Source organism: Actimicrobium antarcticum (assembly GCF_039536745.1).
GTDB classification, from domain to species: domain Bacteria; phylum Pseudomonadota; class Gammaproteobacteria; order Burkholderiales; family Burkholderiaceae_D; genus Actimicrobium; species Actimicrobium antarcticum.
Map to the genome: position 1 here is coordinate 1 of NZ_BAAAZE010000005.1, position 57,671 is coordinate 57,671.

Here is a 57,671-nt window from a genome sequence, read left to right on the forward strand (position 1 = left end):
AACGCAGCCCGCAGCCCCCGCGTCGCCGCGACCCGCAAAGCAACCTGACGCATGTTGGGCTTCGCAGCCCAACCTACGACCCAAAGCCGCAACGCCGCCTCGCAAAGAACCGGCTGCCGGCCCGCATCCGGCTTGCATCAACGGAGCGCAACCCGTTTTAGCTACCGCAGACCGCAGACGGCGCACGGCGCACGGCGCACGGCGAACCGCCAACCGCCAACCGCCAACCGCCAACCGCCCAGGAAGCTCGACGCATGTTGGGCTTCGCAGCCCAACCTACCCCCCTATCCAATGCCCACGGCATCCGTGTCCGATTACAACCCCGGCAGCTTTCGCGTCCCCTTCCCATAACTACTGTCTTCCCAAATCGCCCATTTCCCATCTTCGACCACATACTTGGTCACCAGCGGCACGATGTTCTGCCGATGATCATCAAAGGTCACCTTCCCGATGATGGTGTCGACATCCTTGGTCGCGTTGAGCACGTCACGTACTTTCTTGCGATCCGGACCAACCTTCTCGATCGCATCCATGATCAGGTTGGCGGCGGCATACGCAAACGGTCCGTAGGCTTCCGGTGGTTCGCCAAACTTTTGCTGCTGGTACTTGGCAGTGAAGGCCAGACCACCTGGCAGTTTTTCCCACGGCGCGCCTTCGAGGAACGCCACCGAGCCTTCGGCCAGTTCCTTGCTCATGCCCTGGATGTAGGCGTCGGACTTGATGCCGGAGGTGCCCTGGAATTCTGCCTTGATGCCCAGTTTTTCCATCTGGGTGCGGATGCGCACGCCCAGTGGTGTCAGGCCGCCGAAGTAGACGACGTCGGGCTTGAGTTCGCGGATTTTGGTCAGTTCGCTGCTAAAGTCCTGCTGGTCGGCGGTGACGCCGAAGGTCGCGACGACGGTGCCGCCGTCTTTCTTCAGGTTCTCGGAAAAGTACTTGTTATGGCCTTTGCCATAGTCGGTGGTGTCGTGGATGATTGCCCACTTCTTGTAGCCCAGCCCGGTCATGAACTTGGCCGAGACTTCGCTCTGGTTGACCATGGTGCCGTTGATACGGTGGATTTCCTTGAAGTTGTTGCCGTAGGTGATGTCCGGTAGCACGGCGCCCCAGACTACCGCCGGCATGCCGAAACGGTTGTAGACCCCGACAGTACCCATCGCGACCGCCGAACAGAAATGCGTGACGCCGGCGATGATGCTGTTGTCGGCGGCGACCTTGGTGGCGACCTGCACGCCCACGTTGGGCTTGCATTCGTCGTCCTGCACCACGAGCTGGTAGGTGTACTTCGACTTCGGATCGGCATTGCGCACACGCACGGCGAGGTCGGCCGAATTGCGTCCGCCCAGTCCGATCGAGGACACGCCGCCAGTCAGCGGCCCGATGAAGGCGATCTTGACGACGTCCTTGGCTATGGCCGGAACAGCGATCAGTCCCAGCGCGGCGCTGATAGTCCAGATCGCCGTTGCAACACCTGCGGTATTTTTCTTGCGCACTTTTTTCCCCTTGTATAAGCCACACTTAAGTCACACGGAACAGCCGAACCACGACGGTTTTGATACAAGTTGCCTGATCTAAAGTACGCATTAATACGTGGTGTTTTCTTTAAATTCAAGTCACTTGAATATTGCAACGCAATAGTTGTGCCATCGAAATGAGGGATAGAGGACGTGCGAAGAGGCCCCCGTCAGGGTAGCTGCAGTAGACGTTGGTGCAGGATGTTCCCCGATGGTGCGCCGCCGCACCAGCGTCAGCGATTTATCCGAACGCCTGTTCGAGCGTCATCACCTGTCCGGTCGCGCTGGCATCGTAGCCAGCCAGTTCGTCCACCACGCTGCGGTAGCCGTCGGACCGGATCAGTGCCAGCACTTGCTGGATCAGCGGAGTATCCATCGCGGCTTTGTCTGCTGCCAGGAAGTAGCGTTCCTGCGCCAGTGGAATGAAAGTCAGACCGAAGCGTTCGGCGGCCGTCTGTACACCAAAACCCACATCAGCCATGCCGCTGGCAATGAACGCGGCGACTGCCGAGTGCGTGAATTCTGCGGTCTGGAAACCGGCGATCGCGTCCGCCGACAAGCCGGCTTCGGCCAGCATCAGTTCCAGCAAGGCGCGCGTGCCTGATCCAGCCTGCCGATTAACGAAGCGTACATCGGTGCGTATCAGGTCGGTCAATCCGCTGATCTGCTTCGGATTGCCGGCGGCAACGAACAGACCCTGATGCCGCACGGCCAGATGGATCAGACAATGTTCTTTGGTCTTCAGCGTCGACAGATACCGCGCGGCAGCACGGCTCTCGAACAGACCCAGCGGCACATGGAATCCTGCCAGGTCGCATTCGTGGCGCGCCAGCGCAGAGACCGCATCAGTACTGTTGCGGTAGCGTAGTTCGACGGGCAATTGAATGGCATGCAATTGATTGATCAGCGCCGCCACCGCAAAGCCGTGGCTGGCATCGATCCGGACCGCGTCCGACTTGTGATGCACCAGTTTTTCAAGTTCGCTTTCGAGTTCCGAGGCCAGACTGTCGAGCGTGGGTGACAGGCGGGCAGCGATGCGGCGATCAGCCCACAGCAGTTTTTGTGCGAGCGGTGTGAGCACGGTGCCGCGTCCACGCTGGGTTTGCATCAATGCATTGTCGAAAAGTCGCTCCGCTTCCTTGAGCAAACCCCAGGCATAGCGATACGATACGTCGACACTTTTTGCCGCTTGCGCGATCGAACCTGTCAGCTCGATCGCGCGCAGCAATGCCAGCAATGCTGTGGTGTCGAGCGGCGTTTCCGCGCCTTGCACGATTTCCCAGTGCGGATGAATCTTTACTTTGAACATTCGGTAATTCCGATCCTATTGATCAATCAATTATTCGGTGATACTTTCCGTCAAGTTCTTGAGCAGGCTACAACAAAATATAAGCACTGCCAAGCATATGAACCCCATTGCAGGAGACACCCCCCCATGTTTGATTTTCTGGCCAAGGAAAAAACCATTGCCGGCGACGGCTTCAACCGTTGGCTGGTGCCGCCAGCCGCGCTCGCCATTCATTTGTGCATTGGCATGGCGTATGGCTTTTCGGTGTTCTGGCTGCCGCTGTCGAAAGCGATCGGGATCAAGGACCCGGTAGCCTGCGCCAAGGAGATGGGATTCTTCGCCGAGATGCTGTCGACCACCTGTGACTGGAAAATTTCGCTGCTGGGCTGGATGTACACGCTGTTCTTCGTCTTTCTGGGTTCGTCGGCAGCGCTGTTCGGCGGCTGGCTTGAACATGCCGGGCCGCGCAAGGCCGGTGTGGTGTCGGCCTTGTGCTGGTGCGGCGGGCTGGTGATTTCTGCGCTGGGTATTTATACCCACCAGATCTGGCTGATGTGGCTGGGCTCGGGCGTGATCGGCGGAATTGGCCTCGGGTTGGGGTATATCTCGCCGGTGTCGACGCTGATCAAATGGTTTCCGGATCGACGCGGCATGGCGACTGGCATGGCGATCATGGGTTTCGGTGGCGGTGCGATGATCGGTGCGCCGCTGGCAGACAAGCTGATGAAATTTTACGCAACGCCGCTCTCGGTCGGGGTCTGGGAAACCTTCCTGACGCTGGCAGCCATCTATCTGGTCTTCATGCTGTGCGGGGCATTCGGTTACCGGGTACCGGCAGCCGGCTGGAAGCCAGCAGGCTGGACGTCGACTGCGGCAAAGACCAGCAACGTGATGATTACCCACCGTCACGTGCACCTGTCGGTGGCCTGGAAAACCCGCACCTTCTGGCTGTTGTGGGCGGTACTGACGCTCAACGTCTCGGCCGGTATCGGCATTCTGGGGATGGCGTCGCCGCTGTTGCAGGAAGTCTTCGGTGGTCGCCTGATTGGCGTCGATATTCCGTTCAACGAATTGTCGGGAGCGCAAAAAGGCCAGATCGCCGCCATCGCTGCCGGCTTTACCGGATTGCTGTCGCTGTTTAATATCGGGGGACGCTTTGTGTGGGCGTCGTTCTCGGATTACATCGGTCGCAAGGCCACTTATCTGGTCTTCTTTGCGCTGGGCTTCGTGCTGTATGCATCGATCCCGTCGGCCGCACATGCCGGCTTGCTGGGCGTGTTCGTGCTGGCGTTCTGCCTGATCCTGTCGATGTATGGCGGCGGTTTCGCCACCATCCCGGCGTATCTGGCCGACATTTTCGGCACGCAGATGGTGGGTGCGATCCATGGTCGGTTGCTCACTGCCTGGGCCACTGCCGGCGTGCTTGGGCCGGTGCTGGTGAACTACATCCGCGAGTACCAGATTGCGCAAGGCGTGCCGAAAGCCCAGGCTTACGATGTGACGATGTACATCCTGTCGGCCATGCTGGTCCTTGGCTTCATTTGCAATTTGCTGGTACGTCCCGTCGCAGAAAAAGATTACATGTCCGAGGCCGAACTGGCCGAAGAACGGCGCCTCGCGCATGACCGCGCCGTAGCCAACAGCGTCGGCGCGGCAGTCGTGACCGGCAACGCTGCCAGCAGTCCGGTGGTGGTCACTTTCGCCTGGGCGGCGGTCGGCATTCCCATGGCAATTGGCGTCTGGATCACACTCCAGAAAGCAGCCATTCTTTTCAAGTAATCGACAACAGATAAACCGAGGTCGCCGTGAAGCACACAGTTATTCCCATCGCCGTCGCATCCAGCCAGCAACGCAAGCGGCAAGCGCCGAAAGGCCGACGCGTCCAGCCGCAAGCACTGGCCGAGGTGCAAGCGTTATTGGGCGATGCCTCGCGTCAGGCGGATTTGCTGATCGAGCACCTGCATCTGATCAACGACCGCTATGGTCAGCTGGGCACGCCGCATCTGGCGGCACTGGCGCAGGAAATGCGCTTGTCGCAAGCGGCGGTCTATGAGGTCGCTACCTTCTATCATCACTTTGATGTCGTGCGCGAAGACAGCGATGGGCAGGTAGCGACCGCGCCGACGATCACGGTCCGGGTCTGCGACGGATTGACCTGTGAAATGGCTGGCGCACGGTCGCTGCTGGAGACACTGCCGAAGTTGCTTGGTGCCGACATCCGCGTGATCGCCGCGCCGTGCATTGGTCGCTGCGAGCAAGCGCCGGCGGTGGTGGTGGGGCAGTTGCCGATACCGCGTGCACAGGTCGGGCAGGTGGTGGCAGCGGTGCTGGCAAAAACCACCGTGCACGTACCGGAACCGTATATCGACCTTGCGACCTATCAGGCGCATGGCGGTTACCAGTTGCTCAAGGAATGTGTCGATGGCAAGCGCGCGCTGGAATCGGTACTCAAAACGATGGAAGATTCCGGTCTGCGCGGACTCGGCGGCGCGGGATTTCCGGCAGGGAAAAAGTGGCGCATCGTGCGTGCCGAATCAGGGCCACGCATGATGGCAGTCAATATCGATGAAGGCGAGCCGGGTACGTTCAAGGACCGTACTTATCTGGAGCGCGATCCGCACCGGTTTCTGGAGGGCATGCTGATTGCTGCATGGGCCGTCGGGATCGAAGCAATCTACATTTATCTGCGTGATGAATACCACGGTTGTCGTGCGTTGCTGGAGACCGAACTGGCTGCTTTGCGGGCCAGTCCGCCGATCGAGTACATGTCGCAGATTCATGTGCGGCGCGGTGCCGGTGCCTATATTTGTGGCGAAGAATCCGCCATGATCGAGTCGATCGAAGGCAAGCGCGGTCTGCCCCGTTTGCGTCCGCCGTATGTGGCCCAGGTCGGTTTGTTTGGCCGGCCAACGCTGGCGCATAATTTCGAAACGCTGTACTGGGTGCGGCGCATTCTGGAGCAGGGTGCCGAGTGGTTTGCCGATCACGGACGGCACGGCCGCAAGGGTTTGCGTTCGTTTTCGGTATCCGGCCGGATCAACAAACCTGGCGTGCACCTGGCGCCGGCCGGCATCACGATCCAGGAAATGATCGATGAATACTGCGGCGGGATGCAGGACGGCCATCGCTTTTATGCGTACCTGCCGGGCGGTGCGTCGGGCGGGATTTTGCCCGCTTCGCTGAATACGATCCCGCTCGATTTCGATACCTTGCACGAGTACGGTTGCTTCATCGGATCGGCCGCCATCGTGGTGCTGTCGCAGCACGATACGGCGGTCAATGCGGCGCGTAACCAGATGCGATTTTTCAAGGAAGAATCATGCGGCCAATGCACGCCATGCCGGGTCGGCACCGCCAAGGCATTGACACTGATCGAGCAGGCGCACTGGAATATTGCTTTGCTGGCAGATTTGTCGGCGGTGATGCGCGATGCCTCGATTTGCGGACTCGGGCAGGCCGCGCCGAATCCGGTCGATTGCGTGATCCGCTACTTCCCGCAGGAACTGACTGACGCTACCGGAGCACCAGCATGAACGCGTTCACCCGCCATGACCTGTCAGCCATCGATGTGCCGATGGTCGACTTCACATTGAACGGCCGTGCCGTGACTGCGCGCAGCAATGAAACGCTGATCGAAGTGGCCCAGCGCGAGGGCATCGAGGTGCCGCGCCTGTGCTACAAGGAAGGGCTGGATGCGGTGGGAAATTGCCGCGCCTGCATGGTCGAAATCAAGGGTGAGCGCGTGCTGGCGCCATCGTGCTGCCGGGCGCCGACGGCCGGCATGGAGGTAACCACCGACAGTCCGCGCGCCCTGAAAGCCCAGCAGATGGTGCTGGAAATGCTGCAATCGGACATGCCCGAAACGGCCTACACCCGCAACAACGAAGTCGACCAGTGGTCCCTGAAACTGGCCATCGGCAAACCCCGTTTTGCGCCGCGCGAGCAGGTCCCGTCCGACCTGTCGCATCCGGCGATTACAGTGAATCTGGATGCCTGCATCCAGTGCACGCGCTGCGTACGGGCTTGCCGCGACGAGCAGGTCAATGACGTCATTGGTCTTGCTTTCAGGGGCAGTCACGCCGCGATCGTCTTTGACATGGGCGACCCGATGGGTGCCTCGACTTGCGTGGCCTGTGGCGAATGCGTGCAGGCTTGCCCGACCGGGGCACTGATGCCGGCGCGCGAGGTTGCGCTGGTTGTGCCGGACAAGCAGGTCGATTCGGTTTGTCCGTATTGTGGCGTCGGATGCCAGCTGACGTATCACGTCAAAGACAACAAGATACTGCACGTCGAAGGGCGTGATGGCCCGGCCAATCACAAGCGTCTGTGCGTCAAGGGCCGTTACGGTTTCGATTACGCACACCACGCCCAGCGCCTGACGGTGCCGCTGATCCGGCGCGCCGATGCCCCCAAGCGCGGTGATTTTTCGATGGACCCGGATCGGGTGATGGATGTCTTCCGTGAAGCGACCTGGGACGAAGCGCTGGATTTGGTCGCCAGCAAATTCATCGCGTTGCGTGACACGCATGGCAAAAAATCACTGGCCGGCTTCGGTTCGGCCAAGGGCAGCAACGAAGAAGCCTACCTGTTCCAGAAGCTGGTGCGTACGGGCTTCGGTTCGAACAATGTCGACCATTGCACGCGCCTGTGCCATGCCTCATCGGTGGCGGCACTGCTGGAAGGCATCGGCTCGGGCGCGGTGTCGAATCCGGTGATGGATGTGATGCGCGCCGAGGTGGTCATCGTGATCGGCGCCAATCCTGCACAGAATCATCCGGTGGCAGCGACCTGGATCAAGAACGCGATCAACAATGGCACCCGGCTGATCATGATGGATCCGCGCCGCTCAGACCTGTCGCGTCTGGCGCATCGTTTTTTGCAATTCAAGCCCGATACCGATGTGGCGTTGCTCAATGCGATGATGCATGTGATCGTGCATGAGGGACTGGTCGATCAGGACTTCATTGCGGCGCGGACCATCGGCTTCGAGGAATTGAAAGCCAATGTCGAGGGCTACAGCCCAGAATTGATGGCGCCGATTTGCGGTATTGATGCCGATGAGATTCGCTATGTGGCGCGGTTGTATGCGACGTCGAAGGGCTCGATGATCTTGTGGGGCATGGGGATTTCGCAGCATGTGCATGGCACCGACAACGCCCGCTGCCTGATCGCGCTGGCACTCATGACCGGTCAGATCGGCAAGCCCGGCGCCGGCCTGCATCCGCTGCGCGGACAGAACAATGTGCAGGGCGCGTCGGATGCGGGATTGATCCCGATGATGTATCCGGATTACCAGCGTGTCGACAGCCCGGCGGCGATCGCCAGGTTCGAACAATTGTGGGGCATGCCGCTGGACCACCAGCCCGGTCTGACCGTGGTCGAAGTGATGAATGCGATCAAGGCCGGCAGCGTGCGCGGCATGTATATCATGGGTGAAAATCCGGCCATGTCCGATCCCGATGCGAACCATGCGCGGGAGGCGCTGGCGGCGCTGGACCATCTGGTGGTGCAGGATATTTTCCTGACCGAGACGGCGTATCTGGCCGATGTGATTTTGCCGGCGTCGGCGTTTCCGGAAAAAACCGGCAGCTTCACCAATACCGATCGGCTGGTACAAATGGGCCGGCAGGCACTCGCGCCACCGGGCCAGGCAAAGCAGGACTTGTGGATCATCCAGCAGATTGCCAGTCGCATGGGCCTGGACTGGCACTACGACGGCGTCGGCGATGTGTTCGAGGAGATGCGACTTAGCATGCCGAGCATCGGTGGCATGCGCTGGGACCGTCTGGAGCGCGAACAGGCCATTACCTATCCCTGCGAAAACGAAGGTGATCCGGGACAGTCGGTGGTCTTTACCGACCACTTTCCTACGGAGAGCAAACGGGCGCGTTTTGTACCGGCCGATATCATTCCTGCCAACGAGCGACCTGACAGCGACTATCCGCTGGTTCTCATTACCGGCCGTCAGCTTGAGCACTGGCACACCGGCAGCATGACGCGCCGCGCGGCAGTGCTCGATGCGATCGAACCCGATCCGGTTGCGCTGATCCACCCGCTGGATCTGGTTGCATTGGGCGCGGCGCCGGGCGACGTGATTACGTTGGAATCGCGCCGCGGACAGGTAACGTTGTATGCCCGGGCAGATGACAGTTCACCGCGTGGCGCCGTATTCGTTCCGTTCTGTTATTACGAAGCGGCGATCAACCGTCTGACCAATCCGGCGCTGGACCCGTTCGGTAAAATCCCGGAGTTCAAGTATTGCGCGATCCGCATGTCGATCGGTGGAGCGATGACGGTACAGACCAGTTACGGCGGCGGTCAATTATTGCCAGCAGGGGTTTTGCCGACCTGACGTTGGCATCGCGGGACGATCTGCCTGTAGCGTTTTGTGGCGCGGATTTGCGGTTGTCGTCGTGTTGTCGCGTTGTCCTTGATATCTGATCGACGGGGACGGCGCGACCGCAATGTTTTGAACGGGTGTCAGCTTCACCTGAATTGCATGAAAAGGCGCTGTTGCAGGCGCCTGATACAGAAATCCGCACCTATTCCTCAATCGCTGATGCTAAAATCCGCGCTTGTCTTTCCTTGGAGTCCTCATGAATAAAACTGAACTGATCGATGCCATCGCCGCTGATTGCGATCTTCCTAAAACCGTAGCCCAGCGCGCACTCGAATCCATTCTGTCGAATGTCATCGAAGCCGTGGTCAAAGGTGATTCGGTACAGCTGATCGGTTTTGGCGCTTTTGCTTCTGGCAGCCGCGCAGAGCGCACAGGTCGCAACCCACGCACCGGCGAAGAGATCAAAATCGCTGCTGCAAAAACGGTCAAGTTTTCCGCAGGTAAAGCGTTTAAAGACGCAGTCAACAAGTAATTTGCGAACGCTATAGCCAAACGCCCATCAGTGATGGGCGTTTGTTTTTGGTGGATGCGTTTTACACAGTCATTTGCCGTTCGGCGCAGCTTCTATTGTTCTTCCGCAGTTTTCGTCCTGTCACGTCCTACCTGTTTCCATCGCTGAAACGCTCTGTTCACGGATCGCGACAACTACTTGCGCGCCGCGATTTGCGCATCGCATTGTGGACAGGGTTCCCACGGAATACATCCGTGCTCCAGCTTGACATACTGAGCGCCCGTGATGGTCAGGCCGATCTCCATCATCGACGATGGCGTCGCACCTGCCTTGCTGCGGGTGCTGTCGGCTTTGCCGTCACTCGACGCGCCTCCTGATTGGGGATTCCATTTTGCAAAGACCGTGCTGTCGCCGCCTTCCGGTACGTACCATTTTTTTTGTGCGGCGTTCCAGCTCGCGCCTAGCGCCTTGGCTTGATCTTTTTCGGCAAACGGGACAGTCAGGAATATCATGTGTTCAGGAGAGTAAAAGTGGTCGGGGAAAATGGAAGCCGGAACCGATCGCCGCTAACGGTCACGCTGGCGCAATGGCTACAGTGTTGCGTATCAACCGTCGAATTAACTGTCGAATTAACTATCGAATCATACGCGACACCCGCTTGCGACACGCGATCAATGCAGTCATTGCAGCAGGCATACGGCAAGTGTAATAGTCTGTGTCGTCGTACCGGAATTGTCCGGGCTGCGGCTATATTGATTACCATGCCCGCCGGTCATGGATGCCACGTCTGGCACTCGTGCGGGCTTTGAGGAGTACCTAACCATGCTTATCCGCAAATTCACATCGATTCTGATTTTCTCGGTTGCGGCGGTCGCCGCTTTATCGGGGACCGCGCACGCTGGTGACCGGGGCGTAGACACTGCAGTCGGTGCCGTTTTTGGTGCGGCGATCGGCAATGTGGTCGGTGGCCGCGATGGCGCAATCGTTGGTGGCGTGCTCGGCGCAGCCGTTGGTGCGAGTAGCAACAATGGCTATGGCGGTTCGTATTACCAGTCCGGTCCGACCTACTATCAGTCCGCGCCCACCTATTATCGACCCGCTCCGACCTATTATCAGCCCGCCCCGACGTACTACCAGCCGCGGCCAACTTACTACCAGCCTGCTCCGGTTTACTACACGCCACCGGCGGCCATTTATGTCCAACCTTCGTATCGCCGCCACGACGAATGGCGCGAACGACAAGGCTGGCGCGAAGAGCGCCATGAGCGCAACTGGGATCGCGGCGGAAATTGGCATGATCGCGGCGAATATCGTCGGTGATCGCCACAAAGGTTGACGCAGGCTAGCCTGGTGCCCGATGGCACCGGGCTTTTTCATTTTCTGACGCCATGCCTTTTGCCCGCGCACGGTGACAGTCGTGCGCCGGTCATTTTCAAGAGTGTCTGAGATAGACTGGCGAACTGTTCATTTTTCAAAGTGTATTTTGCCTGATTCAATACCAATCATTTTCTGGCTTCGCCTGACTAGTCTGGGCGACAGCATCGTTACCCTCCCAGCCGCTGCCGCAATCGTTCTCTGGTTACTTACCGGCAGATCGCGGCGCATGGCCGTCTGGTGGGTCGCGCTGTTTGGTGCTGGCATGGCTCTGGTGGTCGCAACCAAAATTGCGTTTATCGGCTGGGGTATCGGAATACCGTCGATTGATTTTGCGGGTATCAGTGGCCATGCGATGCGTGCGGCAGCCGTGCTACCGGTCATTGCGTATCTCGCGTTACAGGGCGGTCGCCGCAGCGTCAAGATAATTGGTGTGTCTGCTGGTGTCGGGCTGGGTATTCTGATCGCGGTGTCACGTGTGCTGGTCGATGCGCATTCGCTGTCGGAGGCAGTGAGCGGATTCCTGTTGGGCACATTGATCGGCGTGATTTTTATCAGTCTGGCACGACCACTGCACAAGCCTTCGGTGAATGGCTGGCTGGTTATGGTGACGCTGGTCTCGTTGTTCTGGGTATCTTCGGGCGAGCCGGCGCCGACCCAGCAAATGCTGACGGAGATGGCGCTGGCATTGTCGGGGCATGACAGACCGTTCACGCGAGCGGACTGGATCGCCACTGGACAGCTTCTTCCCAAGCCGGTGACGTTGATCCGATAGCGCATTGAGTTCGTTGCCCATAGCCATCTGACAGGCGATCGGCATATACTTTCCGTGCTGTTTCGTTCGACCGCTTTTGCAGTCGACGGCGATATTTAATTTCGAGGAGATGACCATGTTTTTGGACCACCCTACTATTACCGCGACGAGTGCCAGCACGGAGCCGGACCGTATCGAACGCCTCAACCGTATTTACGGTTACGTCGTCGGGCTGGCGGATCATTTGCAGAACGCCCAATTCATTGAAAAGATCTGGCAGATCCATGATCACAAAGGCACGTTACTGGTGATCTGGTTGCTACAGCCGACCGAGGCTGAAAAAGGATATTTCGAACAGGCCTGGGCCAGCAAATTGGGCGATAGTTCGAACAGTGTCGAACATGAAATGAAAGGCGTAAAAGCCTAGGATGAATCGCAACAAAAGGACGTCGACTGAGCGTCTGGAAACAAGTCTTTACAATATTCCCGGTGGAGGCAACACGCATCCTTGCATGCGCGAATTACACTAACAAAAACCACGGGGGATACATGAATAAAATATGCAATACCGCAATGTCGATCGCATTGTTATCTGTGTTGTCGGCGAGTGCCATTGCTGCTGATTTCGACGATACCGCACGGGTAGTGCGCGTCTCTCCGCAGATTGAACAATTCAATCAACCGCATCAGGAATGTCATACCGAGTATGTCCAGTCACAGCGTCAGGAACGGGGCATTGGCGGCTCGATCATCGGTGGCCTGGCTGGCGGCCTTCTGGGCAACCAGGTGGGCGGTGGGAGTGGCAGAACAGCGGCGACAGCGGCCGGTGCGATCGCCGGCGCGATTGTGGGTGACCGGGTGGACAATAATAATCAGCAACCCTCCGAGCAGGCGGTACGACAATGCCGCAATGTCGACAACTGGCAATCGCGCACGAATGGCTACGCGGTGACCTACGAGTACAACGGCCGCACCTACACCAGTGTCATGCCCTACGACCCAGGCGAGCGTGTCCGGCTCCGCGTGTCCCTGAATCCACGCAATTAAAAGATCACGTCCGCATCGCTCTCACAAAACCCGTGAACTGAAAAGGTCACGGGTTTTTACGTCTTCGACGCTTCCGGGCCAATCAAATTTGGTTAACGTATTCGACTTCGCTCGCCAGAGCCGGTAGACTTTGGCCCTTTTCCGCAGGAACGATCCATGGCCAGCATTCCCGACGTACCCGAGCTCGACACAGATGCCACGCTCGATCAGCCTCTTGCCGTGCCACGGAATGTGCCCGCAGAACTGATCGGCCGCGAAGTGCACCGCCGTCGCACTTTCGGCATCATTTCCCACCCCGATGCCGGTAAAACCACGCTCACCGAGAAGCTGCTGTTATTTTCGGGCGCCATTCAACTTGCGGGTACAGTGAAGGCGCGCAAGAGCGGACGCCACGCGACCTCCGACTGGATGGAAATTGAAAAGCAGCGCGGCATTTCCGTCGCCAGTTCGGTCATGCAGTTCGAATATCGCGATCACGTGGTGAATCTGCTCGACACGCCAGGCCATCAGGATTTTTCGGAAGATACCTATCGGGTGCTGACCGCAGTGGACTCCGCGCTGATGGTGATCGACGCCGCAAAAGGTGTCGAGACACAGACCATCAAGCTGCTCAATGTCTGTCGTATGCGTAGCACCCCGATCATTACCTTCATGAACAAGATGGACCGCGAGACACGCGACCCGCTTGAACTGCTCGACGAACTGGAGTCGGTGCTGGACATCCAGTGCGCGCCAGTGACGTGGCCGATCGGCATGGGGAAGTCCTTTCGCGGCGTCTACCATTTGCTGCGCGACGAAATCCTGCTGTTCGCGCCCGGTGATGCACGTGCCGATCAGGAATTCGAAGTCATCAAGGGTATCAATAACCCGCGCCTCGAAGCGATGTTCCCGCGTGAAATAGAACAACTCAAGATGGAAGTCGAGCTGGTGCACGGCGCCTCGCACCCGTTTGACCTGCAGGCCTTCCTGGCGGGCACCCAGACGCCGGTGTTTTTCGGTTCGGCGATTAATAATTTTGGTGTTCGGGAAATTTTGAATGCGCTGCTTGACTGGGCTCCCTCGCCGCGACCGAGAGATGCGAGCGTGCGTTCGGTGGAGCCCAGCGAAGCACCGTTTTCCGGCTTTGTGTTCAAGATTCAGGCCAACATGGACCCTGCCCACCGGGACCGGATCGCGTTCTTGCGGGTCTGTTCCGGACGCTTTGAACGTGGCATGAAAATCAAGCACCTGCGCCTGAACCGCGAAATCAAGGTGTCGAACGTGGTGACTTTCATGGCCGCCAGTCGGGAGCAAGTCGAAGAAGCCTATGCCGGCGACATCATCGGTTTGCCGAACCACGGGAACATGCAAATTGGCGATAGTTTTTCGGAAGGCGAATTGCTGCAATTCACCGGGATCCCGTATTTCGCACCAGACTTTTTCAGATCGGTGCGTATCCGCAATCCGCTGAAGATCAAGCAATTGCACAAAGGCCTGCAGCAATTAGGGGAAGAGGGCGCTGTCCAGGTTTTTAAGCCGGTCCACAGCGGCGACCTGATCCTTGGCGCGGTTGGTGTCCTGCAGTTCGAGGTAGTGGCAAGCCGTTTGTTGAACGAATACGGCGTCGATGCAGTCTTTGAAGGTACCAGCATCAGCAGTGCACGCTGGGTCACCAGTGAAGACAAGCGCGCCATCGCCGATTTCGAGAAATCAGCCGCTGGTCATAATGTGGCCTACGATGCCGCCGGAAACATGGCCTATCTGGCGTCATCGAGCGTCAACCTTCGCCATACCCAGGAGCGCTGGCCCTTGCTGACGTTCCATGCCACGCGTGAACACGCCGTGAAACTGGAGTGACGTGACGTATTACCGCCTGCTCCAACCTGCGAGGGCAGGCTCGTATTGCTACACCAAAAACGTCGAACGCTTTTATAGATCGATCAATCGTTTGAGGAAAATCAATTGATTTGTCGCGGATTTTTCATATACTAAACGTCATCTTTCGGTGGCGCATGCTTGCATGCGTATTGCCGGTCCCCTCCAAAGTCGCTTTTTTTGTTCCGCCACTTCCCGCCAGTCGCGATAACGTGGCAAGGAGTTGTTATGCTGACTGCCATGTACTCCTTGGTCGCTATCCGGGCCGAGCAAAAAAACGTGCGCAGCATACTCGGCAGGCTCCGGTATCACATTGACTCCAGTCGACGAGAACTCCAGGCGACTGATTTGTCGTTGCTTGAACTGGTCATGCGTCGCTTTTTTCAGTTCGACGCCTACTGCCATGCCCGCAAAGTCGAGGTGTACGTGATCCCGGCGATTCACTGCGACGATACTGCGATCAATAACCTGCTGGCCGAGCTGGATGCATTCAGCGCTGCCGCAATGGGAATTTTAGCCTCGCTGCAGGAACATCATGCCGAAGCACGTGAACAGGGTCATGTCGATCATCATCAGTTCTTCGCGGAGGCCGAAAAATATTGCGAGACGATCTCCTGTCGTCTGACGAAAGAAGACGAGCATTTGTTTCCCGAAATTGGCAGACTGTTGACCAGGGAGGACTGGTTCGCCCTCGGCACCCAGTTTTTATCCGACGACGGCGATAAATATGCGCACAGGCGCATTCAACCGCCTTCCATGCCAGCAGCCCTGGATGTGCTCAGCTAGCACAATCAGCGGCCTATCCCCGCGCAGCGGATGACGCCATTCGATGCATTTCCGACCATGTTTGTTCTTGCGTACCAGTTCGAATGTTGGCATGGTGTTGCCACCTGCAATCCCTGCGCTTCGACATGCCCAAAATTTTCGATTTCACCCGCTTTTCATTGCGCGACCTGATTGCCACAGCAGGACCGACGGTGCTGGTCATCGCTGTGTTGTGCGCGCTGGCCTATGTGCTGGCAGACCCACAGCCTCCCGCTGTCGTCAGGATTTCGACCGGCCAGGAAAATGGCGCTTATGAGGGCTTCGCGAAAAAATACGCAGCGGAGCTGGCCCGCTATCACATCAAGGTTGAGATGACGCCCTCGCTGGGATCATTGCAAAACTTGCAGCGACTGATGGATCCGGTATCGCAGATCGATATTGGTTTTGTACAGAGTGGCTCGACCGAGCAGGAGGACGCCGAACGGAACGGTTTGATTTCGCTTGGCAGTTTGTTTACCGAGCCGGTATGGCTGTTTTATCGGGATACCCATGACATTAGCGAGCTCAATCAACTGAAGGGATTGCACATCAATGTCGGGCCTGCGGGTACCGGGGTGCCGCAACTGTTCAAGAAGTTGTTGTCGGTCAACGGCGTTGCACCGGACGAACTGCAACTGGGTGCGCTGGAAAATACGCCAGCGACGGTCGCGTTACTGGCAGGGACGATCGACGGTATGGTGTTCAGTTCCGCACCGGATGAACTGCTGATCCAAATGCTGTTGCAGACACCGGGCATCAAACTATTTGATTTCACGCAAGCGGAGGCTTATACCCGACGATTTCCGTTCCTGTCGCACGTGGTGCTTCCGCGTGGCATTGTCGATCTGGGACGTGACTTGCCTGCACGTGACTACCAGTTGATTGCGCCAACGGCAACGTTGGTGGCGCGCGAAGGCATTCATCCTGCGCTGGTGGATTTGTTCGTCCAGTCAGCGACACGGATCCACGGCCGCGCCGGATGGTTTCAACGACAGGGCGAATTCCCGACCGCGAGCTATACCGAAGTGCCGGTAGCGCCGGCCGCCGCAAAGTATTACAAGACCGGCCCGTCATTTTTGCAGCATTATTTTCCGTTCTGGCTGTCCAATTTCATGGAGCGCATGTGGGTCGTGGTGGTGGCTGTGGGCGCCTTGTTTATTCCCTTGTCACGCATCGTTCCTCCGCTGTATGTCTGGAAAGTCCGGTCACGTGTCTATCGCTGGTATGGGCAATTGCGTTCGGTCGAGCAGGCAATCGAAGACGTGCCCAACAACAAGCGCAAGGAAGTCTACGCCCTCCAGCTTGGCCATCTCAATGGGATCGAAGAAAAAGTGAACCAGATTTCCATTCCGCTTTCGTTTGCAGAAGAGCTGTATGGATTGCGCAGTCACATCAATTTCGTGCGCAATCGCATTATCGGATTGCAGGGCGTGATTGACATTGAAAATGGTCCGGCGACGGATTGACTATGCTCCGATCCAAGGAAGGCCGGCTTTGCACCAGCCATTTACGGTCTTGCGGTGTCCATCCGTATCGCGGTCGCCTTCAAAGCCTTCGAGGATATCGAAGCAGTGAGCATAGCCGGCCTCTGTTGCCAACTTGGCAGCATGTCGTGACCGAACGCCGGATCTGCACAGGAACAGGATCGGCGTGTTTTTGTCCGCGTTCGTACCGAGCTGTTCCAGAAAATCGGGATTCGGGCTTGCTCCCGGATACAAACTCCATTGGACGGATAAATGCTGTTGCTCGGGAATAATGACTTTGCCGACCCAGTCTCGCTCCGCATTGGTTCTGACATCGACCAGGCGGGCATCCGGATTCAGGCGCAAGACGCTATTGGCTTCTTCAGGTGTCAGCGCGCCCGCATAGGGCAATTGTCCGGCCGCCGCGCGGTCCCGGCCCAGGCTGAGAAGTTCTTGGTAGGTGCTCATGCGGTTTCCCCTTCAAACAAAGTGATCGATCTGGATTGAAAATGATTCATCGTGGTGCAAAAAAGATGGTGGATAAAAAATCGCACCAAAATAAGGAGTTAGGCTGAAATTGGCACCATAACGGCATCTTGAATTTTTCATGAAATGTTTCAAAAATCCGGTTTTTGCCCCTCGTTCCCGGTAATCGAGGAGGTTTGAACGGCATTCATTCGCTGGAATTCCCGCAGTTCATGGCATGGAATCTGCTATGCTTTCACGCTGAGCTTTGGACGTCCTCTTTTTGCCGTGAATTACTTTTGTATGCATCATTCGGCGCACGACCATTTCGCAAATTCGTAGTATCCCAATTAATCACAGGAGATTCTCATGGCAATGACGGCCGCAGAAGTATTGAAAATGGCGAAAGATAACGAAGTCAAATTCGTTGATTTCCGTTTTGCCGACACCCGTGGCAAGGAACAGCATGTCACAGTGCCCGTTTCACATTTTGACATGGATAAATTCGAATCCGGTCACGCATTCGACGGTTCTTCCATCGCTGGGTGGAAAGGTATTGAATCGTCCGACATGATTCTGATGCCGGATCCAAACACCGCAAACATCGATCCTTTCATGGAAGAAACGACGATGTTCATGCAGTGCGACGTCATCGAGCCATCCGATGGAAAAGGTTACGACCGTGATCCACGCTCGATCGCCAAGCGCGCCGAAGCGTATCTGAAATCATCCGGCCTGGGCGATACCGCCTACTTTGGCCCGGAACCAGAATTTTTCATTTTTGACAGCGTCCGCTGGAAAGTCGGCATGGATGGCTGCTTCGTCAAGATCGAGTCCGAAGAAGCGTCATGGTCAACCGGCGACAAGATCGAAGGCGGCAACACCGGTCATCGTCCAGCGGTCAAGGGCGGTTACTTCCCGGTTCCTCCTGTCGACAGCATGCAGGACATGCGTTCGGAAATGTCCCTGATCCTCGAAGGCATGGGCATTCCTGTTGAAGTGCATCACCACGAAGTGGCTGGTGCTGGACAAAACGAACTCGGTACCCGTTTCTCGACACTGGTCGAGCGCGCAGACTGGACCCAGAATTTGAAGTATGTGGTCTGGAACGTCGCACATACCTACGGCAAAACGGCAACCTTCATGCCGAAGCCTATCGTTGGCGACAACGGTTCCGGCATGCACGTACATCAATCGATCTGGAAAGATGGCAAGAACCTGTTCGCTGGCGACGGTTATGCCGGTCTGTCCGAATTCGCGCTGTACTACATCGGCGGCATCATCAAGCACGCGCGCGCGCTCAACGCCATCACCAATCCGGGTACCAACTCGTACAAGCGTCTGGTCCCTGGCTACGAAGCACCGGTCAAGCTGGCATATTCAGCGCGTAACCGTTCTGCCTCGATCCGTATTCCGCACGTACCGAATCCAAAAGGGCGTCGCATCGAGACACGTTTTCCGGATCCTCTGGCCAATCCGTACCTGTGCTTTTCTGCACTGATGATGGCTGGCCTCGATGGCGTGCAAAACAAGATCCATCCAGGCGAAGCTGCTTCCAAAGACTTGTACCATTTGCCGCCAGAAGAAGACGCACTGATTCCAACCGTCTGTTCGTCACTCGAGCAAGCACTGGAATACCTCGACAAGGATCGCGAGTTCCTGACCCGTGGTGGTGTGTTCAGCGACAGCATGATCGATGCGTACATTGAACTCAAAATGCAGGAAGTCACACGCTTCCGCATGACCACGCATCCGGTTGAGTTCGATATGTACTACTCCCTGTAATCTCTTTTCATCGAGATTGGGCAGTAACGAGAAGGCGGGATTTCCCGCCTTTTTTTACGCCTGTGTGTTGTTCGAGGACAAGTGCGCCGGATCATCGTTTGTAATGGTTCCCGACTTATCCTAAACTGATGGCTCGATTCAATCGCTCCCCCAAAAGAAATTTATGAAACTCCGTTTGTTTGGTGTTGTTTTCTGTTTGTTGTTCTTGCAGCGTGCCCACGCACAATCCGAGGTATTCCTGTGTGTCGACGAACGCGGCAACAAGGAATACAAAAATACCGGAGCGACCAAAGGTTGCAAAAAAATTGACCTGCCTGGCATGACCATCATTGCCACTCCCAAGCGGTCGCCAGGTGCGCAGACAGCCTCTGCCAAGCCGACAAATTCTCCAGGTGACTTCCCGAAGATCGAGAGTAGCGCCCAAAAAGCCCGGGACAATGATCGTCGCCAGATTCTGCTGGATGAAACGAAAGCCGAAGAGACCAAACTGGCCAATCTGAAGCGTGACTACAATGGTGGCGAGCCGGAACGGCAGGGCGACGAGCGCAATTACGCCAAATACCAGGAGCGCGTCGCCACCATGAAAGAAGAAATTGGCCGCACCGAAAAGAATGTCGATGCACTCAAGCGCGAGCTCGGCAACCTGAAGTGACCCTGCTGGAAAGCCCTGCCCATGGCCGCATCACGCGGCCTTTTTATTTTGGATCACCGTGAAACTACCTGTCAATTCACTCGCGGGTCTCGACCTGCTGGCGTCCGCTGTGGTCATCCTCGATGCGCAAGGCCGCATCAGCTACGCCAACGCGGCAGCCGAGAACATGCTGAAGAGTTCATTCCGATTGCTCGATCAGCAGCGACTGGTCGATATGTTCGCTAACGGCGACAAGCTCGACACCGTATTCCGGCAAGCGCTCTCGCATCAATTCGCCGAGAAGAGCCAGGACCTGACGCTACAGCGCACCGGAGGTGACTCGCTTCAGGTTCACGTCGTGGTGACTGCACTTCACAATCCCGATACGCCCGTTCTGATCGAAATGCGCGAGAACGTCCAGCAACTCAAGCTCGATCGCGAAGAGCGCCTGCTCGACCAGAGTCTGGCGAACAAAGAGCTCATCCGCAACCTTGCCCATGAAATCAAAAATCCGCTGGGCGGTATTCGTGGTGCGGCACAGCTGCTCGAACTGGAGTTGCCGGAACGGCATCTGAAAGAGCTGCGGGAATACACCCAGGTCATCATCAAGGAGGCGGACCGGCTACAGACGCTGGTAGACCGTTTGCTGGCACCACATCGTCGTCCGCACATCGTTGGCGACGTCAACATTCATGAAGTCTGCGAACGCGTACGCAGCCTGATGCTGGCCGAATTCCCGAGTGGACTCACGATTAACCGCGACTACGATTTGTCGCTGCCCGATTTTCGCGGCGACAAGGCGCAGCTGATCCAGGTGGTCCTGAATATCGCGCATAACGCCGCGCAAGCCCTCTCGGAGCGGATCGCGAGCGGCGATGCAGTCCTTACCTTGCAGACCCGAGTTGCCCGTCAGGTAACACTCGCCAAGATCCGTTATCGGCTGGCACTAGACTTGCATATCATCGACAACGGCCCGGGCATTCCGACTGAAATCCAGGACCGCATTTTCTTCCCGCTCGTGTCGGGACGGGACGGTGGAAGCGGATTGGGTTTGACGCTGGCGCAGACTTTTATTCAACAGCATTCCGGCGTGATCGAATGCGAAAGTCGGCCGGGATGCACGGATTTCAGGATTTTGATACCGCTGCCCTGACAAACGGGGAAGCGGAGCATAGCAGGCACACCACGTGCTGCTACATGACGCGGACATTGAAACGACTATGAAACCAATCTGGATTGTTGACGACGATGAGTCGATACGCTGGGTACTCGAAAAAGCACTCGCACGAGAGAACCTCGCTACCCGGAGTTTTTCCAATGCGCGTGACGCAAGCGAGGCGCTGCAACACGAAACACCGCAGGTACTGGTCTCGGACATTCGCATGCCTGGCGGCTCGGGTCTTGAATTGCTGCAGACCGTCAAGACCAAGCATCCGGGTTTGCCGGTCATCATCATCACCGCATTTTCGGATCTTGATTCTGCGGTAGCGGCCTTTCAGGGTGGCGCTTTCGAATATCTGGCCAAGCCGTTTGATCTGGAGAAGGCCGTTGAACTGATCCGGCGCGCTCTGGAAGAGAGCTTGCGCGAAGCAAATGTCGAGCAAGTGTCAGGTGAAACACCGGAAATTCTGGGGCAGGCACCGGCGATGCAGGATGTCTTCCGCGCCATTGGTCGCTTGTCGCAGTCCAACGTCACGGTGCTCATCACTGGTGAATCCGGCACCGGCAAAGAGCTCGTGGCCCGTGCCTTGCACAAGCACAGCCCACGCGCATCGCAACCCTTCATCGCGCTGAACACGGCGGCGATTCCCAAGGATTTGCTGGAGTCCGAACTGTTCGGGCACGAGCGTGGCGCATTCACCGGTGCCCAGGCGAGCCGGCGCGGTCGCTTCGAGCAGGCCGAGAACGGCACGCTGTTTCTGGATGAAATCGGTGACATGCCATTTGATCTGCAAACGCGCCTGTTGCGGGTGCTGTCAGACGGTCATTTTTACCGGGTCGGCGGGCATCAGCCGATGAAGGCCAACGTGCGCGTGATCGCCGCGACGCATCAGAATCTGGAGCAACGGGTACGCGAAGGCTTGTTCCGCGAAGATCTTTATCACCGTCTCAACGTGATCCGCTTGCGCCTGCCGAGCCTGCGTGAGCGGCGCGAAGATATCCCGATCCTGACGCGGTATTTCCTGACCCAAAGTGCCAAGCAACTCGGTGGTGATCCAAAACGCATGACTGATAGCGCAATGCAATTCCTGACCGGGCTGGACCTGCCCGGCAATGTGCGTCAACTCGAAAACCTGTGCAACTGGATTACCGTGATGGCGCCGGGCCAAAGTGTCGAGGTCAAGGATTTGCCGCGCGACCTGATCGAAGGCGCCAGCTTTGCCGCTATCGCCTCGCCGCAGGCGGCGTTCGCGCCGGCAATCGCTGCTGCAGCGACTGCCAGCGACATCATGGCGGCAGGCGCAGTGATTCCTGTCAGCCCGTTTGCTGGCGTGCCGATTGCGCCTGCCGCAGAGCGCCAAAGCTGGATCGATTTGCTGGAGACTGAAGCTGCCAGCATGCTTGCAGCGGGGCAGCCGGAAGTGATGGATGCGCTGGGGCGCCTGTTTGAATCAACGCTGATCAGGACAGCACTGCGGCACACGCACGGACGCAAGAACGACGCGGCAATTCGCCTCGGCATTGGACGCAATACCATCACGCGCAAGATTCAGGAATTGGGTATCGACGGCGCGAAGGACGAGTAATCGGATGGGTCTGTAGGGATCCGGGTCGGTGCACGCTGTGCACCAACTTGTCGGGAATGATGCACGAAGGTAGTGCATCATTCTCCAGTACATCGGAGCTTATCCGGCAGTCTGACCCGATACGGAAACACGTCCCGGTCCCTCGACCATCTCACCAATGACCGCTGCCTCGGCAAATCCACCCTGGCGGAAAATTTCCAGTACGGCATCCACGCTGGCGTCATCGCAGGACACCAGCAATCCACCCGAGGTTTGCGGGTCGGTCAACAGCATTTGCTGTGTCATCGTGATTGATGCATCCAGATCCACATCGAAGCCGTAGCCATCCCAGTTGCGTCCCGAAGCACCCGTGATGTAGCCCGCATCGGCGAGCGCCTGCACGTTCGGCAGCAGTGGTACGTCCGCCATCCGGATTTGCGCCGTCAATTTTGCGCCGCGCGCCAGTTCCAGTGTGTGTCCGAGCAGTCCGAAGCCGGTGATATCGGTCAGTGCGTGGACGCCAGCCAGTTCTGACAATGCCTTGCCGGGCTTGTTGAGCTTGGTCGTGTTGTCGATCATGGCAGCGTACCCAGCGGCATCCAGCGCATCTTTTTTCAGTGCCGCCGACAGGATGCCGACACCAATCGGTTTGCCAAGGATGAGCTTGTCGCCAGCGCGAGCGTCCGCATTGCGTTTCACTTTGGACGGATGGATCAGACCCAGCACGACCAGGCCATAGATGGGCTCGACCGAATCGATGGTGTGGCCACCGGCGATCGGGATACCCGCTTCGGCGCAAATCGATTCGCCGCCCTTGATGATCTGGCCGATGACTTCGACCGGCAATTTATTGATCGGCATACCGACCAGTGCCAGCGCCAGGATCGGCGTGCCTCCCATCGCATAGACATCCGAAATCGCGTTGGTCGCAGCGATGCGGCCGAAGTCGAACGGGTCATCCACGATCGGCATGAAAAAATCGGTGGTGGCAATGAGTGCCTGTTCGTCATTGAGCTGGTAGACCGCGGCATCATCGGCGGTTTCGATCCCGACCAGCAGCTCTTTCGGCACCGGAAAGCCGGTGGAGTTTTTCAGGATTTGCGCCAGCACGCCGGGAGCGATTTTGCAGCCGCAACCACCGCCATGCGAAAAAGCGGTCAGTTTGATAGGTGCATCAAGTGGAGCATTCAGCGGAGCATTCATGGAGATCCTTGCGAGAGATGATTCGGTGGCGGTCGACGTGGCGCCGAGCCGGAAATTTGGAGGCAATTATCCACCAACTGTAGCACCGCTGCTCGTTCACGCTCGGGCGTGAACAGCGCGCGACGTGCGTCACATTGTTGCTGCAACCTGGCGAGGAAGGCCGGATCACGGGCTGTGCGCCCGATGAGTGCCGCCAGTGCGGCCGCATCTCCGACCGGGAAATAACCGAGATAGTCGTCACCGAGCATGCCGATATTGCCGGAGATATCACTCGCGATCACTGCCACGCCGCTGGTGATCGCCTCGATGATCACGTTGGCACCGCCTTCCATGATCGAACTGATCACCATCAGATGGCTGCGTTTAAGCCGTTGTCGAGTTGCCGCATGCGGCTGGTTGCCGATCCAGCGGTAATGTCCGGCGGTGCTGCGCGCGGTACGTTCTGCCAGTGCCGCCAGTCCCGGTTCGAGCGCACCGCCGATATGCGTAAAGGTGATCGGTTCCTGCTGCAGCAGGGCACAGGCATGCAGGAACGTGGCAGGGTCTTTTTCTGCCCGCAAGTGGCCGATCATGATGACGTGGAAGCCGCGCCGTGCCGGGTCTGGCGTCAGGCTTCGGGCCGATTGATGAATGACGCAAGTCTTGCTGCGGTAGGCATCCGGCAACTCTGCAATGCCGGCCGCTTGCAACACCACCAGACGTGTGGCGAGTGCCAGCGAGTGCGCGGCATCGTCATCGGTGTTGATATCCCGGTACAGGTCGGTACCTGTCAGAAGCAGGATCGATGGCATCATGGGAAAACGTTGCGACAGTTCCGCCAGCGCGATCGCCGAGCGCCGGGCATGCAGCGCAATAATGGCGTCCGGACGGAACGTGTCTGCGAGACCCGCAACCGGCGCCACACACGTGACCTGATATTTCTCTCGCAAGAAACGGGACCAGCGAGCAGCAGTTTGCCAGTTGCCGTTGTTGGCTTTCGCCAGCCCGGGACTGATAATGAGGATGTGCGATTTTGCCAAAACACCTGTTCCTGACTTTGATGAAGTTGATCGTCCATTGATGACTATTCCTGCTGCTTCTTTTCGCCACCTCGCACCCGGTAATCTGGCAGATGCGCTCTGTCAGGCACGAAATTATACGCTGGCATTATTCGAGCGTTTTCAGGCGATGGGGCTGGATGATCCCGCGCGGGTGCCCAGGCTATCGACGCTGAATCCACCGTTGTGGGAGCTGGGGCACCTGGCCTGGTTCGCCGAATGGTACTTGCTGCGCGATGCCAAAACCAGCGCGCCGGACTCGGCATTGCGCCACTCGTTGCTGACCAAGGGAGATGACTGGTTCGATTCGAATACCGTGTCGCATCGGACGCGCTGGACGCTGGGTTTGCCCAGTGCCGGGGCGCTAAAAACCTATTGCCATGAAGTGCTGGACCGAAGTCTCGACAAGTTGTCACGCACCGAGTCTACCGACGCCGCCTTGTATCCGTTTCGCTTGGTGCTGGCGCACGAAGACATGCATGGTGAGGCGCTGCTGGCAACCTTGCGTACTCTCGGTGGCGAACTGTCTCCTGCGGTGCCGCTGCAGCCAACGGCGGCCTGGGCGCAGGGTGAAATCCGTTTTCCCGGAGGCAGTTTCCAGCTTGGTAGTGCTGCTGGTTCGGGCTTCATTTTTGATAACGAGAAATGGGCCCATGCCACCCACGTCGCGGCATTCAGTATGGATTCGACGCTGGTATCACATGCCCAGTTCAGTGAGTTCATCGACGATGGCGGTTACCAGAAGCCGCGCTACTGGACAGAGGCTGGTCGCGACTGGCTGATGCAGCAGGAGCGTTCGGCGCCACTGGACTGGGTGCGTGACGGGCGCCAGTGGCGCTGCACGCGCTTTGGCGAAACGCTGATGCTGCCACTGCAGCAACCGGTGCGACATGTCAGTTTGTACGCCGCGCAGGCCTATTGTGAATGGGCGGGTCGTCGTTTGCCCACGGAAGCCGAGTGGGAGCTGGCGGCCTGCTCCGGGCATCCGGCGTTTCGCTGGGGGGATCTGTGGGAATGGACCTGTTCGCCGTTTTTGCCCTATCCGGGCTTTTCGGCAGATGGCTACCGTGAATATTCGGCGCCGTGGTTCGATACCCATCAGGTAGTACGCGGAGCGTCGTTTGCGACACCGGCCCGATTCCGGTCGGTGCGGTTTCGCAATTTTTTCCTGCCACAGCGCGATGATGTCTTTATCGGCTTTCGTACTTGCGCACGATGACCCGCACATGAAAAAACCTCCGTGCCGGCAATGCCGGTACGGAGGTTTTTTATTGACTGCTGACCTTGTTCAGGCCAGGTATCAGGTATCAGTTAGCGATTTCAGGTATTAACGGTCGCCATATGAGCGACGGGCTGCACCACCAGCGTCGCCGGTACGTGGGCCTTTGCTGAAGCTGCTGCCATCTTTGCGTGGTGCCGACGGCTTGCTGAAAGTACGCTGGCCCGGCTTGGCCGCTGTGCGGTTGTCGCCTGGTTTCCAGCCGCCTGGCTTTTGGCCAGCGCGTGGAGCGGATGCTGTCTTCTTCGGCTCAAAGCCTTCGATGACTTCAACCGGGATCAGCTGCTTCGTGAAACGCTCGATGCGTTTGACGTTGATGCCTTCAGCATGGTTCACCAGCGATACAGCGATACCGTTACGACCGGCGCGGCCGGTACGACCGATACGGTGAACGTAGTCTTCAGGGAACTTAGGCAGGTCGTAGTTGAACACGTGAGTGATCGCTGGCACATCGATACCGCGGGCAGCGACGTCGGTGGCTACCAGAACACGGACCTGACCGCGACGCATGCCGTCGAGGGTGCGGTTACGAGCGCCCTGATGCATGTCACCATGCAGTGCGGCAGCAGCGAAACCGGCGATGTTCAGACGATCAGCGATGGTGTCTGCATCACGCTTGGTAGCGGTGAACACAACAGCCTGGTCCATGGTTTCATCACGCAGCAGATGGTCAAGCAGGCGATTCTTGTGCGACAGATCGTCGACAAAGTGAACGCGCTGGCTGATGTTCTCGTGCTTGGTTGCGGAACCGGCGATCTGGATGATCATCGGGTTTTTGGTGATGCGCTTTGCCATGTTGCCGACGACGCCGTCCAGCGTTGCCGAGAACAGCATGGTTTGACGGCTTTCCGGTGTAGCAGCAACGATCTTTTCGATGTCGTCGATGAAACCCATGTCCAGCATGCGGTCGGCTTCGTCGAGCACCAGAATTTCAAGTTGCGAGAAATCGATTTTGCCCGATTCCATGTGGTCGATCAAACGACCAGGAGTGGCAACCAGGATTTCCGGATTCTTGGCCAGCAATTGCATCTGTTTCGGGTAAGGCATGCCACCCAAAATCGACACTGCTTTGATGCGGCGCATTTGTGAACCGTACTTGTCGGTTGCTGTGGTGACTTGCAAAGCCAGTTCGCGGGTTGGGGTCAGTACCAGCATTTTTGGCTGGGCAGCCTTGAAACGCGGACGCTCGCCACGGGCCAGTGCGGATTGTTTTTCCTGATTTGCGGTCTTGCTGGTGTCGGCCAATTGCAGGTCGGCAGCGGTGGCGAATTTGTGCAGTGCTGGCAGCATGAATGCGGCGGTTTTGCCCGAACCGGTCTGCGACGAAACCAGCAGGTCGCGGCCTTCGATGGCGGCTGGGATTGCTTGTTCCTGGACACTGGTAGGCTTGGTATAGCCGGATTCGGTAAGTGCTTTGATGACGGACGTGTGGAGGCCGAGAGCTTCAAAAGTCATTATTTTCTTTCGTAATATCAGCGCTGCGCGGCACCGGATAAAGTGCGTGCGAAAGCGCAAAAAAATGCAACGCCAACCATCGAAACAGCTAAGAGTATTCTAGTATTCTGAGAAATTTCGGCACATAAAGCTTTGCGCCGGAGCGGTGTTCAAAGTTCAACACCTGGAGGCGGGGGGCTTATCGTTAATGCTGAGGGTTTGCGATGCTGCTATGTTCACTGCGTTGCGCGATGAACGAGCCGAAGTGTACAGGGGAAAGGTGCGCTGTGTCCAATTTTTTATTGCGCTGCGGCGAACCGCAGAGCAATTTCCGAAGGCAACTGGTTGGAGCGCCCAGAAAACCGTCGCCCGGTACCATTTTCCGGAGCCGACTATTCGGCGATACCGCCGACCACATGCGAAAACCCACCGTCGACGTAGGTGATCTCGCCAGTAATTCCAGCTGCCAGATCCGACAGCAAGAACGCCGCCGCATTGCCAACATCTTCTTGCGTTACGTTGCGGCGCAGCGGCGAATGTGTCTTCACGAAGTTCAGAATTTTGCCGAAGTCCTTGATGCCACTGGCGGCCAGCGTCTTGATCGGTCCCGCGGAAATACCGTTGACGCGCACACCCTTCGGGCCCAGCGATTCCGCCATGTAGCGCACGCTGGCTTCCAGAGACGCCTTGGCAAGTCCCATCGTGTTGTAGTTAGGTAGCGAGCGGATCGCGCCGAGATAGGTCAGGGTCAGCAATGCGGCATTTGGTTTGAGCATCGGCAATGCGGCTTTTGCCATCGCCGGGAAGCTGTAGGCCGAGATGTCATGGGCAATCTTGAAGCCCTCGCGCGACAAGCCGTCCAGGAAATCACCGGCAATTGCTTCGCGTGGCGCAAAACCGATCGCATGCACCAAGCCGTCGAGCTGGTCCCAGGATTTTGCCAGGTCAGTGAATAAGGCGGTAATTTGCTCATCGCTACCGACGTCACAATCAAAAATCAGTTCGCTGTCGAACTCGCGCGCGAAATCGATGGTGCGCTCTTTGAAGCGCTCGCCAACATACGTGAACGCCAGTTCGGCACCTTCACGTTTGCAGGCGGCAGCGATACCGTAAGCGATCGAACGATTCGATAGCAAGCCGGTAATGAGAATTTTCTTGCCTTGCAAAAACGCCATGCAGAACTCCTGGGGATTGATTGGCAATAAAGCGCCTGCGTTCCGGAGACAGCGCAGACGTATACCGGTCAATCGGGGTTATCGGGATCGTGCAGCCGGAGCCGACTTTCAAACTGAACGAGATTGTAGGGGTTCAGTGCAGTCGCGGCAAGCATTGGCAGGACCGGCGTCCGGCCGGCAAGTATTCAGTAGCGCTGCGACCTGTAACGGGTGCCGCAATCGGCAAACAGCTGCGGGTTGCGGTATATCGTGTCCGGTTCCGGTCGCAACGGTTTAACGAGCCGATGCGAGGATAGGGCCGTTTGGTTTTTTGCCTGTCTTGTTGCCTGACTTCGCGGATGCCTGCACGACTTTGCCGCGCGAGCTGGCTGCCGCCACCCGACGCGAGGCCGGAGCCGACTTTCTGGTGGCCAGACGATAGGGAACCTGTACGTGCAGGGATTGCCCGCTGGTCACCTTGTCATGGACCAGATCGTTCCAGCTTTTCACCTGCGCGACGGTCACCTTGTAGCGATGCGCGATCGACGCCAGGCTATCGCGTTTGCCCACGCGCACCGTGATGCGACGGGTATCCGGTACATCCGGTTCGATCGACATCACTGCGTGTTCGGTAGCGATATCGGTTTCGGGCGCTTTGGCCGTCTTCGGTACGAGTATCGTCGAGCCAGCTTTCAAGCGCATATTTGGCGGAATGTGGTTCACCTCGCGCAGCAGTTGCGGTTCGGTGTCGAATAATGCAGCGATCGCTTCGATGCGTTCGCGCTTGGTCACGACATGTGCCATCCAGGACGACAGCGGACGATTCCATTGCGCCAGATTGATCTTGAATTTTTCGGCATTTTGTTGCGGCAACAAGATCTTGGTGCTGGAGCTTCCGGTAATGACGGGGCGATTGAATTGCGGATTGAGCGCCTTGAATTCTTCCAGTGATAACTCGGCCAGCTGTGCTGCCACTTTCAGATCGATGTCGCGGGTCTTGCCGATGGTGACGAAGTAGGGCTGGTTATCCGCTTTTGGCAGGGTGATGCCAAAAGCGCCAGGTGTGGCGATGATGTTCTTGACGGCCTGCAGTTTGGGTACGTAATTGCGGGTTTCGACAGGCATCAACGGCGAGAGGCTGTTGAAGTCGATCGGCAATCCTGCCGCCTGATTTTTCTTGATCGCGCGCTGTACCGACCCTTCGCCCCAGTTATAGGCTGCCAGGGCGAGTTGCCAGTCACCGAACATGCCATGCAGTTTTTGCAGATAGGTCAGAGCGGCATCGGTGGACGCCAGCACATCGCGTCGCTCATCCTTGAACATGGTCTGTTTCAGGTTGAAGTCGAGCCCGGTCGACGGAATGAACTGCCACATGCCCGATGCCTTGGCGGATGAAAAGGCTTCCGGATTGAATGCAGATTCGATGAACGGCAGCAGCGCCAGTTCGGTGGGCATATCGCGCTTTTCGAGCTCCTGCAGAACATGGAACAGATAGCGTGATGCACGTACGGTGGTGCGCTGGATGTATTCGGGTCGTGCGCTGTACCAATTGGTCTGGCTGATGACCAGCGGGTTATCCAGGTCAGGGATGCCGAAGCCGTTGCGGATACGCCCCCAGACATCCAGTTCTTCCATGGTGATCACCTGCGTGGCAGGGTCGCTCGGATCGTAGGTGGAGTCGCTGAAAGCAGGGGAGATGGTGAGGTCGTTGGCGTGGGTCGCGAAGGGCGTGCCCAGTAATAAACATGCTGCGAAAGTAATGGCACGGAGTTTCATTTGCTGCATGGGTGGGTTCCTTTTTTTCGGACTCGGACTCGATGCAGCCGTGTCATCAAGATCATCGATTAGTGTACGTAAGTAACTTTTGTTGCGTCAAGAAAAGTTACAGAATAATTGGCGACTCCGGCGCTTGCTTTTCGCGTCGGAGTACTGTGTCCGTGCGCCATCCTCACTGACGAGGTTGGCAATCCATCCATAGACCGGGATTTGCAAAAAAGATTCGCCAGCGTTCAACTTTAATTTCTGACAAGCCCGCAAGCAGGTCGCATGCGAACGTCTCGCACGCGGCAACGTGCGACTACGTCGTTGCAGAAATTGACCGTGGCGCAGCGCCGGCCGCAAAGAATACAGGATAACGATGTCACTGCACGGGTCGTTGCGGCGGCAGATTTGACGTCGCTGCTGGTTCAGGCAAACGTGTTCTTCCAGGAGCGCAGCGCGGCGAACGCAGCAACGCCGGCATCACTATCGAGCCTTCCCGCATGTCGAAGGCGGCTGACTATCGTTGGTGAATGCGTTCTCAAGAACGGATTGGTTGCGCGCTCGATGGCAATGGTCGATGGCACGGTCGGTTGCCCGATATCGCGCTTTTTCTGCTCCGTGGCAATGCGGTCTATCAGTGCCGGGTTGTCCGGTTCGACTTCCAGCGCAAAGCGCAAGTTGGCCATCGTGTACTCATGCGCGCAGTACACCTCGGTCTGTCCCGGCAACGCTGCCAGTTTTTGCAGCGAGTCATTCAACTGCGTCGGGGTGCCTTCAAACAGGCGCCCGCAGCCACCGGCAAACAACGTGTCGCCACAAAACAGCCAATGCTGACGCGGCGCATGGAAGGCAATATGCCCGCGTGTGTGACCCGGCACATCCAGCACCTCCAGCGCAAGAGCGAGTTCAGGGAGCGACACGATATCGCCCTGTGAAAGCGGTTGCGTGACCACCGCAATACCGTCATTGGCAGGGCCGAAAACGGGCACCGATACATGGCGCAACAGCTCCGGAACACCACCAATATGGTCAGCGTGATGATGAGTCAGTAGAATAGCGACCAACGTTAAACCGTTGGCATCGAGCGCTTCAAGAACAGGTTTTGCATCACCCGGGTCCACCACGGCGGCATGCATTCCGTCATGAATTAACCATAAATAATTACTATCAAAAGCGGGAACCGCCAGAACACGTATCGTTGCCATGGATATGCCACCTTCAGAAAAAACCATTATAGCGCTCGGTTCCTGGCTCGATAGCGAAGCCGGGACCTACGTCCGCGCGTGGGAGCAGCAATGCCTCGACAGGTTGACAGCGGATATTTTTGGCTTCAATGCAATGCAAATTGGTTTGCCGCAAATGAATGCGCTGGGTGCCAATCGCATGCCCAACAAGTGGCTCGCCGATACCCATATCGACAGTGCATCAGAGTGGATACCGTCGGTTGCCATTGCACATGACCTGGGTGAATTGCCGTTTGCGTCCAAGAGTCTGGATCTGGTGGTGCTGCCCCACGTACTGGAGTTTTCACGTGAACCGCACCAGGTACTGCGTGAGGTCGAACGTGTCTTGCGGCCGGAAGGCCACTTGATTATTTGCGGCTTCAATCCGGCCAGCCTGTGGGGTGTTCGTCAAATGGCGGGGCGTCTGGTGGGTTCGGCTTTTTTGCCGCTGGACGGCGAATTCATCGGCATGCCACGCTTGAAAGATTGGCTCAAGCTACTGAGCATGGAGGTCGACCACGGACATTTCGGCTGTTATGCGCCAGCGTGCAAGACGACGCAGTGGCTTGAGCGGTTTTCGTTCCTGGAAAAAATCAGTGCGCAATGCTGGCCGTATCTCGGCGCTGTCTACATCGTGCATGCGATCAAACGCGTCAAGGGTGTGCGGCTGATCGGTCCCGCATGGCGCGAGCAAAAAGCCGGCGTCACGCAAGGCGTAGTCGTTACCAATAAAGTGCAAAAGAAAATATGACTATGGACAAAGTAGAGATTTATACCGATGGCGCCTGCAAGGGGAATCCCGGTCGTGGCGGCTGGGGTGCCTGGCTGGTTGCTGGCATCAATGAAAAAGAACTGTTTGGCGGCGAGCGGGATACCACCAACAACCGGATGGAACTCAAGGCCGTCATCGAAGCGCTGACGATATTGCGGCGTCCGTGTGACGTCATCGTGCATACCGACAGCCAGTATGTTCAAAAAGGCATTAGCGAATGGATACATGGCTGGAAAAAGCGTGGCTGGAAAACTGCCGCCCGCGAGCCGGTCAAGAATGTCGACCTGTGGCAAGCGCTCGACGCTGCCCAGCAGATGCATCAGATTCAGTGGCGCTGGGTACGCGGGCACTCCGGTCACGTCGGCAATGAGCGCGCCGATAGCCTGGCCAATCGCGGTGTCGAATCGATCAGGTAAAGTCACTCGCCCCCCTAATTCTTTCATTAAACGGTATCAGGAATTCATGCGACAAATCGTTCTGGACACGGAAACCACGGGTCTCAATCCACGCGCCGGTGATCGCATCATCGAAGTCGGCTGCGTCGAGCTGATCAACCGCCAGCTGACCGGCAGGAATTTTCATTGTTATATCAACCCCGAGCGCGACTCCGAAGACGGCGCACTGGCGGTGCATGGTTTGACGACCGAGTTCCTGAGCGACAAGCCAAAATTCGCCGAGATCGTTGCCGAGCTGCGCGATTACATCAGCGGCGCCGAAGTCATCATCCATAACGCGCCGTTCGACATCGGTTTTCTGGATGCCGAATTCAAGCGCCTGGACATCCCGCTATTCAATGCACAGGTCGGTGGCGTTATCGACACGTTGGTCCAGGCCAAAGAGATGCATCCCGGCAAGCGCAATTCACTGGATTCGTTGTGCGATCGTTATGGCGTATCGAACGCCCATCGCGCTTTGCACGGCGCCTTGCTGGATGCAGAGTTGCTGGCGGAAGTCTATCTTGCCATGACACGGGGACAGAACAGCCTGAGCATGGATCTGGGCGACGACGATGATGCGCAGAACCCGGATGTCGAGCTTGAACTGGTGCCGTTGGCCGAAATCATCCTGCTGCCTGCCAGCGATGACGAGCTTGCTGAACATGAAGCGGCATTGAATAGTCTGGACAAGGAAATGCGTGGCACCTCGCTCTGGCGCACGGCTGTAAATTGATTGCGCGCGAAGATAGCGTTTGTCGCCGTTTTCGTGCAATAATTCGGGCCGAAACGGGCGGTTAGCTCAGGGGTAGAGCACTGCCTTCACACGGCAGGGGTCGCAGGTTCGAAACCCGCACCGCCCACCATTTTCGTATGGTCCTGACCACCGATCGGTTGTCTAATAGATTCGGCCGTCGGACGCGATCCGCTGCTCCGGCGACATCAATTCCCCCTACAAAATTTCGACGACTTGCTTTTGCTCAGGCCGACATTGCGTGATTTTTTCATCGCAAACCATGCCGGTCATCATGTTCGTCGTCTGTCATCCTGGCGCGCAACGGCATTGTGTCGAACCAGGAGCCGCCGAAACCTGCATTGCCTTGAGCATCCCTCTCCACGGACCGTTGTTCTGGCATTGTCATATTTTGTTAATGGCGACAAAGCCAGCACACACATAATCGTTAACTCGCGTATATTGCTTGCCTGGTCAATCAATAATCGTCAGGCATCGTGAGCGCATCCGAGAATCTCCCACCGTACTTCGTTGAAGAAAGCGTCGGCTATCTGCTGGGGCGCGTGCGCGCACAACTGGCAAAGTCGATCGATGAGGCATTGTCGGCGCATGGCATTACGCATGCCCAGGGCGGCATCCTGCTGATGTTGATGTCCGGGCGTTTCGATACCGCGTCGCAGCTGGCACGTGAGTTATATATCGACGCGGCAGCGATGACGCGCATGGTTGACCGTTTGGTCAAGCGGGATCTGGTGGTTCGCCTGCAGAGCGGTGTGGACCGGCGCTCGCTGATGTTGCAGCTGACGGTAGCCGGAAAAACGCTGGCCGGGCAGCTGCCAGAAATCTATATCGCGGCACGCGAGCGCAACTTTGCCGGCCTGAGTGCCGAGGAACTGGGATTCCTGAAATCGTTGCTGAGACGCATACTGGTCAATGGCGAGGCGGCAGAGCCAGTCAGCGCATCTTCCTGAAATCCACTTGAAAACCCTTTGCCTGAGCAAACAATAAAAATACCATGAAGCATTTACTCATTGCATCCCCGCCCGGCGTCGCCATCAAAGCCGTCATGGGTACGCTGCTGGTGTCCGCGATGATGTCTGGTTGCGTCAGCTCCGGCGATATCCGCAGTACGGCGCAAACCCGTTCCGGCACCGAATTCGCCACTGCCCGCAGCTTGCCTGCACAAGGTGGCACATGGCCTGCGATGGACTGGCCCACGCAGCTTGGCGGCACGGCGCTGCAGGCATTGGTCGACGAGGCGCTGGCAGGCAATCCCGGTCTGCAAGTCGCCGCGGCGCGCATCAATGCTGCGCAGGCGCTGGCCGACGCCACCCGCGGCGCGGCCGGACCGACGGTCGGCGGCAGTTTCACCAGTACCTACCAGCGCTACACCGAGAATGGCATCATCCCGCCGCCACTGGCTGGTGCGGTGCGTTCGGATAATCAGTTGGCGGCGAGTTTTTCGTATGACCTCGATTTCTGGGGCCGCCACGCCGCAGAATTGCGGGCCGTTCTGGCGCAGGGCAACGTGGCCGAGGCCGAGCAATACAGTGCGCGACTGACGCTGGCCTCTGCCGTCGCGCATGGCTGGATGATGCTGCATCGCCAGACGCAACAGCTCGACATGATCGAGCAGCAGCACGCCGTGCGCCGCAAACTCAATGACCTGACCCTGCGCCGGATTGCCGCCGGGCTGGACAACCAGAGCGACAACCAGATCGGTCAGCTGCAGCTAGACAACCTGCGCACCGAGCAGGCGCAATGGCAGGAAGCGCTGGCGCTGACCCGCAATCAGCTGGCTGCCTTGCTGGGCAAGGGGCCCGACCGTGGTCTGACGATAGACCGTCCGCTGCCAGCGGCTAACGTCGACATGGCGTTGCCGGACGCGCTGCCGCTGGAATTGCTGGGCCGCCGGCCCGATATCGTGGCCGCACGCTGGCATGTCGAAGCGTTGCAGGGAGAAATCGACACGGCCCGCACCGAGTTCTATCCGAACGTGAACCTGACTGCGTTTGCCGGTCTGTCCAGCCTGGGTTTGTCGAACCTGATCAATAGCGGCAGCACGATCGCCGGTATCGGTCCGGCGATTCGCCTGCCGATTTTTGAAAGCGGCGTGTTGCGGGCGCGGCTCAAGGGCAAGGTCGCGGCCTACGACATGGCTGTTGCCACCTACAACCAGACGCTGACCGAGGCGCTGCGTGATGTCGCCGACCAGGTCCAGTCACTGCGTGGTGCCGCGCGCCAGCGTGATTTGCAGCAAAGCGCCGTACGGGCGGCGTCCCGGTCGCTGCGTTTGTCGGAGCAGCGCCAGCGGGTCGGTACTGCCAATCTGTTGCAGGTGCTGGCATCCGAAGCCAATTTGCTGCAGCAGCAACGCATCGAACTTGACGTACGCATGCGCATGGCCGACCTGCAGGTTGGTTTGGTCAAGGCACTCGGCGGCGGCTTCGATGCCGGCGCGGCCGGGCTGGTTGCTCCGGTAAAAACTTCTTCCGTAATTTCACTTCCTGTCAAAGCCGCATCATGAATCCACCCGAGAACGTGTCAAACCCGGCTCCTCAACCGGTTCCCCAGGCGGCCGCACCTGCTGCACCGGCGGCACCCGCTGCAGCCGTAAAACCTGCCAGCGGCAAGCGTCGCGTGCTGCTGCTCATCACGACGGTGGTGCTGGTGCTGCTATTGATCGCCTATGGCATCTGGTGGGTGATCTTTGCACGCCACTTCGAAAGTACCGATGACGCCTACGTCGCAGGAAATGTGGTGCAGGTCACGCCGCAGGTCAGTGGCACCGTCATCGCCATCAATGCCGACGATACCGAACTGGTGGAGGCCGGCAAACCGCTGATCGTGCTCGATGCCGCCGATGCCAATGTCGCGCTCGACCAGGCCACGGCGCAACTCGCGCAGGCAGTACGCGAAGTGCGTACGCTGTTCGTCAACAATGGCACTCTCAATGCCAATGTCACCCTGCGCAATAGCGATCTGGATCGCGCCCGCGCCGATCTGGCACGCCGGCAGGAGCTGATCGGGTCCGGCGCCGTGTCGAAAGAAGAACTCGAACATGCCCGTACCGCACTGCAAAGCGCCGAGTCCGCCGTGGCCGCCACGCGCGAACAGCTGGCATCGAATCGCGTGCTGACCGACCATACCTCGGTGGCGCAGCACCCGAGCGTGCTGCGTGCCGCCGGCCAGGTGCAGGCGGCCTATCTGGCAGCCAGCCGCACCACGCTGCCGGCGCCGATCACCGGTTACATCGCTAAACGCTCGGTTCAGGTTGGCCAGCGTGTGGCGGCCGGCGCGCCACTGTTGTCGATCGTGCCGCTCAATCGCCTGTGGGTCGATGCCAATTTCAAAGAAGTTCAGATCGCCTCGATGCGCATCGGCCAGCCGGTGACGCTGCATTCCGACCTGTACGGCTCGGACGTGACCTATCACGGCAAGGTCACCGGGCTGGCAGCCGGTACAGGCGCCGCGTTTGCGCTGCTGCCGACGCAAAATGCCAGTGGCAACTGGATCAAGGTGGTTCAGCGCGTGCCGGTGCGCATCATGCTCGATCCGAAAGAGCTGGAAGCCCAACCGTTGCGCATTGGTGTCTCGATGCAGGTCAAGGTCGATATTGCCGACGCGGCCGGCACTTCACTGACGTCGAATGCGGCGGCGCGTACTGCGCCGCGCACTTCGCCGGTATATCAGACCATGGCGTTTGATACCGCAGGCAAGGATGCCAGCGAGCTGATCAGCCGCATCATTCGCGAGAACAGCGGGAGTGACACCGGTGCCGGCACTGGCAGCGCAGGGACCAAAAAAATCGTCAACGCGACCCATTGATCTGCGTCCGATGAATTACCGACTCAGATTTCACGGACGACGACCATGACCGCACCAGCCCGACCTGCTTTACAACCACTACAAGGCGGACAGCTCGTGCTCGGCACGATGGCGTTGTCGCTGGCGGTGTTCATGAATGTGCTCGATTCGTCGATCGCCAACGTGTCGATTCCGGCCATTTCCGGCGACATGGGCGTGTCGCCGCAACAGGGCACCTGGGTCATCACGTCGTTCGCGGTGGCCAATGCCATTTCGGTGCCGCTGACTGGCTGGCTGACGATGCGTATCGGTCAGGTCAAGCTGTTCGTCACCTCGATCCTGCTCTTCGTGATGGCCTCGTTCCTGTGCGGCATGGCGCCCAGCATCGAGATGCTGATCGCTGCGCGCGTGCTGCAGGGCGCTGTCGCCGGGCCGATGATTCCGTTGTCGCAGGCGCTATTGTTATCGAGTTATCCGCCCGCCAAAAGCGGCATGGCGCTGGCCTTCTGGGGCATGACCACGCTGGTGGCGCCTATTATGGGGCCCTTGCTGGGTGGCTGGATTTCTGACAACTACACGTGGCCGTGGATCTTTTATATCAATATCCCGATCGGCATTTTTACCGCGTGGGCGACATGGTCGATTTATCACAAGCGTGAAACCGCAATCCGAAAACTGCCGATCGACAAGGTCGGGCTGGTGCTGCTGGTGCTGTGGGTAGGCTGCCTGCAACTGATGCTCGACAAGGGCAAGGAACTCGACTGGTTCAACTCCGGCGAGATCATCCTGCTGGGCGCCGTGGCGGTCGTGTCCTTCATCTACTTCATCATCTGGGAGCTCGGTGACGATCATCCGGTGGTGGACCTGTCACTGTTCAAGGGCCGCAATTTCAGCGGTGGCGTGATCGCCATTTCGGTCGCCTACGGCTTGTTCTTCGGCAGCCTGGTCATTCTGCCGCTGTGGCTGCAAACCCAGATTGCGTATACCGCCACCGAGGCCGGCAAGGTCATGGCGCCGGTCGGCATCTTTGCCATCCTGCTGTCGCCACTGGTCGGCAAGTTGCTGCCGAAAATCGATGCGCGCTGGGTGGCGACGGGGGCGTTCCTGATCTTTTCGCTGGTGTTTTACATGCGGGCGCAATTCACGCCGGACGTCGACACGATGACGCTGATGATCCCGACCATCATCCAGGGTGCGGCGATGGCGATGTTCTTCATTCCGCTCACCGCGATCATTTTGTCCGGCCAGCCGCCCGACAAGATTCCGGCCGCAGCCGGCCTGTCGAACTTCGTGCGGATCATGTTCGGTGGCATCGGCACCTCGGTCACCTCGACGCTGTGGGACAGCCGCACCGCGCTGCACCACGCGCAGCTGGCAGAGCACACCAGTGCGCAGGCCCCGGCATTTGCCCAGGCCGTGCAGGGATTGACCGCCCAGGGGCTGACGGAGCAGGGCGCCTATGCCGTGATCGAACGGACCATGAGCGTGCAGGCCAGCACCATGGCAGCTACCGATATTTTCTGGATATCCTCGATCCTGTTCCTGGCACTGATCGGCCTGGTCTGGATGACCAAACCGTCGCGCTCGGCTCTGCCGGCCGATGCCGGTGGGGCGCATTGATGGTCGTCATGCCGCAACAACCGCAAAGCCTGATGGCGGCATGCTATCCTCGGTTTTCTTTTATCTTCTGTCTGCGTACAATTTTCTGAATGACTTCCCCGACTCCTGCCCCTGCCCCTGCCCCTGCCCCTGCCCCCAATCCTGTTCAGGCCGCCCGCGTCCTGCTGAAAGAACTCCAGCAAACTTTCCCGGCCTTTCGTGATTGCCTGCCGCTGGCAATCGGCATCGACAAACAGCTGATTGCACGCCAGCCCGAATTGCCGCGCAAGATTTTGCGCATCGCCCTCGGCCAGCACACCAATTCGCTGCGGTATCTGAAGTCGGTTGAAAAAGCCAGCAACCGCTTTGATCTCGACGGCCAGCCCGGCGAGGCGCTCACCGACGAACATCGGCTGCGCGCATCCACGCTGCTCAAAGAACGCTTCAAGAAAGAGGCGGATCAGCGCAAGGCAGCGCGGGCCAAGGAAGAAGAAGCACGCCTGAGCGCCGAAGCCGACCGGTTACATGCTGAAAAATTGAGCATGCTTGCGGCCAAGTTCGCCAAGTAATTGTTGTTGAACAGGTGCCGGTGCAATGCCGGTGCCTGTTGTGTCTGTCACTCTTCAGGATAGCTCTGCCCGGCGCTGGTCGTCGCTGCCGCCCCGCTTCCGGCATATCGATGCGGCAATTTCTATCCTGGTATTACCTACCCGTTTTTTGCTCCCATCCTCCCTGACTACTGCAGCTTGTTTGCCACACTATTTTGCTGCCAAGGCCGAGTCAATTTTGACTCGGGTAAATGGGCCCGGGTGATTGCCATCGTTTCAGCAAATGCAGCAACCTGTGCCTGAAGGGTGTCGGCACACGGTGTCCGTTATGCCCATCCTGATGTTGCTAAATTAAAATTCAAATGGCGGAATTAAAAATCCATTTGCATGCCATTTCCCGCTTTGCGTACCCATGAGCAGCTTTGCAACTTCAATATTAAATTAGTAAGAGTTGGTAAATAAGTTAGGTAATGTGACAACTTCTTTTCGACCTTAATTTGACCAGGAGTTATTACATGAAGCTGAAACAATCGTTCGGTATGACCAAAAATTCCGGGCAAGGTATGACCGAATATATCGTGATCGTCGCGCTGGTCGCCATTGCCGCCATTGCGGTGTATCAGTTTTTTGGGCAGACCATTCGTAGTCAGACGTCGGGGATTGCCCTCGAGCTTGCCGGTAAAAAGTCCGATGGGGCGATTACACAGGCGGGAGTAGCAGCTGATGCGACTACCGCGGAGACCACGACGAAGAAAGGGTTGTCTGCCTATAGCAATGACGCTTCACGCTAATAACTTTGCATCGACCCTCCTTCCCCTAGCATCCAAATTGCCACGTCACCACAGCATATTTGACCGCCAAACCAGTCCAACCTGTCGACCATGAAATTTCCTTCCCCCGGCGCACTGAGGCCCAATAAAACCTGGGTCATCCTCGGTATCGCCTTGTCCATTGGCGTACTTGCCGCACTGGCCGCACGCAGTTTCCTGAGCGACCGGATCGCCAGCATCGAAGCCCGGGGGAAGGGTCCTACCGTTGCCGTCGTGGTCGCCAAACGCGATATGCCAAAAGGCACCTTGCTGACGGCGGACAACGTTGCAGTGCGTCCTGTTCCCCAGGAATTTGCCCATTCGGTTGCCGTATTGCCGACCCAGTTCGACCGTATCGAAGGCCAGAGCATTGCCTATCCGCTGAAAGCTGGCGAGACCATCATGTGGGGCTTGATGGAGAGCAAAAAAGTCCCGACGTTTTCTGCCCGGGTCGAAGCCGGACATCGCGCAATGACCGTCCCGGTCGACGAGATCAATTCGATCTCCGGTCTGCTCGAACCGGGCGACAGCATCGACCTGATGGTGACGGTCGACCATAGCGGAAAAAAAATCACTTTCCCGTTATTGCAATCAGTCCTGGTCATGGCGACTGGCCAGCGCGCTGCCGATGACCCGCAAACCGGCGAGCGGCGCAATTTCACCACCGTCACGCTCGACACCACGCCGGAGCAGGCACAGAACGTGATCGTCGCCCGCGAAGCCGGCAAAATCACCGCGCTGCTGCGCAATCCGTCCGACCGCAAACCGATGGCAGGTACGCGTGCCGACATGGCCGCGTTGCTTGGACTCGGGCGTTCCGGACCACGCAATGAGCGCGACATTCCCGTGTTGTACGGCGGCAGTATCGCCAAGCTTCCGCCGGAAGCGCTGCGCTTGGAGCCGCGGACCAGAGCGGACGTCAATCCGCTGCTTGATCCGATGCAGGCCGGACGCGATACGCTGAAAAAAATGCAGCAGGACGCGCCGCTGGTTGCGTCAGCAAAACCGCCTCCTCTGTCTTCGCCTGCACCGCTATCTTCGTCTGTACCTTCTTCTGTATCTTCGTCCAAACCCTGACCGATAGCCCGGTCGGATAATTTTTCCTAACCATTTTTCAACCAATCAAGACCCGCCAGCATTCACTACTGACGCCCTGAATAAAACCAAAAGTAGATATTTGAAATGACCAATTCTAAATATACGAATGCGGCAACGCGCACTACGTACAAAACCGGTAACCCGTCCTGTCGCGCCAAGAGCAAGGAAATCGTCACGTTTTCGAGGAGAAAAATTTGTGCCGGCATCCTCAGTGTGTGTGCCGGTCTGACGCTGCTGCAAGTGCACGCGCAGAGTGTCGGACCGACACGCAGTGGTGCCATGCCGGTCCCGGTCACCGGTGGCGCGGCAGCCATGCGCCCGAGTGCTGCGCCCGCAGGTCGTCCGCCTTCCGATGCGGCACCGATATCTGCCGCGAAGTCGTCAGACGGCCCCGCTGATCGGGTCATGCCATATACATCGGAACCGCAGCGCAATACCCTCGCATCGGACCCTTTGCGCAACGGCTTTGCGCCGGAACTGAAGCCCACTGTACGCCGAGTCCAGGCCAGCAAACGTCCTTACGCGCCAATCGCTGCGCAGAACGACCAGGGTCAGATCCCGGAAATTGAAATGTTCGTCGGCGAGTCCCGTGTTTTTCCGACCCCCGGCGTGGCCCGCATCGCGGTCGGGAACGGCCAGATCATGTCGGCGGCTGCGCTCGACGAAAAAGAAGTCATCGTCTTTGCCAATGGCGTCGGTACTTCGTCGCTGTTTGTCTGGAATGCAGATGGACGTTACCAGCGCGTCAAGGTCAGTATCGTGCCGGGCGACACCTCGCGCATTGCGCGCGAAGTGGCGGCCTTCCTCAAAACCATGCTCAATGCCCGGACCTCCATCGTCGGCGACAAGGTCATCGTCGAAGGCGACAACCTGTCCGACGGCGACCTCGCCAAAGTCGAACAACTCGAAAAGCGCTATCCGCAAATCATCAATTTCACCAACCGTTTAGGTTGGGAGCCTATGGTCATGCTGGACGTGAAAGTGGTCGAATTCCCGGTCAATGAACTGCGCGAGATCGGCTTGAAGTGGGGCAGTGTCGGCGGTGCGGCGATCGGCGCCATCTGGTCGCCCGGACGGCGCGGTACCGATGGTCCGTATCAGATCAATATCCAGAGTGCCCAGTCCGCACCGGCACCAATCACCAATCCGGGTGGCGCCGGTGCTGCCGCTGGCGTGGTCCTGCCCAGCGGGCTGAACGTGCTGAGCGCACTCAATCTTGGCCTGAATGCGCAGCTCAATTTGCTGGCGCAGGAAGGCAAGGCCAGTTTGCTGGCGCAACCGCAATTGTCGGCACGCAGCGGCACCAAGGCCAGCTTTCTTGCCGGTGGCGAATTTCCGTACACGGTGGCGACCAATAACGGCGTGACTGTCCAGTTCAAACCCTACGGCATCAAGCTCGATATCCTGCCTAAGGTAGATCGCAACGGTGTCGTGCGCGCCACCATCGAAACCGAAGTCAGCAAGATCGATGCCTCCATCAGCAGTCTTGCCGGACCGGCACTCCAAACGCGCAAGACCAACACCGAATTCAATGTCAGGGCAGGTGAAACCATCGTCCTGGCCGGCATGCTGCAGGTCGATAACAGCACCAGTATCGACAAGGTGCCGTTGCTGGGCGATATCCCCATCCTCGGGGCCTTGTTCCGCTCGAAACGCTTCGAGAACAAGGAAACCGAACTGGTGGTGTTCGTCACGCCGACGGTGGTCGATAGCCGCACTCCGGCGCTGATGGACCGGGTCGAGCGCGCGACAGGTCAACTGCAAAATAATCTGGGCAAGTCGCCCTATCTGGAGATTCCGGCCAGCCTCGGTCCGCAGTCCCAGTACGTGATGCCAGCGACCGAGAATCGTAGTGCGCAAACGCCTGCGCCGGTTTCGCCGGTGCTGTGCGAGCGCGAGCCCTGCCTGCCATTTCCGAGGTCCGGATCGGCTACATTGCAGCGCAATGCAACGTCGGTGACGGGAATCAACCTCGTGACTGAGCAGGCGTCATCCACCCAACCGTCAACCACGCCGTCTGGCGTGTCGCGCGACTGATCCCGGAGCGACCATGCTGCATATCGAGATCATCGCTGCCGATGGCACCAGCAAATTCGTCGATGTACCGAACGACTGCGGGATCGGTAAATCCCGTCGCAATGAAGTGCGTCTGGATAGCTGGCGCATCGCGCAGGATCACGCCCGATTGATGATCACGCCATCCGGTGTGGTGATCCAGAATCTCGGAACGTTTGGTGGCGTGACCATCAACGGCGAGCGCATCGAGGTGCATGGCGGACCGCTACAGCCGCGCGATACCATTGGCATCGGTCCGTACCGGTTGCATGTGCGGCAGGTCAGCGACCTGAAGGATTTTTCCGATGACACCGACGGCATGCAGCAAAGTGGCGATACGCAATTTGCGCGTGTGGTTTCCGACGTTGCGGCCAGTGCCGACAGCCACCGTCCTGCCAGCAACGCGACGCCTCCGGGCGGCGGCATGCTGCGCTCGCGCGAGCATGTTGCGGGGAGTCCTTCGATACCGGCCAACCGACAGACGCCGTTATCACCAGCAGCATCAGCGCCAGCACCAACATCAACCCGCTCAGTCAGCAATGCCGTCGTCGTAATGCCCGCCAATCCGGCTCTGCGCGAACTGGAATTCGAATGGCGTCGTCGCCTCCATACCGAACTGCTGCAGACCATGGACCTGCGCCGCCATGACGTCTCCAGCATGTCCGATCATCAGCTACGCACCGATACCGGCACCCTGATCCGGCAAATCCTGTTGCTGCGCGAAAGCGAGATACCGGTCGAACTCAATCGTGCGTTGCTGTGCCAGCAAGTGCTCAATGAGGCGGTCGGACTTGGCCCGCTGGAAGAGCTGCTGGAGGACGACAGCGTCAGTGAAATCATGGTCAATCGCTACGATGAAATTTACGTCGAACGCAGCGGTCGCCTGCACAAGCATCCGCTGGTCTTTACCGGCGAGCGCGCAGTGCTGGGCGTGATCGAACGCATCGTCGCGCCGCTCGGACGGCGCATCGATGAATCTTCGCCGATGGTCGATGCACGTCTGAAAGACGGCTCCCGCGTCAATGCCATCATTGCTCCGCTCGCGCTCAAGGGTGCCACGCTGACGATCCGCAAATTCGCCAAACGCAAACTGTCTGCCGACGATCTCGTCGAGGCCGGTTCGCTCAGCCCTGCGATGGCCGACTTCCTGCGCGTTTGCGTGGCGGCGCGCAAGAACATCGTGGTCTCGGGCGGTACCGGTTCGGGCAAGACCACGCTGCTCAATATCCTGTCGAACTTCATCCCCGGCCACGAGCGCGTCATCACGGTCGAGGATGCCGCCGAGCTCAAGCTGCACCACGAGCACCTGATCAGCCTCGAAGCACGTCCGGCCAACGTGGAAGGCAAGGGCGCCGTCTCGATTCGTGAACTGGTGCGCAACACCTTGCGTATGCGACCCGACCGCATCGTGGTGGGCGAGTGCCGTGGCGCCGAAGCGCTCGACATGCTGCAGGCGATGAATACCGGCCACGAAGGCTCGCTCACGACCCTGCACGCGAACACGCCACGCGACGGCCTGGCGCGACTCGAAACCATGGTCCTGATGGCTGGCATGGATTTGCCACTGGTCGCCATCCGCGAGCAGATCAGCTCGGCGGTCGACATTCTGGTACAGCAGAATCGCTTTGCCTGCGGTACCCGGATGGTCACCAGCATCACCGAAATCACCGGCATGGAAAGCGGCAAGATCCAGCTGCAGGAGCTGTTCCGTTTTGCCAGTCAGGGCTATGACGGGGCAACCGGCAAGGTACGTGGCTGCTTTACGGGGTGCGATCTGGTGCCGGAGTTTTATGAAGAACTGCGCGCATCCGGTGTCGCACCGGACATGACAATTTTCAAGTCGGCCAATGTGCTCGCGGCGGCACCGAAAGACCTGTCATGAATTCCACCGCACTGGTGATCGGCTTCAGCCTGACCATATTTCTGGCAGTTGGCTTGCTCAGCTGGGTGCTGATCGAGCTGGGCGGATCGACGATGCAACGTTATCGCGCCAGCTTCACGGACCGGACCCGCTTTCAGGCGCAGGAATTTTTTCTGTTCATCGATCCGGCCAAGCTGTTCATTGCCAACCTGGCCATCATGATGCTCGGTGCGGTGCTGGCATGGATTGCTACCGGCAGCGCGCTGCTGGCATTGCCGGTATTTTTCGGTCTGGCGCTGCTGCCGCGACTGGCGTATCGCTGGATGCGACAGCGCCGTTTGCGCCAGTTCGACGAGCAACTGCCAGACGCCTTGCTGATGCTGTCGGGCGGCTTGCGCGCCGGGATCGGATTGAACGCCGCCACACAACAATTGGTCGCCGAATCCCAGCCGCCGCTGGCGCAGGAGTTTTCGTTACTGCTGCGTGAGCAGCGTCTCGGGGTCACGCTGGAACAAAGCCTGTCCAACCTCAGTCGCCGTATTCCGACTGCGACCACGACGCTGGTGGTGTCGGCGATGCGGATCGCCGCCGAAACCGGTGGTGGCCTGGCCGAAACCCTGGAGCGCACGTCGCATACGGTACGCAGTCGCTTGCAAATGGAAGGCAAGATCGTGGCACTGACCGCGCAGGGAAAATTGCAGGCGTGGGTGGTCGGCATGTTGCCGATCGGGCTGATGATGGTGCTCAACAAGATGGAGCCGGTGGCAATGAGCCATTTATGGAATAGCCGTATCGGCTGGGCCACCTTGGCAGTGATCGCGTTTCTTGAAATTATGGGCGTGGTCCTGATCCGCAAAATCGTGGCGATCGACGTCTGATGGGCGCCGTTTTATCTGCCGTGCTGTCCGTCCTGATATCAGCGAGTGCTGCGCGATGAGCGCGTCGTCATCGGACCTGATCATCTTGCTGCTGGCGCTGGGCGTCGGATTGGCAACCGCGCTGATCGGCTGGCTATTGAGCCGTTCGGTGGCCGACGTGCCTCCCGAAAATCGCGACTACAAAGACCCGCCACCCATCGGATTCAGGTTGATCTGGTGGCCCATACAATGGGTAAGCCACTTCCTCGAAAGACATCCGCTGCGAGACATCGAGAAGGGTAGCGAGACGCGCAACGACAAGCGCAACGAGCAACGACTGCTGCGCCTGCGCCGTGCCGGCCTCGATTACATGATCAGCCCGGCCCAGTTCACGGCAGCTCGGCTGTTAAGTGCCGGCTTTCTTGGCCTGGTCTGCTACTGGGTGCTGGGTTCGTTTGCGCAGATGCGAGCGGATCAGGCTCCGTTCGGAATCTACGCTTACGCCCAGATGGTCCTGGTCGGGATGCTGATCGGCTGGGTAATGCCGCTGATCTGGCTGCACGACCGCATCGCGCAGCGCAAGCGCGAACTGCTCAAAAGCCTGCCGTTCTATCTCGACATCATCACGCTCTGCGTGGAGGCCGGATTGAACATGCAGGGGGCATTGAACCAGGCGGTCGACAAGGGGCCGCCAGGTGTGTTCCACGACGAATGCCAGCGCGTACTGCGCGACATCCGTGCCGGCAAAGGGCGTGCCGATGCATTGCGCGCCATGGCAGAGCGGATGCGCGAACCCGGTATCACCAGCTTCATCGCGTCCGTCATTCAGGCGGAAAGCATGGGCATGAACCTCGGACCGGTCCTGCGGGCGCAGGCCGATCAGCGCCGTACCGAGCGATTTTTGCGGGCCGAAAAAAAGGCGCTGGAAGCGCCCGTCAAATTGCTGCTGCCGCTGATCGCCTTTATTTTTCCCTGCACCTTCATCGTTTTGTTCTTCCCGATCGTGATGCAGTTCCTGCATGCGGGATTGTGATGGTGGTGCCATGCAAGTTCAGCAGTGCACGCCAACGCGGCGCCAGCATGATCGAATTTGCGGTTGCCGGGCCGCTCATCACGTTGCTGGGGCTTGCCATGCTCCAATACGGGATGCTGTATTTCGCCCGCAATGAATTCAATCAGGCCGCCTTCAGTGCGGCGCGCGCTGGTGCGGTAGCCCATGCCAGTCTGGACAAAGTGCAGCAAGCCTATATCGCGGCACTCGTGCCGATGCACGGTGGCGGCCAGACTGCCGCGGCACTAGCCACGGCACGCATCCGTGCCAGCGATGCGGTTACCGGCAGCAATTTGTCGGGCCAGAATCCGCAGGGTGGTTACGCGCGCATCACGTTGCTCAACCCAACCAAAGAGAGTTTTTCGGACTGGAATAGCCCCGAACTGCAGCGCTCCATCGGCGCCGGCAGCCGAGTGATCCCCAATACCGGGCTGGCCTTCAGGCGCTCCGTCGTCAAAACGGATTCCGGCCAGAGTATTCAGGATGCCAACCGGATCAAGTTACGTATCGTGCACGGCTATCAGCCGAAGATTGCGCTCATGGGGATACTGTTCAATCGCTATCTGGCGTCCGTCGATACCAGAACCGATCCCGTCCAGACCGACTTGCTGGCGAAAGGACTGATACCGGTCGTCTCCAGCGTGGTGCTCGACATGCAGTCAGATGCGATCGAACGCCTGACGGTTTCCAGTCCGGGTGGCGGTAATTCGGGTTCGCCGATCGCTTCTGCCCCTGTTCCTCCGCGCAACGCGCCCGACTGTATCTCGGCAGACCGACCTGCAAGCTGTCTTCCAGCCGGGTGCACACCTGGCGACATCCAGTGCGACCCCATCTGCAATTCTCCCGATTTATGTTGCATGCCCAGTCAACTGCCGCAGTGATGGTGTAGTGGAATACTGCGGGCTCATTTTATGGTGCGCTGAATCGACGGGTTGCTTATGCCTTAAGAACACGTCTCCCTGGCCGTTGAATAATGAAAGTCATCTGGCGTTCGATGGCGCTGCCTTTGCGATGCTGCGGTGATTTTTATCCTCATCCATTTCAAAATTCACGATTAATAGCCATGAATAGTTGGTTATTTATAGCAACTAAAAGTATTAATCGGAAGTTTTATCGAGCTGTTAAAAAAATACAACGGTAGTGTTTTTATACTGACTAAAACTTCAGTCGTTTTGAATTAATCCTGTCGGTAACTTTAATAAATAAAGTAATGGTATTTATTGCGATGCAGTACCTGAGATTTACTATGGCGGTAAAGCAATCTGTTGTTTCGCGCATCCCGTTCATGCTGCATTCGGCAAACGCGCCGATCTCTTTCCCTATAGACAAACCGTCAAAGTCGATGTTTTTAAGTCATTTTTAAAATCGGCATTTTCAATGAAATATAATGAAATTTGAGTTAAACAACAAAATCGTCTTCTTGTTTTTGGTTTCCTCAGGCTATATGATTACTCAAGAGAAACAGTAGCTAACAATCCATCAACGCGATGCTGGTAGTTAATCGTTTATTACTCGGGCCGTGCATTTTTATGATGACGTTTTAGCCCGATTAAAATTTACTTGCTGTGGTTGATAGAAATCTGCAAATGTTCGCATTACTATTGCAAACACCGGACGGGATCGAATAAAGCGCTTTTTTCTGGTAAAGCCCAATTAAGTTGGCTTCGCTGTTCAGCAATAAAACGCTCATGGACATTCACCAATGCACAGCGCCGATACCTCTGTCACTACAAGAAAAGTACCGTCTCCGATCCTGATTTATGGTTTGTCATCGCTGGCTGTACTGTTCGCTTGTCTGCCGCTATTGCAGCAAGCCGGCATGTGGCAAATCATTGCTGCCGTAGGTGTCGCGCTGGTCTCGCTCGGTATTTGCTGGTGTGTCTCCGGACTCGCGAACACGTCCACCGACGCTAGCGCCACGCTGCAACAGGACGCCGACACTGCGTCCCGGCTCAGGCAACTTGCCTGCGCGATCACGCCGGTCTGGCAGCGCCACGTGATCTCGGTCAAGACCCAGACTGAAGAAGCAGTAGTGCAACTGATCGATAGTTTTTCGTCGATCGTGACCCAGTTCGACAAGGCCGGCTTTGGTGCTGATGCCCGCTCGGGCGCTGCGGTATCGGGTAATTCCACCATCAATCTGCTGACCCTGTGCGAACGCGAACTGACGCCGGTAATCGCTTCACTGGAGCACGTGATCGAGAGCAAGGACACGCTCATGACCAGTGTCCAGACCCTGGCCAAGGAAACCCATCAGTTACGCGACATGGCCGAGCAGGTCGGCGTGATCGCCGCACAAACCAATTTGCTGGCAATTAACGCCGCCATCGAAGCTGCCCGCGCCGGCACCGCAGGGCGCGGTTTTGCGGTGGTGGCGAGCGAAGTACGCAAGCTGTCGCTGATGTCGGCCGAGACCGGCAAAAGCATCGGCGACCGGGTACGCCGGATTGGCGTCATCACCGAGCAAACCTTGCAGGGCGCGGCCAGTGCGGCAGACGGCGACTCGAAAGCCATCATGCTGGTTGGCAGCGTGGTCAAGAACGTGCTGGATCACGTCCGGGTGCTTGGCGACTCCGCCGAAGGCATGCGCAGCCAGGGCACGATCATCCGCAACGATGTCGAAAATCTGCTGGTGGCGCTGCAATACCAGGACCGGATTTCCCAGATTCTTTCCGTACTCGACGACGACATGCTGCGCATGCATGACGCGGTTGCCGACGAACGCGCCGCCTTGCCGACCCCCGAAGAATGGATGGCGGTGCTCGACAGTACCTACACGATGGAAGAAGAGCGGCAGCAGCATGCGCCGGCGGCTCGCAAGCAGGTGCAGGGACCGGTTGCCAGTGCCGACGACGACGTCACTTTTTTCTAGCCAGCGTTGCAGGTGGTAGCTGGTCACCCAGTAGTCCGTTTTTCAGACCGTTTTTTGTGAGGGAAGCAGCAAATGGCAAAGACGATATTGATAGTTGATGACTCGATCAGTCTGCGCAAGGTGGTATCGATTGCGCTCACTGGTGCCGGCTACGAGGTCATCGAGGCCGGTGACGGTGTTGAGGCACTGGCAAGACTGGACGGGCTCGCGGGCAAGAAAGTCCACCTGATCATCAGCGATGTCAACATGCCCCGGATGGGCGGCATCGAGTTCGTTCGCAAGGTCAAGACCAACCCGGCCTACAAATTCACACCGGTCATCATGCTCACCACCGAAGGTCAGGATGACATGAAAGAGCAGGGCCGCGCGGCCGGTGCCAAGGCGTGGATCATCAAACCATTCAATCCGCCGCAGATGCTCAATGCGGTGACCAAACTGATTCTTCCCTGACCCGACGGAGGCCATCGATGCGCCAGGACACCATCGTGATCGCAGGGGAACTGACGATCTATCAGGTTGCCGATATCCGGCTGCAGATGCAGCAGGTGTTGAACGGCGTTGACGGTAGCGACGCGATCGCGCTCGACCTGGGCAACGTGTCCGAATGCGACGGCGCCGGCCTGCAACTGCTGCTGGTGTTTGCCCGGGCGGTCACGGCATTGGGCAGTGCGGTGGTACTGACAGCGGCATCCGCCGTCATCAACGATCTGCTCGCGGAATATGGTCTTGCAGACCGTTTCGTGTGCCAACCTGCGGGAGGTGCTGCATGAGCGAAGAAAGCGGCATGTACGACGAGGCGCTGACGCTGTTTTTTGATGAAGCGCGCGAAATGGTGCAGCAGATCGAAGATGCACTGCTGTCGATGGAGCAGGACCCGGCCAACCACGAAACCATCAATGCGCTGTTTCGTGCAGCCCATACGGTCAAGGGATCGGCCGGCATTTTCAATCTGAACCGGGTGGTCAGGTTCACGCATGAGGTCGAGAGCGTGCTCGATCGCGTCCGCAACGATGACCTCATGATCGACGCCGCACTGAGCGACTGTCTGTTTCGCAGTTGCGACATGATGGCCGCCCTGCTGGCCGAAGCCGAACAGCGTATCGATGCGCCTGAAGCGATGGCACAGCTGGATCAGGAGGCGGATGTGCTGAAGGCGCAATTGAGTACCTATCTGGTCAGTGCGACAGCCCCATCAGTATCCGGACAAGCCACCGCCACTGCCACCCCAGCGCAGCCAGTCACGACCGGCATCTGGCACATTTCGCTGCGCTTCGGCGAGGATGCCTTTCGCAACGGCTTCGATCCGCTGACCATCATTCACTATCTCAAATCGATCGGACAGATCGTGGCGATTGCCACCATCGACCACGATCTGCCGGACTGGGCGCAGTGCGATCCCGAGTCCTGCCATCTGGGTTTTGAAATCGACCTGCAATCGAACGCTGCATTGGCCGACATCGAAGGTGCGTTCGAGTTCGTCCGTGACGATTGCGTCATCCACATCATTTCGCCGGCGCGCAGCCTGCCGGATTTCGTGGCGCTGATTCATGCGCTGCCCGACGAGCGGCGCCTCGGCGACATTCTGGTCGATAGCGGCGCCGTCACGCGCGCGGCGCTCGACGCGGCGCTGTCGTTACAAGCCGGCGAGAGCCCGGTGAATGCCGATCCGGCAACCGAACTGGCCCGTCTGCCGCTAGGCAAAATCCTGATTGCGCAGAACCAGGTGGCAGCCGACGTCGTCGATGCCGCGCTGCTGAAGCAGGCCAGCGCGCGCGACAAACCGCGTGAGCCGCGCAACGACGATGCCCGCTTTGTGCGGGTGCCGGCCGACAAGCTCGATGAACTGATCAACCTGGTCGGTGAACTGGTAATTTGCGGTTCCAGCGCCAGCTTGCAGGCACTGGATTTGCGCGATGCCGGCCTGATCGGCACCACCCAGCAAATGAGTGGACTGGTCGAAGAAATTCGCAACGGCGCGCTGTCGCTGCGCATGGTGCAGATCGGCGAAACCTTTGCGCGCTACCGGCGCGTGGTGCGCGATGTCTCCGGCGAACTCGGCAAACAGGTTCAGCTCGATATCGAGGGTGCAGAGACCGAACTCGACAAATCGGTGGTCGAAAAAATCGGTGACCCGCTGATGCATCTGGTGCGCAATGCGCTCGATCACGGTATCGAAATGCCCGACGTGCGACTGGCTGCCGGCAAGCCTGCCGCTGGCACGATCCGCCTCTCGGCACAGCACGATTCCGGCAATATCCTCATCCGCGTGACCGATGACGGGCGCGGGCTGGATGGCGAGGTATTGCTGGCCAAAGCGCGGGAACGTGGCCTGGTGGCACCCGGTCAGGTCCTGTCCGAGGTCGACAAGCTCAACCTGATTTTTGCACCGGGATTCTCGACTGCCGAAAAAGTCACCAATCTGTCCGGGCGCGGCGTTGGCATGGATGTGGTGCGCAAGAATATCGAAGCCTTGCGTGGCACCGTCAGCCTCAGCAGCAAGCCGGGCGCAGGCACGCTGATTGAAATCCGCCTGCCGCTGACGCTGGCCATCATCGATGGTTTTCTGGTCAGGATCGGCACCAGCTCGTTCATCATCCCGTTGCATGCCGTGGTCGAATGTATCGACGCGGATGAATCGCGCCTGCAACTGCATCACGGCGCGGCTGGCCGTATCGATTTGCGCGGCGGCGTGTTGCCGTTCCTGGATTTGCGCTCGGTGTTTTCGGTAACGGGCGCGCAATCGGCCAAGCGCAGCATCGTCGTCGTGCAAAGCGAAAATGGTCGCTCCGGTTTGCTGGTCGACCAGTTGCTGGGCGAGTACCAGACCGTCATCAAGCCGCTCGGAAAATTGTTCCAGAACCTGCGCGGCATCAGTGGGTCGACCGTGCTGGGTTCGGGCGAGGTGGCCCTGATCCTGGATGTCGGGGCATTGATGAAGCTGGCTGCGGAACAGAAGTATGACGACGCACTGGTCAGGATGTAGGGCGGTATCGGGTTCGCGTTATTGGTGGTTCAAGAAGTCAACAGAGGGGACGAGATGTTCAAACGATTCGGTGTGGCAGAAAAAACAGGCGTGGCGATTGCGTTACTGGTCTTGATCGGCCTGGCGCCAGCGTTCATGGGACCGGGTCCGGCGACGCCTGGCTTGCCGCAACTGGTGTTTCTGGTGGCGGGAGCGGCGCTATGGATCTGGTTGATCGGCGCCCAGCGCGACGAACTGAAGCCCACGGTGCAGGTCGCACAGGCACTCGGCAAAGGTGATTTCTCCAGTGCTGCGCTGGCTGGCGGCGAGGATGGCATCGGCATGCTGGGAACGGCCCTGAATGACCTGAGCCAGTCCATGAAGCGGCTGGTTACCGGTCAGCAGACGATGGCGAAAAAACATGCCGAAGGCTGGATCGATGATCAGATCGACACCTCCGCACTACCTGGAAATCTGAAGGAAATCGCCGACGGTATCAACCATCTGGTGCGCTCCCACATCGACGTCAAGATGCAGATCGTCGACATCGTTACTGCTTACGCAAAAAACGATTTTTCGCGCGACATGGAACGCCTGCCCGGTAAAAAAGCCACCATCACCGCCGCCATCGACGGGGTCCGTGACCAGTTGCGCCAGGCGCAGATCGATCTGGTCAACAATACCCGCATCAAGCAGGCGCTCGACAAGTGCTCGACCTCGGTCATGATTGCCAATGTTGACGGCAACATCGTCTACATGAACGAGTCCGTCACCAGCATGATGGCTAACGCCGAGAGCGACATCCGCAAGGACCTGCCGCAGTTCCGTGTCAGCGAGATCGTCGGTGGCAGCTTCGACCGCTTCCACAAAAATCCGGCGCACCAGCGCAACATGCTGGGCGGACTGCGCAGCACCTACCATACCCAGATCAAGGTCGGCGGTCGCACCATGGCGCTGATCGCCAGTCCGATTCTCAGTGCCACCGCAGAACGCATCGGTACCGTGGTCGAGTGGAAAGACCGTACTGCCGAAGTCTCGGTCGAAGGCGAAATCGCCAACGTGGTCGATGGCGCCGCGCTGGGCAACTTCACGAACCGTATCGATGCGTCCGGCAAGGAAGGGTTTTTTGCCTTGCTGGCCAATGGCATGAACAAGCTGATGGATACCAGTGAAGTCGGTCTCAATGAAGTCGTGCGCATGCTCAAGGCACTCTCGACCGGCGATCTGTCGCAGCGCATCACACGTGACTACGCCGGTACCTTTGGCGAACTCAAGGAATACTCGAATACCACCAGCGAACAGCTGGCCAGCATCATCAGCGATGTCCGCAACGCCGCCGATGCCCTGACCTCGGCCTCCGAACAGGTCAGCTCGACCGCGCAAAGCCTGTCGCAGTCGGCCTCCGAGCAAGCGTCGGGCGTCGAGCGCACCAGTAGTTCGGTCGAACAGATGTCTGCCTCGGTGGCACAAAATACCGAGAACGCCAGGGTCACCGACGGTATCGCCTCGACCTCGGCGAAAGAAGCGGTCGAAGGCGGCGATGCCGTCACGCGCACCGCCAACGCCATGAAACAGATCGCTGCAAAAATCGGCATCATCGACGACATCGCCTATCAGACCAACCTGCTGGCACTGAATGCCGCCATTGAAGCGGCCCGTGCCGGCGAGCATGGCAAGGGGTTTGCCGTCGTCGCGGCCGAAGTGCGCAAGCTGGCCGAGCGCAGCCAGGTTGCGTCGAAAGAAATCGGCGAGCTGGCCAGTACCAGCGTGACCATGTCCGAACGCGCCGGCAAACTGCTCGACGCGATGATCCCGTCGATCCGCAAGACCTCGGATCTGGTACAGGAAATCACGGCGGCCTCTGAAGAGCAGACCACCGGCCTGTCGCAAATCAGCACCGCCATGAGCCAGCTGAACCAGGCCACGCAGCAAAACGCGTCGGCCTCCGAAGAGCTGGCAGCGACTTCCGAAGAAATGTCCGGCCAGGCCGAGCAACTGCAGCAACTGATGGAATTTTTTCAGGTCGCCAACACCGCCAAGGAGCGTCCGATGAAAGAACCGCTGCGCAAGCTCAGCGCCAGCAGTAGCAGTAGCAGCAGCGGCGGCGGTCGCAAAGCCGCAGCATTGATCGATGAGTCGCACTTCAAACGCTTCTGACCACGGAGGCGCCGAATGCACAATGATTCGTCCCGTGGCGCACCGCCGGCTGCTGCCACGACCAAGGCGGCAGCGAAGCAATATCTGACGTTTTCGCTCGGCAAGGAAGTCTTTGCCGTGGGCATACTCGTCATCAAGGAAATCATCCAGTACGGCCAGCTCACGACCGTACCGATGATGCCGGCCTGCATACGCGGCGTCATCAACCTGCGTGGTGCGGTGGTGCCGGTGATCGACCTGACGGTGCGCTTCGGTGGTGCGGCAGCGTCGATCGGCAAACGTACCTGCATCGTGGTGCTGGAGATCGCCCAGGATGGCGAGTCGCATGACATCGGCGTGATGGTCGATGCGGTGTCCGCCGTGATCGATATCGAGACCGACCAGATCGAGCCGGCGCCCGGTTTTGGTACCGAAGTACGGGCCGAATTCATTGAAGGCATGGGCAAGATCAACGACCGGTTTGTGATCATCCTGGATGTCGAACGCACGTTCTCGCTGACCGAACTGGCCAATCTTGAACCGGCTGCGGCCTGACCTGTCACGCGACGGGCGCGGCATATTTTAGGGTTGAACGGTGGCTATGGAACTGAATGGACTGACCGAGCGCGAATTCGCGACGATCCGCGATCTGTTGTTCCGGGAAACCGGCATCGCGCTCACGCCAGCCAAGAAAGCGCTGATTTGCGGCCGGCTGTTCAAACGCGTGCAAACCCTGGCGCTGGACTCGTACGGCGCGTATTTCGAGCGCCTGCTGTCAGGCCAGCATCCGGTCGAATTGCAAACCGCGATCGACCTGCTGACCACCAACGAAACCTATTTTTATCGTGAGGCCAAGCACTTCGCGATGCTCGCCACGATTGCAGAAAACGCCGCGCGGACCCATACCTTCCGGGTCTGGAGCGCGGCATGCTCGACCGGCGAAGAGGTCTATACGATCGCCATGACGCTGGCCGAACTGAGTCGCGTGGGCAGGGCGCCGAACTGGGAAGTGCGCGGTTCGGACATCAGCACGCGGGTGCTCGATACCGCGCGGCGCGGCCATTACAGCCTTGACCGCACCGAGGAAATTCCGCCCGACTGCCTCAAGCGCTATTGCCTCAGCGGCACCGGCCCCTACGAAAACACGCTGCTGATCGACCGGCCCTTGCGCGAGAAGACCGAATTTGCCCAGATCAACCTGATCGAACCGTTGCCGGAACTGGTGCCGTTCGATGTCATTTTCCTGCGCAACGTGCTGATTTATTTTGATCCGCCGGTCAAGCGCAAAGTGGTTGGCCAGCTATTGTCGGCGCTGGCTCCCGGCGGCGTGCTGTTTGTCGGCATGGCGGAATCGCTGAATGGCCTGATCGATGGCCTGATCTCGTTCGGCCCCGGCGCCTACCGGATGGAGCGCCGCCAGTGAGGGCGCCGTCGTCACCATCGTCACCATCGGCGGTTCCCTTCGCCAGCCTGGCCGCACGTGAAATTTTCCTTAATCCCGGCGAGCTGGGCAGTGGCTGCCGCAACGAAGTCTTTGGCACCCTGCTGGGTTCATGCGTGGCCATCACGCTCTGGCATCCGGTGCGCAGGTTCGGTTGCCTGTGTCATTTCATTTTGCCCACGGGCGCAACCACCGCGCTCACGCGCGGACGTTACGGCGATACGGCCTTTGCCCTGATGCAGGCAGAATTGGTGCGCAACGGCGTGCTGCTGTCGGAGTGCGTGGCCAAACTATTTGGTGGCGGACGCATGTTCGTGGCCGGCGCCACGACGCACGATGTGGGCAAGCGCAACATTGCCATGGCGCGTGATCTGCTCCGACAGGCCCGACTGGTGCCGGCATCGGAACATGTTGGTGGCGATGGCTACCGGCGCCTGTATTTTGATATCACCACCGGTGACGTCTGGTTGAAGTTCGACTGGATCGATACGGATCAACACGATGTAGTCCTATGACAGGTGAACACTGAACCATGGCCCATGAAATCAAGGTACTGATCGTCGATGATTCGGCCGTCGTGCGTCAGGTATTGGCTGCGATCCTGTCGAAAGATCCGCAAATCCGCGTGATCGCTGCGGCGGCCGATCCGATCCTGGCACAGGAAAAAATGCTCGCGGAATGGCCGGACGTGATTGTCCTTGACGTGGAAATGCCGCGCATGGATGGCATTACCTTCCTGAAAAAAATCATGGCCGAGCGGCCCACGCCGGTGGTGATCTGTTCGACCCTGACCGAAAAGGGCGCAGAGACCACGATGCAGGCGCTGGCCGCCGGTGCCGTCAGTTATGTCACCAAACCCAAGCTGGGCCTGAAGGATTTTTTATCGGAATCCTCGGCAGAGCTGATCCGCAGCGTCAAGCAAGCCGCCCAGTCCAGGCCGAAGCAGTTTGGCCGCGCTGTATCGGCAACGACATCGCCATCGGCATTGG

At 58.3% G+C, this 57,671-nt stretch carries 50 protein-coding genes and 1 tRNA gene (1 of these 51 running past the window's edge); 41 read left to right on the plus strand and 10 right to left on the minus strand.

Annotated features, from left to right (window positions below):
* Positions 1-314: 314 nt before the first annotated feature.
* Both ABD720_RS02920 and ABD720_RS02925 read right to left on the minus strand, forming a co-directional pair.
* The gene (locus ABD720_RS02920) at positions 315-1,493 is read right to left on the minus strand and encodes a branched-chain amino acid ABC transporter substrate-binding protein (RefSeq protein WP_344761724.1); all 1,179 of its coding nucleotides are present in this window, start codon (positions 1,491-1,493) and stop codon (positions 315-317) included.
* Between the two features lie 262 nt (positions 1,494-1,755).
* The gene (locus ABD720_RS02925; RefSeq protein WP_344761725.1) at positions 1,756-2,823 is read right to left on the minus strand and encodes a substrate-binding domain-containing protein; all 1,068 of its coding nucleotides are present in this window, start codon (positions 2,821-2,823) and stop codon (positions 1,756-1,758) included.
* 126 nt (positions 2,824-2,949) lie between these two features.
* Here ABD720_RS02925 and ABD720_RS02930 point away from each other — a divergent pair, with 126 nt between their 5' ends.
* The 4 genes from ABD720_RS02930 (at position 2,950) to ABD720_RS02945 (ending at position 9,674) form a co-directional block, all read left to right on the plus strand.
* The gene (locus ABD720_RS02930) at positions 2,950-4,581 is read left to right on the plus strand and encodes an OFA family MFS transporter (protein WP_344761726.1); all 1,632 of its coding nucleotides are present in this window, start codon (positions 2,950-2,952) and stop codon (positions 4,579-4,581) included.
* 26 nt (positions 4,582-4,607) lie between these two features.
* On the plus strand, positions 4,608-6,335 hold the full coding sequence (locus ABD720_RS02935; protein ID WP_344761727.1) for an NADH-ubiquinone oxidoreductase-F iron-sulfur binding region domain-containing protein: 1,728 nt from the start codon (positions 4,608-4,610) through the stop codon (positions 6,333-6,335).
* Positions 6,332-9,154 (plus strand): formate dehydrogenase subunit alpha, encoded by a 2,823-nt coding sequence (gene fdhF, locus ABD720_RS02940; protein WP_344761728.1) that lies wholly within the window; start codon positions 6,332-6,334, stop codon positions 9,152-9,154. The genes ABD720_RS02935 and fdhF overlap by 4 nt, the downstream gene beginning before the upstream one ends.
* Before the next feature lie 244 nt (positions 9,155-9,398).
* Positions 9,399-9,674 (plus strand): HU family DNA-binding protein, encoded by a 276-nt coding sequence (locus ABD720_RS02945; RefSeq protein WP_344762310.1) that lies wholly within the window; start codon positions 9,399-9,401, stop codon positions 9,672-9,674.
* Between the two features lie 173 nt (positions 9,675-9,847).
* Here ABD720_RS02945 and ABD720_RS02950 read toward each other — a convergent pair whose 3' ends face one another.
* Complete coding sequence (locus ABD720_RS02950) at positions 9,848-10,165, minus strand: DUF5710 domain-containing protein (protein ID WP_344761729.1); 318 nt, start codon at positions 10,163-10,165, stop codon at positions 9,848-9,850.
* Positions 10,166-10,475: 310 nt separating this feature from the next.
* Here ABD720_RS02950 and ABD720_RS02955 point away from each other — a divergent pair, with 310 nt between their 5' ends.
* The 7 genes from ABD720_RS02955 to ABD720_RS02985 all read left to right on the plus strand — a co-directional run bounded on the left by ABD720_RS02955 (position 10,476) and on the right by ABD720_RS02985 (position 16,952).
* On the plus strand, positions 10,476-10,973 hold the full coding sequence (locus ABD720_RS02955) for a glycine zipper 2TM domain-containing protein (protein ID WP_344761730.1): 498 nt from the start codon (positions 10,476-10,478) through the stop codon (positions 10,971-10,973).
* 283 nt (positions 10,974-11,256) lie between these two features.
* A complete protein-coding gene (locus tag ABD720_RS02960; protein WP_344761731.1) occupies positions 11,257-11,802 on the plus strand; it encodes a phosphatase PAP2 family protein in 546 nt (181 codons plus the stop codon).
* A gap of 115 nt (positions 11,803-11,917) precedes the next feature.
* Positions 11,918-12,208 carry a hypothetical protein gene (locus ABD720_RS02965; RefSeq protein WP_344761732.1) on the plus strand — a complete coding sequence of 97 codons (291 nt, stop codon included), beginning with the start codon at positions 11,918-11,920 and terminating at the stop codon, positions 12,206-12,208.
* Positions 12,209-12,330: 122 nt separating this feature from the next.
* Positions 12,331-12,828 carry a glycine zipper 2TM domain-containing protein gene (locus tag ABD720_RS02970; RefSeq protein ID WP_344761733.1) on the plus strand — a complete coding sequence of 166 codons (498 nt, stop codon included), beginning with the start codon at positions 12,331-12,333 and terminating at the stop codon, positions 12,826-12,828.
* A gap of 156 nt (positions 12,829-12,984) precedes the next feature.
* Positions 12,985-14,664: a peptide chain release factor 3 gene (locus ABD720_RS02975; RefSeq protein WP_344761734.1), complete on the plus strand. Its 1,680-nt coding sequence runs from the start codon at positions 12,985-12,987 to the stop codon at positions 14,662-14,664.
* Positions 14,665-14,910: 246 nt separating this feature from the next.
* The gene (locus tag ABD720_RS02980) at positions 14,911-15,468 is read left to right on the plus strand and encodes a hypothetical protein (protein WP_344761735.1); all 558 of its coding nucleotides are present in this window, start codon (positions 14,911-14,913) and stop codon (positions 15,466-15,468) included.
* A 125-nt stretch (positions 15,469-15,593) separates the two neighbouring features.
* Positions 15,594-16,952 carry a TAXI family TRAP transporter solute-binding subunit gene (locus ABD720_RS02985; RefSeq protein WP_344761736.1) on the plus strand — a complete coding sequence of 453 codons (1,359 nt, stop codon included), beginning with the start codon at positions 15,594-15,596 and terminating at the stop codon, positions 16,950-16,952.
* Here ABD720_RS02985 and ABD720_RS02990 read toward each other — a convergent pair whose 3' ends face one another.
* The gene (locus ABD720_RS02990; RefSeq protein ID WP_344761737.1) at positions 16,953-17,417 is read right to left on the minus strand and encodes a rhodanese-like domain-containing protein; all 465 of its coding nucleotides are present in this window, start codon (positions 17,415-17,417) and stop codon (positions 16,953-16,955) included.
* Between the two features lie 366 nt (positions 17,418-17,783).
* Here ABD720_RS02990 and glnA point away from each other — a divergent pair, with 366 nt between their 5' ends.
* The 4 genes from glnA to ntrC all read left to right on the plus strand — a co-directional run bounded on the left by glnA (position 17,784) and on the right by ntrC (position 22,577).
* Positions 17,784-19,199 (plus strand): type I glutamate--ammonia ligase, encoded by a 1,416-nt coding sequence (glnA, locus tag ABD720_RS02995; protein ID WP_344761738.1) that lies wholly within the window; start codon positions 17,784-17,786, stop codon positions 19,197-19,199.
* 163 nt (positions 19,200-19,362) lie between these two features.
* Positions 19,363-19,851 carry a DUF4124 domain-containing protein gene (locus tag ABD720_RS03000; RefSeq protein WP_344761739.1) on the plus strand — a complete coding sequence of 163 codons (489 nt, stop codon included), beginning with the start codon at positions 19,363-19,365 and terminating at the stop codon, positions 19,849-19,851.
* 52 nt (positions 19,852-19,903) lie between these two features.
* A complete protein-coding gene (gene glnL / locus ABD720_RS03005) occupies positions 19,904-20,983 on the plus strand; it encodes a nitrogen regulation protein NR(II) (RefSeq protein WP_425547917.1) in 1,080 nt (359 codons plus the stop codon).
* Between the two features lie 67 nt (positions 20,984-21,050).
* Complete coding sequence (ntrC, locus tag ABD720_RS03010) at positions 21,051-22,577, plus strand: nitrogen regulation protein NR(I) (protein ID WP_344761741.1); 1,527 nt, start codon at positions 21,051-21,053, stop codon at positions 22,575-22,577.
* A 99-nt stretch (positions 22,578-22,676) separates the two neighbouring features.
* Here ntrC and selD read toward each other — a convergent pair whose 3' ends face one another.
* A complete protein-coding gene (gene selD, locus ABD720_RS03015) occupies positions 22,677-23,759 on the minus strand; it encodes a selenide, water dikinase SelD (RefSeq protein ID WP_344761742.1) in 1,083 nt (360 codons plus the stop codon).
* On the minus strand, positions 23,756-24,778 hold the full coding sequence (senB, locus tag ABD720_RS03020) for a selenoneine biosynthesis selenosugar synthase SenB (protein WP_344761743.1): 1,023 nt from the start codon (positions 24,776-24,778) through the stop codon (positions 23,756-23,758). The genes selD and senB overlap by 4 nt, the downstream gene beginning before the upstream one ends.
* 40 nt (positions 24,779-24,818) lie before the next feature.
* Here senB and senA point away from each other — a divergent pair, with 40 nt between their 5' ends.
* Complete coding sequence (senA, locus tag ABD720_RS03025; RefSeq protein WP_344761744.1) at positions 24,819-26,015, plus strand: selenoneine synthase SenA; 1,197 nt, start codon at positions 24,819-24,821, stop codon at positions 26,013-26,015.
* Between the two features lie 108 nt (positions 26,016-26,123).
* Here senA and ABD720_RS03030 read toward each other — a convergent pair whose 3' ends face one another.
* From ABD720_RS03030 to gloB, 4 genes are all read right to left on the minus strand, one after another.
* Positions 26,124-27,530: a DEAD/DEAH box helicase gene (locus tag ABD720_RS03030; protein ID WP_344761745.1), complete on the minus strand. Its 1,407-nt coding sequence runs from the start codon at positions 27,528-27,530 to the stop codon at positions 26,124-26,126.
* Positions 27,531-27,901: 371 nt separating this feature from the next.
* Positions 27,902-28,684: an enoyl-ACP reductase FabI gene (gene fabI / locus ABD720_RS03035; protein WP_344761746.1), complete on the minus strand. Its 783-nt coding sequence runs from the start codon at positions 28,682-28,684 to the stop codon at positions 27,902-27,904.
* A 273-nt stretch (positions 28,685-28,957) separates the two neighbouring features.
* Positions 28,958-30,448 (minus strand): transglycosylase SLT domain-containing protein, encoded by a 1,491-nt coding sequence (locus ABD720_RS03040; RefSeq protein WP_344761747.1) that lies wholly within the window; start codon positions 30,446-30,448, stop codon positions 28,958-28,960.
* A 401-nt stretch (positions 30,449-30,849) separates the two neighbouring features.
* Complete coding sequence (gene gloB, locus ABD720_RS03045; protein WP_344761748.1) at positions 30,850-31,629, minus strand: hydroxyacylglutathione hydrolase; 780 nt, start codon at positions 31,627-31,629, stop codon at positions 30,850-30,852.
* On the opposite strand from gloB, the gene ABD720_RS03050 reads away from it, so the two are divergent.
* From ABD720_RS03050 to ABD720_RS03170, 25 genes are all read left to right on the plus strand, one after another.
* A complete protein-coding gene (locus ABD720_RS03050; RefSeq protein ID WP_344761749.1) occupies positions 31,628-32,398 on the plus strand; it encodes a class I SAM-dependent methyltransferase in 771 nt (256 codons plus the stop codon). The genes gloB and ABD720_RS03050 overlap by 2 nt on opposite strands.
* A 2-nt stretch (positions 32,399-32,400) precedes the next feature.
* On the plus strand, positions 32,401-32,835 hold the full coding sequence (gene rnhA / locus ABD720_RS03055) for a ribonuclease HI (RefSeq protein WP_344761750.1): 435 nt from the start codon (positions 32,401-32,403) through the stop codon (positions 32,833-32,835).
* 46 nt (positions 32,836-32,881) lie between these two features.
* Positions 32,882-33,589, plus strand: coding sequence for a DNA polymerase III subunit epsilon (gene dnaQ / locus ABD720_RS03060; RefSeq protein WP_344761751.1), 708 nt, complete (start codon positions 32,882-32,884; stop codon positions 33,587-33,589).
* 55 nt (positions 33,590-33,644) lie between these two features.
* Positions 33,645-33,719 (plus strand) — tRNA-Val (locus ABD720_RS03065).
* Between the two features lie 364 nt (positions 33,720-34,083).
* Positions 34,084-34,557, plus strand: coding sequence for a MarR family winged helix-turn-helix transcriptional regulator (locus ABD720_RS03070; protein ID WP_344761752.1), 474 nt, complete (start codon positions 34,084-34,086; stop codon positions 34,555-34,557).
* A gap of 44 nt (positions 34,558-34,601) precedes the next feature.
* Entirely contained in the window at positions 34,602-36,113 is a 1,512-nt protein-coding gene (locus ABD720_RS03075; protein WP_344761753.1) for an efflux transporter outer membrane subunit, read from the plus strand.
* Positions 36,110-37,414 carry an HlyD family secretion protein gene (locus ABD720_RS03080; protein WP_344761754.1) on the plus strand — a complete coding sequence of 435 codons (1,305 nt, stop codon included), beginning with the start codon at positions 36,110-36,112 and terminating at the stop codon, positions 37,412-37,414. Before ABD720_RS03075 ends, ABD720_RS03080 begins: the two co-directional genes overlap by 4 nt.
* A 45-nt stretch (positions 37,415-37,459) precedes the next feature.
* Positions 37,460-39,013, plus strand: coding sequence for a DHA2 family efflux MFS transporter permease subunit (locus ABD720_RS03085; RefSeq protein WP_344761755.1), 1,554 nt, complete (start codon positions 37,460-37,462; stop codon positions 39,011-39,013).
* A gap of 89 nt (positions 39,014-39,102) precedes the next feature.
* Complete coding sequence (locus ABD720_RS03090) at positions 39,103-39,561, plus strand: ProQ/FINO family protein (protein WP_344761756.1); 459 nt, start codon at positions 39,103-39,105, stop codon at positions 39,559-39,561.
* Positions 39,562-40,055: 494 nt separating this feature from the next.
* On the plus strand, positions 40,056-40,331 hold the full coding sequence (locus ABD720_RS03095; protein WP_344761757.1) for a hypothetical protein: 276 nt from the start codon (positions 40,056-40,058) through the stop codon (positions 40,329-40,331).
* A gap of 90 nt (positions 40,332-40,421) precedes the next feature.
* Entirely contained in the window at positions 40,422-41,426 is a 1,005-nt protein-coding gene (gene cpaB / locus ABD720_RS03100; protein WP_344761758.1) for a Flp pilus assembly protein CpaB, read from the plus strand.
* Positions 41,427-41,531: 105 nt separating this feature from the next.
* The gene (locus ABD720_RS03105; protein ID WP_344761759.1) at positions 41,532-43,484 is read left to right on the plus strand and encodes a type II and III secretion system protein family protein; all 1,953 of its coding nucleotides are present in this window, start codon (positions 41,532-41,534) and stop codon (positions 43,482-43,484) included.
* Between the two features lie 13 nt (positions 43,485-43,497).
* Positions 43,498-45,384, plus strand: coding sequence for a TadA family conjugal transfer-associated ATPase (locus ABD720_RS03110; RefSeq protein WP_344761760.1), 1,887 nt, complete (start codon positions 43,498-43,500; stop codon positions 45,382-45,384).
* Positions 45,381-46,241, plus strand: coding sequence for a type II secretion system F family protein (locus tag ABD720_RS03115; RefSeq protein ID WP_344761761.1), 861 nt, complete (start codon positions 45,381-45,383; stop codon positions 46,239-46,241). The genes ABD720_RS03110 and ABD720_RS03115 overlap by 4 nt, the downstream gene beginning before the upstream one ends.
* Before the next feature lie 55 nt (positions 46,242-46,296).
* Positions 46,297-47,253, plus strand: coding sequence for a type II secretion system F family protein (locus ABD720_RS03120; protein WP_344761762.1), 957 nt, complete (start codon positions 46,297-46,299; stop codon positions 47,251-47,253).
* 47 nt (positions 47,254-47,300) lie between these two features.
* Entirely contained in the window at positions 47,301-48,152 is an 852-nt protein-coding gene (locus ABD720_RS03125; protein ID WP_344761763.1) for a TadE family protein, read from the plus strand.
* 821 nt (positions 48,153-48,973) lie between these two features.
* The gene (locus ABD720_RS03130; protein WP_344761764.1) at positions 48,974-50,143 is read left to right on the plus strand and encodes a methyl-accepting chemotaxis protein; all 1,170 of its coding nucleotides are present in this window, start codon (positions 48,974-48,976) and stop codon (positions 50,141-50,143) included.
* A gap of 72 nt (positions 50,144-50,215) precedes the next feature.
* Positions 50,216-50,593 carry a response regulator gene (locus tag ABD720_RS03135; RefSeq protein ID WP_344761765.1) on the plus strand — a complete coding sequence of 126 codons (378 nt, stop codon included), beginning with the start codon at positions 50,216-50,218 and terminating at the stop codon, positions 50,591-50,593.
* 17 nt (positions 50,594-50,610) lie between these two features.
* Positions 50,611-50,913 (plus strand): STAS domain-containing protein, encoded by a 303-nt coding sequence (locus tag ABD720_RS03140; protein ID WP_344761766.1) that lies wholly within the window; start codon positions 50,611-50,613, stop codon positions 50,911-50,913.
* A complete protein-coding gene (locus ABD720_RS03145) occupies positions 50,910-53,126 on the plus strand; it encodes a chemotaxis protein CheA (RefSeq protein WP_344761767.1) in 2,217 nt (738 codons plus the stop codon). Before ABD720_RS03140 ends, ABD720_RS03145 begins: the two co-directional genes overlap by 4 nt.
* 54 nt (positions 53,127-53,180) lie before the next feature.
* A complete protein-coding gene (locus ABD720_RS03150) occupies positions 53,181-55,262 on the plus strand; it encodes a methyl-accepting chemotaxis protein (RefSeq protein ID WP_344761768.1) in 2,082 nt (693 codons plus the stop codon).
* A gap of 15 nt (positions 55,263-55,277) precedes the next feature.
* Complete coding sequence (locus ABD720_RS03155; protein ID WP_344761769.1) at positions 55,278-55,796, plus strand: chemotaxis protein CheW; 519 nt, start codon at positions 55,278-55,280, stop codon at positions 55,794-55,796.
* 46 nt (positions 55,797-55,842) lie between these two features.
* A complete protein-coding gene (locus ABD720_RS03160; RefSeq protein WP_344762311.1) occupies positions 55,843-56,664 on the plus strand; it encodes a CheR family methyltransferase in 822 nt (273 codons plus the stop codon).
* Entirely contained in the window at positions 56,661-57,197 is a 537-nt protein-coding gene (locus ABD720_RS03165) for a chemotaxis protein CheD (RefSeq protein ID WP_344761770.1), read from the plus strand. The genes ABD720_RS03160 and ABD720_RS03165 overlap by 4 nt, the downstream gene beginning before the upstream one ends.
* A gap of 17 nt (positions 57,198-57,214) precedes the next feature.
* On the plus strand, positions 57,215-57,671 hold the beginning of the coding sequence (locus ABD720_RS03170; protein ID WP_344761771.1) for a protein-glutamate methylesterase/protein-glutamine glutaminase. The gene runs 638 nt beyond the window's last position; only the first 457 of its 1,095 coding nucleotides appear in the window; the start codon lies at positions 57,215-57,217; its stop codon lies off the right edge, out of view.

Excerpts from the sequence above, each read along its gene's own strand:
- ABD720_RS03030 (WP_344761745.1), bottom strand. The coding sequence starts at position 27,530 with ATGACTTTTGAAGCTCTCGGCCTCCACACGTCCGTCATCAAAGCACTT.
- ABD720_RS02930 (WP_344761726.1), top strand. The coding sequence starts at position 2,950 with ATGTTTGATTTTCTGGCCAAGGAAAAAACCATTGCCGGCGACGGCTTC.
- ABD720_RS03115 (WP_344761761.1), top strand. The coding sequence starts at position 45,381 with ATGAATTCCACCGCACTGGTGATCGGCTTCAGCCTGACCATATTTCTG.
- ABD720_RS03140 (WP_344761766.1), top strand. The coding sequence starts at position 50,611 with ATGCGCCAGGACACCATCGTGATCGCAGGGGAACTGACGATCTATCAG.
- cpaB (WP_344761758.1), top strand. The coding sequence starts at position 40,422 with ATGAAATTTCCTTCCCCCGGCGCACTGAGGCCCAATAAAACCTGGGTC.
- ABD720_RS03120 (WP_344761762.1), top strand. The coding sequence starts at position 46,297 with ATGAGCGCGTCGTCATCGGACCTGATCATCTTGCTGCTGGCGCTGGGC.
- ntrC (WP_344761741.1), top strand. The coding sequence starts at position 21,051 with ATGAAACCAATCTGGATTGTTGACGACGATGAGTCGATACGCTGGGTA.
- senA (WP_344761744.1), top strand. The coding sequence starts at position 24,819 with ATGACTATTCCTGCTGCTTCTTTTCGCCACCTCGCACCCGGTAATCTG.
- ABD720_RS03105 (WP_344761759.1), top strand. The coding sequence starts at position 41,532 with ATGACCAATTCTAAATATACGAATGCGGCAACGCGCACTACGTACAAA.
- ABD720_RS02925 (WP_344761725.1), bottom strand. The coding sequence starts at position 2,823 with ATGTTCAAAGTAAAGATTCATCCGCACTGGGAAATCGTGCAAGGCGCG.
- ABD720_RS03085 (WP_344761755.1), top strand. The coding sequence starts at position 37,460 with ATGACCGCACCAGCCCGACCTGCTTTACAACCACTACAAGGCGGACAG.
- ABD720_RS03050 (WP_344761749.1), top strand. The coding sequence starts at position 31,628 with ATGGATATGCCACCTTCAGAAAAAACCATTATAGCGCTCGGTTCCTGG.
- ABD720_RS02975 (WP_344761734.1), top strand. The coding sequence starts at position 12,985 with ATGGCCAGCATTCCCGACGTACCCGAGCTCGACACAGATGCCACGCTC.
- rnhA (WP_344761750.1), top strand. The coding sequence starts at position 32,401 with ATGGACAAAGTAGAGATTTATACCGATGGCGCCTGCAAGGGGAATCCC.
- ABD720_RS02955 (WP_344761730.1), top strand. The coding sequence starts at position 10,476 with ATGCTTATCCGCAAATTCACATCGATTCTGATTTTCTCGGTTGCGGCG.
- ABD720_RS02945 (WP_344762310.1), top strand. The coding sequence starts at position 9,399 with ATGAATAAAACTGAACTGATCGATGCCATCGCCGCTGATTGCGATCTT.
- ABD720_RS03090 (WP_344761756.1), top strand. The coding sequence starts at position 39,103 with ATGACTTCCCCGACTCCTGCCCCTGCCCCTGCCCCTGCCCCTGCCCCC.
- glnA (WP_344761738.1), top strand. The coding sequence starts at position 17,784 with ATGGCAATGACGGCCGCAGAAGTATTGAAAATGGCGAAAGATAACGAA.
- ABD720_RS02970 (WP_344761733.1), top strand. The coding sequence starts at position 12,331 with ATGAATAAAATATGCAATACCGCAATGTCGATCGCATTGTTATCTGTG.
- ABD720_RS03150 (WP_344761768.1), top strand. The coding sequence starts at position 53,181 with ATGTTCAAACGATTCGGTGTGGCAGAAAAAACAGGCGTGGCGATTGCG.
- ABD720_RS03160 (WP_344762311.1), top strand. The coding sequence starts at position 55,843 with ATGGAACTGAATGGACTGACCGAGCGCGAATTCGCGACGATCCGCGAT.
- ABD720_RS03125 (WP_344761763.1), top strand. The coding sequence starts at position 47,301 with ATGATCGAATTTGCGGTTGCCGGGCCGCTCATCACGTTGCTGGGGCTT.
- fdhF (WP_344761728.1), top strand. The coding sequence starts at position 6,332 with ATGAACGCGTTCACCCGCCATGACCTGTCAGCCATCGATGTGCCGATG.
- ABD720_RS03135 (WP_344761765.1), top strand. The coding sequence starts at position 50,216 with ATGGCAAAGACGATATTGATAGTTGATGACTCGATCAGTCTGCGCAAG.
- gloB (WP_344761748.1), bottom strand. The coding sequence starts at position 31,629 with ATGGCAACGATACGTGTTCTGGCGGTTCCCGCTTTTGATAGTAATTAT.
- ABD720_RS03000 (WP_344761739.1), top strand. The coding sequence starts at position 19,363 with ATGAAACTCCGTTTGTTTGGTGTTGTTTTCTGTTTGTTGTTCTTGCAG.
- ABD720_RS02950 (WP_344761729.1), bottom strand. The coding sequence starts at position 10,165 with ATGATATTCCTGACTGTCCCGTTTGCCGAAAAAGATCAAGCCAAGGCG.
- selD (WP_344761742.1), bottom strand. The coding sequence starts at position 23,759 with ATGAATGCTCCGCTGAATGCTCCACTTGATGCACCTATCAAACTGACC.
- ABD720_RS02985 (WP_344761736.1), top strand. The coding sequence starts at position 15,594 with ATGCCCAAAATTTTCGATTTCACCCGCTTTTCATTGCGCGACCTGATT.
- ABD720_RS03095 (WP_344761757.1), top strand. The coding sequence starts at position 40,056 with ATGAAGCTGAAACAATCGTTCGGTATGACCAAAAATTCCGGGCAAGGT.
- ABD720_RS03130 (WP_344761764.1), top strand. The coding sequence starts at position 48,974 with ATGCACAGCGCCGATACCTCTGTCACTACAAGAAAAGTACCGTCTCCG.
- ABD720_RS02980 (WP_344761735.1), top strand. The coding sequence starts at position 14,911 with ATGCTGACTGCCATGTACTCCTTGGTCGCTATCCGGGCCGAGCAAAAA.
- ABD720_RS02965 (WP_344761732.1), top strand. The coding sequence starts at position 11,918 with ATGTTTTTGGACCACCCTACTATTACCGCGACGAGTGCCAGCACGGAG.
- ABD720_RS03040 (WP_344761747.1), bottom strand. The coding sequence starts at position 30,448 with ATGCAGCAAATGAAACTCCGTGCCATTACTTTCGCAGCATGTTTATTA.
- fabI (WP_344761746.1), bottom strand. The coding sequence starts at position 28,684 with ATGGCGTTTTTGCAAGGCAAGAAAATTCTCATTACCGGCTTGCTATCG.
- dnaQ (WP_344761751.1), top strand. The coding sequence starts at position 32,882 with ATGCGACAAATCGTTCTGGACACGGAAACCACGGGTCTCAATCCACGC.
- ABD720_RS03080 (WP_344761754.1), top strand. The coding sequence starts at position 36,110 with ATGAATCCACCCGAGAACGTGTCAAACCCGGCTCCTCAACCGGTTCCC.
- ABD720_RS03110 (WP_344761760.1), top strand. The coding sequence starts at position 43,498 with ATGCTGCATATCGAGATCATCGCTGCCGATGGCACCAGCAAATTCGTC.
- ABD720_RS02960 (WP_344761731.1), top strand. The coding sequence starts at position 11,257 with ATGGCCGTCTGGTGGGTCGCGCTGTTTGGTGCTGGCATGGCTCTGGTG.
- ABD720_RS03075 (WP_344761753.1), top strand. The coding sequence starts at position 34,602 with ATGAAGCATTTACTCATTGCATCCCCGCCCGGCGTCGCCATCAAAGCC.
- ABD720_RS03155 (WP_344761769.1), top strand. The coding sequence starts at position 55,278 with ATGCACAATGATTCGTCCCGTGGCGCACCGCCGGCTGCTGCCACGACC.
- ABD720_RS03145 (WP_344761767.1), top strand. The coding sequence starts at position 50,910 with ATGAGCGAAGAAAGCGGCATGTACGACGAGGCGCTGACGCTGTTTTTT.
- ABD720_RS02990 (WP_344761737.1), bottom strand. The coding sequence starts at position 17,417 with ATGAGCACCTACCAAGAACTTCTCAGCCTGGGCCGGGACCGCGCGGCG.